This window comes from Spongiibacter pelagi (assembly GCF_014705705.1).
In the GTDB taxonomy this organism is placed as follows: Bacteria; Pseudomonadota; Gammaproteobacteria; order Pseudomonadales; family Spongiibacteraceae; genus Spongiibacter; species Spongiibacter pelagi.
Window position 1 is genome coordinate 1 of the sequence record NZ_JACXLD010000009.1, and the last position, 57,189, is coordinate 57,189.

Sequence of the window (57,189 nt, forward strand, 5' to 3'; positions counted from 1 at the left end):
AGTGGCTCTGGATGTACAACAATGAACGGCCCAACTCGGCGATAGGAGGCATACCTCCAAGACAACTGCTAAAAGCAGCTTAAATTCTACGAATAGCTGTTGCGGTAAATGGGGGGATTACACACTCTCTGCGCTCTCTGCGCTCTCTGCGCTTTCACCTGCAAAAGTAAGACTGGTTACTCCAAAGAGCAGGGCCATAAAAAGAATAAAGTTTTTCACTGGCATTACCTTATAAAAAGTGGTTATAACAAAGATATCTTATTCTTCTTTTTTAGAGAAAGTAAAGTCGTGATTCGAAAAATATGGACAGAGATTTTCCACAGAAATGTGGGGCTGATTTTTCTTGTTATAACCTGCCATGGTTGTGCAACTCTTCCAAAAGAAAATGCTACGTATCTAATGAACCCTGGGGATAAGTTTATCTTTGTAAATAAGGTGAATCGTCATAGGGGAATAATTATTGGATGGCAAGATGCAAAGCCATACTTGCCTATGTTAAAAGACGAATTTCCCCATGCGAGCTATTTGGAATTGGGGTGGGGGGGGCTCGAGTGGTATACAACAGAGCGTAATGATCGCGGTGGTGTGTTGGTGTTAAAAGAGCTTTTTTATCCCACAAGTTCTGGGCTTTATGTAATGCCTTTCTCTAGAGAGCCAGTTGATTTTTATGCCAAGTCTGTTGAGTTGTCTAAGCTAAAAGTGACAGAAGTTTCTTACCAAGCCATCCTAAAAAGAATAGGGGAAACCATTAAACTTGATGCCTCGGGCAAAATAATTCTTGAAAAAAAAGGCACTTCCAGTTCAGGTAATGGGTACCGGATTTACCGTGCTAATGGAAGATATTATTTATTTAATAATTGTAATACTTGGATAAATGGTTTGCTTAAAGAGATTGGCTATTGACTAAGCGATTTGGAAAATGCAGCGCAGAAGATTTGAAAGGCCTGTTAGTCTTTCAGCACGAATCTATCCAAATGGAAACTGAGATGGCTGCAACTCTTAGCGGAAAACTTGATACGGAAATGCCCCGCCCATTTTCATGGCTAAAAATCTATAACTCCACTTTTTTTGAACTGGTAAGTATCTGTGTGTCTTTATTCAACTTGGAATCAAAAGTCATTGAGTTTGCGAATAGCGGCGATCCACAAAAGGCGCTAAGTGATTGGGGTGCTAGCGATGAAACGATTCCGGAAGTTGGTGAGTCAGCTCGCCCCTACGCTCTAGCTGCGCTACAAGCAATATTCAGAACGTTCAAATCTATTCGTTATTATGGTTATTCATTAGATACGTTCGTTTCTAGTTACTCAAAAACCTCAGATGATAAGATCTTATTTAAGATGCTTCGGGTTGATAAGTCATTGCTCGCTCATCCAAATCTCGAGCGCCGAATAGCAATTGCTGAAGCTGAAGGTGACGCCGGCTTTTTCAAAAAACTTGCCTCCGCCATAAATGGGCAGCCCTCCCAGAAACTCCTTGAGTATCCTGAACTTCGATTGTGTCTCGTAGCGCTTCATCAAGAAGATGCTCTCGAAAGTCTCAATGAAGAAAAAGCTTACCAATTGTTTTGCGTAGACTTGGCTATCTATCCACATGACGGGGATGCGGCTAGGAGTCTGTGGAAATTTATTGAGCGTTGGAAGAAAAACTATCCGACATAAAACCGCTTTTTTTATGTCGTGTATCTAACAGGGTTGTCTGATTATTAATACGAACCTCTATTTACCACTGAGGTTCGAAAAATGTATGAAAACTCAAAAGACCCACAATCCAATCAGGCCGGCGGGAAACGGCGTGCAGTTGGCGGCTTTGGCGCAGCCATGATGCCAACGCACCCGGAGCGCGTCGGAACCGACGGTGGAGGTGCGCCACTTAGTAACACAGCACCTTCAAACTGCACAGACTTCCTAAGTGACGTCTCCATTCTTCGGTCTGGCATCGACTCTCTCTACGTGTCGTGTCCGGGTCAAATCACCCCCGAAATGGAAGATCGGCTCCAGTGCTTAAAAGAATCCGCCCAATCTGTCGTGGCAGAGTTGCGAGCTAGTGCGTACCTCGATCTTGAAGGACACCGCTTTGAGGTAAAGGCTCAAGGCAAGGGGCTGTATTCATTCTGTCTTGTTGACAACTGGTTTCACCTCCAGATTTCTTCCCGTGGCTCCGAAAGCCTGCCCATGCTCTATGCTCAAATACGGAGTGAGGTTTTAACTTGTGAAGGGGTAAAGCCAGTGCTCCTGAAGTTGGTACGTATCGCACAGGCTTTGGATTCGGCTGCGGGAGGTTTTCAGGTGAGTCGTGTAGATGTCTGCACGGATTTTGTGACGAAGCTCGATCCCGGCAAGTTTCCACAAGAATGGTGGGTGGGTCGGATTGCTAAGCTCAATCGGTATTCGGAGCATGGCCGTTTCTCCGGTTACACCTTTGGTGCAGGTGGTGATTTATCTTGCCGGTTATACGATAAAACTTTGGAGCTGACGAAATCCAAAAAGGAATACTTTTATCAGGTTTGGACGTTAAACGGTTGGGATCTGGAGTCGAAGGTTTGGCGACTTGAGTTCCAATTTAAGCGTCCTGTTCTTAAGGAGTTGGATGTTTGTGGCGTTACTGATCTGTTGGGGGATTTAGCCGGGCTCTGGGATTATGCGACTCGCGAGTGGCTCCAGCTCAAATTGCCGAGTCTGGATCAAACTCGCAGCCGCTGGCCAACCAATCCATTCTGGGTTTGCCTACAGGAAGCTGATTGGGGCGAAATTGATCGTCACCTCTGGCGGGTCAAAACGGAGCGCGAACCTCAAAAGCACCAGTTGTTTGTAAATGGCTTGGGGGCGTTGTCGTCCTACATGGCGATGACGGGTGTGGTGGATGTGGATACCGGAGTGCAGCGGTTTATTCGTGATGCTCGGCGTTATCACGTCACTCGCAAGGGCTATGAGCGGGCGCTGGATGACCACCTTCTGGAGAAGATTAACGAGAAGGCCAAGCGCTTCAATAAAATCCGCTCTGAATCTTCTGGGGAGCCTGAGAGTGAATGAAATCTTTCGATCTCAACGAGGCGGCGGCCTTCCTCAAAATGTCCCCCTCTGCCCTGCGGGCCAAGGCCAAGCGCGGCGATATCCGGGGGGCAAAACCGGCCAAACAGTGGGTGTTCCTCGAATCCGATCTTGTCGAGCACCTGCGGGCGCTCTATATTGGCCGTGGGCAAGCGCCGTTAAGTGGCTGTGACATGGAGGATTACGAATGTCACTCTACAAACGCGGTGAGGTCTGGTGGGTCAAGTTCACGAGTCCCTCAGGGGAGCAAATACAGCGCTCTTCTGGGACTAAAGATCGGGAACAGGCCCTCGAATACCACGACCGACTAAAGGCCGATCTCTGGCGAAAGTACCGGCTCGGAGAGAAGCCAAGGCGTTCCTGGCAAGAAGCTGTGGAACGGTGGCTCGATATAACGGAAGACAAGGCCGATCACGAGAAAGATATTGGCAAGCTGAGGTGGCTAGATCGTTATCTTGGGAATAAGTGGCTCGATGACATCGACGCTGATTTGATCCATAAGATCGCGAAGGCCAAGAAAAGCGAAGCCAGTCCCTCCACGGCCAATCGTTACCTTGCGCTGATCCGGGCAATACTCCGGGCCGCTTGGCAAGATTGGGAATGGATTGATCGTGTTCCCCGAGTCAAATTATATCGGGAAGAGAAAATACGTGTCCGATGGATTACGCGGGAAGAGGCAGCAAGACTCATCGCTGAACTTCCCGAGCATTTGGCCGAGATGGCGCGCTTTACTCTGGCAACGGGGTTGCGCCAACGCAATTGCAGTTATTTGCGCTGGGATCAGGTGGATTTATCGCGACAGGTGGCGTGGATACATGCTGACGAGTCAAAGTCGGGCAAGGCCATAGCGGTTCCCTTAAATGCGGATGCAATGGCCGTGTTAAGCGAGCGGAAACGCAAGCATCCGGTTTATGTGTTTACCTACAAGGGTAATCCGGTAGAGCGGACATCGACAAAGGCTTGGGCGGCAGCAAAGAAGCGAGCGGGCATTGAGGACTTCCGCTGGCACGATCTGCGGCACACATGGGCGTCATGGCACGTCCAAAGCGGTACACGGCTCCAAGAGTTACAGGAGCTGGGTGGGTGGTCGAGTTACGAGATGGTGCTCAGATACGCGCATTTAAGTGGCGAACACATGCACGAAGCGGCAAAACGTATCGAAGGTACAGTTTTGGGTACAGTGAATCAGCGCAGCGGCTTAAGATTAGTTGTAAGTCATTGATTTAAATGGTGCCCAGAGGCGGAATCGAACCACCGACACGAGGATTTTCAATCCACTGCTCTACCGACTGAGCTATCTGGGCATAGGGCGAGGATGGCGAGCGCCGTCCTCGAAAGGCGCGTATTAAACCCGTTCCTAAACGGGGAGTCAAGTGCTCGTCGGGCAATTATTCGCTGGGCGGCACATAGCCTTCGGCGCGTTCAAATTCTTCTCCCGCAAAGTATTTTTCCATTTCTTGTTGAATGAATTTACGGGCCTTGGGGTCGACCATGCTGAGTTGTTTTTCGTTGATGAGCATGGTTTGGTGCTGTTGCCATTCCAACCAAGCTTGTTTTGAGATGTTTTCAAAAATGTCTTGGCCTTTGGGGCCGGGGTAGGGAGGCTTGTCTAATCCGGGTAGCTCTTGTTGTAGCTTGCGGCAGAATACGGTGCGGCTCATTAGCGAATGTCCTTCAGTAAATCGTTGCTCAGTACGGCATCTAGCAGTTTTTTCACTGGGGCGGCGAAGCCGAGTTGCTGAGAGGGGCTGTTGTTATACCAGAGCTGCCGTCCGGCTTCCATGATGTGGCTGGGTGTTTGGCCCAAGCGAATATGAATGGGCTGAATATCCAGATGGTAGTGGCTAAAGGTATGGCGCAGTGGGTTAAGCATGTTGTGACTTAGTGGTGTGGCGCCGGCGAGTTGTTGTTGGAGTTGGTCTTGCCAATCTTCATCGGTGCTGTGTTCGGGCAGGCTCCACAGGCCGCCCCAAATGCCTTTTTCTGGGCGTTTCTCCAATAGGATTTCTCCTTGGGGATTTTCGATTAGCAGCATTTGGCATTGTTTTACTGGCAGGGCTTTGCGCGGTTTTTTGCCCGGATAGTCGGTGGGATTACCGTTCAAATATGCTTTGCAGTCTTCTTTTACCGGGCATTGTTCGCATTGAGGTTTGCTGCGGCTACATAGGCTGGCGCCGAGGTCCATGATGGCTTGGGTGTAGTCGGCAACACGCTCAGTTGGTGTAAATGCTTCGGCGATTTCCCAAAGGGCGTTTTCTACATTTTTTTGTCCCGGCCAGCCTTCGATTGCGCCGTGTCGGCTTAATACGCGCTTTACGTTGCCGTCGAGAATCGGAGCGCGACCTTGGCAGGCAATGCTGTAAATGGCGGCGGCGGTGGAGCGGCCAATACCGGGTAGGGCTTCTAATTCTTCAAGTTGAGCCGGGAATTGTCCCTGATGTTCGCTTACAACTTGCTGCGCAGCTTTGTGAAGGTTGCGGGCGCGGGCGTAGTAACCGAGCCCAGTCCACAGTGATAACACCGTATCGGAATCGGCCTTGGCCAGATCGTTCACTGTTGGAAATTGCGCCATAAATCGTTCGTAGTACGGAATAACCGTGGCGACTTGGGTTTGTTGCAGCATGATTTCAGACACCCATACCCGGTATGGGGTGATGTCTTTTTGCCAGGGCAGGTTTTTGCGCCCGTGCTGGTCAAACCAGCTCAGTAGTCGGGCGCTAAAACAGGAATTTGACGACGATTTATTTGGCAAGGTACTGGGTTTATGCGGTTTTTTGCGGGTGTTGCCATTGCCAGATTGCGCCATTGGATTTGAAACCGAGGTCGCTCATTAGATTGCAAAGCTCGGGGGCGCTGCGCAGATCTGCTGAAATGCTCACGAGTTCTTCTGGTAAGGCTTTAAAGGCTTGAATTAATAATTGTCTGGCGACCCCCCGGCGGCGAGTAATTTCACGCACGCAGAGACGCGCCATTTGGTAGTCGCCGGCATGAATAGGGGTTAGGGTAAAGCCGGCAATCAGTTTGCCGTTAAAGCGTCCGGCAACCAGAATAAGTTTGTCTTTTTCGGCGGCATTAAGCAGTTTGTCGGTATCTTTTCCGTAGAGGCGTTCCAGATCAGCGCGATCGGGCTCGTCGACAGATTTTATAAACTCGGCGTAGACAGGCATTTGTAACAGCTCTGTGTAGTGTCTTTGGGGGCTGGGAACTTTTATAATACCCATTTTACGCCATATTCTATTGGAAGGTCGATGAACGAACGTAAGGCCACGGTCAGCCGCAATACCCTTGAGACACAGATCACAGTCACCGTTAATTTAGACGGCACTGGCCAGTCACATTTTGAAACCGGTGTGCCGTTTCTGGATCACATGATGGATCAGATTGCGCGTCATGGCTTGATCGACCTGGTTGTTCAAGCCAAGGGTGATCTGCATATCGACGATCACCACACGGTTGAAGATATTGGTATCACTCTTGGCCAAGCCTTTGCCGAAGCGGTTGGCGATAAAAAAGGCCTGACTCGTTACGGCCATGCCTACGTGCCGCTGGATGAAGCGCTGTCGCGGGTCGTGATTGATTTCTCCGGCCGCCCCGGCTTGGAATACCACGTACCGTATACCCGTGCGAGTGTTGGTGGTTTTGATGTGGATCTGTTTTCTGAGTTTTTCCACGGCTTTGTAAACCACGCCAAGGTCACGCTGCATATCGATAATCTGCGCGGCCAAAATACTCACCACCAGGCGGAAACGGTATTTAAAGCGTTTGGTCGCGCTCTGCGTATGGCGCTGTCGGTGGATGAGCGCATGGCCGGCGTAATGCCTTCGACCAAGGGCTGCCTGTAATGAGCAAGACAGTTGCCGTTATTGATTACGGCATGGGTAATCTGCACTCGGTTGCCAGCGCGCTGGAGAAAGTGGGCGCGGAGCTTGAGGGCGGGGTAACGGTGCAGGTCACCGATAACCCTGAGCTTATTCTTGCGGCTGACCGAGTGATTTTCCCAGGCGTGGGCGCAATTCGTGATTGCATGGCCGAGCTTAAAAATCGCGGCCTAGATGAATTGGTGCAAGAAGTGGCGGCCACCAAACCTATGCTCGGCATTTGTGTAGGCATGCAGGCATTGATGGAGCACAGCGAAGAAAACGGCGGTGTGGATTGTTTGGATGTGCTGCCCGGTCGCGTTAAATTTTTCGGTAAGGATTTGCGCGATGCGCAAGGCCAGCGCCTAAAAGTACCGCATATGGGGTGGAATACGGTTAAGCATTGTGGCGATCACCCGCTTTGGCAGGGTATTCCCGACAATAGCCGTTTTTACTTTGTGCACAGTTACTACATCGAGGCGCCAGAATTTGTGGCGGCCACGGCGGATTACGGCGTGGAGATTCATGCTGCATTGAGTTGCGACAATGTATTTGCGGTGCAATTTCACCCAGAAAAAAGTGGTGATATGGGCCTGCGCCTACTGCGTAATTTCCTGCAATGGGAATTGCCTGCCGCCTCATTTTTCCCCGTTGAAGATTAAATTCTAAAGTTTGTTCAGGTTGTTCCTATGTTGATTATTCCGGCAATTGATTTAAAAGATGGCGAGTGCGTACGCTTGCGTCAGGGCGAGATGGGCGATGCCACCGTATATGGTGCCGATCCGGTTGAGATGGCCGCCCGTTGGGTGAAACAGGGCGCTCGTCGCCTGCATTTGGTGGATTTAAATGGTGCCTTTGACGGTAAGCCGGTAAACGGCGAGGCGGTTATGGCGATCGCCAAGGCGTATCCCGATCTGCCGATTCAAATTGGCGGCGGCATTCGTTCTCTGCAAACTATTGAGCAGTATCTGGATGCGGGCGTGAACTACGTCATCATCGGCACTAAGGCAGTGAAAGAGCCTGAGTTTGTGGCCGAGGCCTGCCGCGAATTTCCCGGTGCGGTGATTGTTGGGCTGGATGCTAAAAACGGCTTGGTGGCGACCGACGGCTGGGCAGAAGTTTCAGATATTCAGGCAACAGAGTTGGCCAAGCGCTTTGAGCAAGATGGCGTTAGCTCTATTGTTTACACGGATATTAGCCGCGACGGCATGATGCAGGGCGTGAATATTGAGGCGACGGTGGCCTTGGCGAAAGCGACCGGCATGCCAGTGATCGCTTCCGGCGGGGTGACCAATATGGATGATATTCGCGTGCTGAAAGATGTCTCGGATGCTGGCATTCTCGGTGCAATTACCGGCCGTGCAATTTATGAGGGCGAATTGGATTTGCAGGAAGCGCAAGCTTTCTGTGACGCCTGAGGTTTCTGCTAATGGCTCTGGCAAAACGCATTATTCCCTGTCTCGATGTTGATAAAGGCCGCGTTGTCAAAGGCGTGAACTTTGTGGGTATTCGCGATGCGGGTGACCCGGTTGAAGTCGCTAAGCGTTACAACGAGCAGGGTGCCGACGAGATCACCTTCCTCGATATTACTGCGACCCACGAAGACCGGGCGACGACCGTACACACGGTTGAGCAAATTGCCGCCGAGGTTTTTATTCCGCTTACGGTGGGCGGTGGTATTCGCAAAATTGAAGACATTCGCACCATGCTTAATGCTGGAGCGGACAAGGTAGCTATTAATTCTGCGGCGATTCACAACCCCGAGTTTGTGCGTGAAGCGGCGGAGCGTTTTGGCTCGCAGTGCATTGTTATCGCCATTGATGCCAAACGTGTGGACGATGTGGATGGCCAGCCGCGCTGGGAAATCTTTACCCACGGCGGTCGCAAACCCACCGGCATTAATGCGGTGGAATGGGCGATTAAAATGGTGGACTTTGGCGCCGGTGAAGTCCTGCTGACCAGCATGGATGGCGATGGCACCAAGGCGGGTTACGACCTGCTGCTGACCCACGCAATTTCAGATGCGGTGGCTGTGCCCGTAATTGCTTCGGGTGGTGTGGGCACATTGCAACATCTCGTGGATGGCGTGACGGAAGGCGGTGCCGATGCGGTATTGGCGGCGAGTATTTTTCACTTTGCCGAACATACTGTGCCAGAGGCAAAGGCCTATATGGCAGAGCGCGGCATAGAAGTCCGGCTCTGATCTCTCTCAGCTAACGAGAGAATGTTTGTCTCTCGTTAGCGTTCTATCGCAGCGGCCGTTCCCGCCTGCGACATGATGTACATCCCTTTTAGCAAGTTCAGCGCTTCGTATAGCTGATTGTCGTTAGCGGCAATTTCGGCGTCGTCGTTTTCTACCGCATCGCGGCTTTTGCGATTGCTTTCATTCTCACCGTTATTCAAATGCCCGGCGAGATCGGCTTCGGTGATATTGCTGGAGCGCTCAAGGGTTTCTACTTTGGCGCGCTCCACAACTAGGTCGGGTTCGATTCCTAAAGCCTGAATAGAGCGACCGCTGGGGGTGTAGTAGCGAGCGGTAGTGAGTTTGATGGCGCTATCTTCAGAAAGGGGTAACACCGTTTGTACCGAACCTTTGCCGAAGCTGCGGGTGCCAAGAATAAGGGCGCGGCGATGATCTTGCAGCGCGCCGGCAACAATCTCAGAGGCGGATGCGGAGCCGCCGTTGATTAATACCACCATGGGAGTTTTATCCGCAGGTCGCTCGGCGTTGGCTTCGTATCGGCTGTAAGAATTAGGTAGGCGGCCTTGGGTATACACAATCAGGCCGGAGTCTAGAAATTCATCAACGACCTGAACAGACGCTTGCAGCAAGCCGCCGGGGTTGTTGCGCAAATCTAGTACGACGCCTTTTAGGGGCTCTGGATAGGCTTTAAGTTTTTGTAGCTCACGGCGTAAGTCTGCGCCGGTTCGACTTTGAAATTGGGCAATGCGCAGATAGCCATAGCCGGGTTGAATCATATTGCCGCGTACACTGGCCACGCTGACAATATCGCGAATGAGATTTAGCTCAAATGGCGTGCCGCCGTCGCGTAAAACAGTAATGGCGATTTTGCTGCCCTTAGGGCCGCGCATCAGGCCAACCGCTTGCTGCAAGGTCATGCCTTTAATGGGGGTGTTATCAATTTGAATAATCAGGTCGCCACTTTTCAGGCCGGCGCGTTGAGCGGGGGTGTCGTCGATAGGGGCGATGACTTTGACAAAGCCATTCTCCATGCCGACTTCTATGCCAAGGCCGCCAAATTCGCCACTGGTGTGAGTTTGCAGATCTTCGTAAGAGCTTTTGTCTAGATAATCGGAATGGGGGTCGAGTCCGGTGAGCATGCCGCGTATGGCATTTTCCAGCAGAACTTCGTCGGTTACTTCTTCTACATAGGCAGAACGAATTTGATTAAACACATCGGCAAAGTTGCGCAGCGACTGCATGGGCAGTGGTGCTTCTGGCTCTGGGGCTTTAGGTGGCGACTCGGCCAGTGCGGCAGTGCTTAATAAAAGGCAGCCGCAAAAAATAGCGGTGTGGCGGTAAAAACGAGTCAGCATAGTTTTAAAGCTCTGGTGGTGACCCTTCAGATTGTAGCTTGCGATGGCTAGCGACACCAACGGTAAGGGTTAGTGGGTTTGCCTTTATGTCTTATTTCAAAATACAGGCCATTTTGCTGGCGGCCACCGCTGTTACCTACCGTGGCGATGGCTTCGCCGGCTTTCACCCATTCTCCCTCGCCGCGCAGCAGGCTTTGATTGTGGGCATAGAGGCTGAGGTACTCTCCGCCATGATCCAGTATCAGTAGCAGGCCTGAGCCGCGCAGCCAGTCGGCGTAGACCACTCGGCCATTGTGAATTGCTTTAACGGTATCGCCTTCTTGGGCGGCGATTTGAACGCCCTGCCATTTCACGGCGCTGCCCTGACGCGGCGCGCCATAATTATTAAGGCGCTTGCCGGCAGCGGGCCACGCCATTTTTCCGCGCATTTTGGCGAAGGGTAGATAGCTTTCTGGAATGATGATTTCGGTAATTTCTTCGGTCAGCGCTTTGAGTACGCCTTCTAATTCTTGGCGCTGACGATCTAGGTCTGAGAGCGAGTCTTTTTGGTTGGCGAGTTTGCTGTCTAGTTGAGCGACAATATTGGCGCGGTCAGATTTTTTGGCGTTGAGTTGTTGTTCTTGTTTATCCAGTGCGGTTTTTTGTGCGGCCAGTTCTAGCGTGGCGCTATTAACCTTGGGAATCAGTTCTTGAATTTCAACTAATGTCTGCCGGTAGTTTTCTAGCTGCTGACGACGGGCCTTATTAAAGTAGTCGTAGTAGCCCATCATGCGCGAAACGGCATTGGGATCTTGTTGGTTAAGCAGCATTTTTAGCTGGCTTTCATTGCCCAGCATATAGGCGCTGCGCAATTGCTTGGCGATCAGCGCTTTCTGATTTTGTTGCTGGATGTTGAGTTCGCGTTGGCGGTTTTCCAGTTGCTGTAATTTGCTTTGCTGGCCTCGGTAGCTGGCTTCAATTTGGCGTTGTTCGCGAGCGAGCTTGCCTATTTCGCGTTCTACTTCTTGTAGCGATTGCTGAGCATTGTCGCGCTGACTCAAGGTGCCGGTGATGGTGTTCTTTAATTTTCGAATTTGGTCGAGCAGGCGGCTGAGTTGTTGCTCACTCTGCTGCTGGTCTTGGGCCTGGGCTTGGGTTGAAACTAGCGGAGAAATTACGGCACAGGTGAGTAATAAAACCCGTGCCGTCAACTGTGCCCAGGGCGACATCTCGCTGCTGCCTTAGCGGGGAAGCAGCAAGTTGTGGCCAGTCATTTCTGCAGGTTGTTCGATATTTAAAAGACCAAGCAGAGTGGGGGCGATATCGCAGAGGCGACCGCCTTTGGGGTCGAGTTGCAGGGGCTTGTCGCCCACATAAAACAAGGGCACCAGTTCGGTAGTGTGCTGGGTGTGTGGTTGCAGGGCATCGTAATCCTGCATTTGCTCACAGTTACCGTGGTCGGCAGTGATCAAGCATTGGCCACCCACTTCGCGCACGGCGGCGCAGACTTTTTCAAGTGCACTGTCCAGTGCCTCTACCGCTTTTACGGCCGCCTCAAAAACGCCGGTATGTCCAACCATATCGCCATTGGCGTAGTTGCAGATAATGGCGTCGTAGTTACCGCTCTTAATGGCGGCAACCAGTTCTTCGGTCACTTCCGGTGCGCTCATCTCGGGCTTGAGATCATAAGTTGCGACATCGGGAGACTTGATCAGTTTGCGATCTTCGCCTTGGTATAGCGCCTCGCGGCCGCCACTAAAGAAGAAAGTGACGTGGGCATATTTTTCAGTTTCGGCAATACGCAGTTGCGTTCGGCCAGCGCTTTCCAGCACTTCACCAAAGCTGTTGGCAATATTGTCTGGCGGGAATGCCACGGGGCCATCCAGATCGTCGGCGTACTGGCTGGTCATTACGTAGCCGCCTAAATTCAGCATGGGGCCGCGCTCAAAACCATCAAAGTTTTTGTCGATAAAGGCATAGCTGAGTTCGCGGGCGCGGTCGGCGCGGAAGTTCATAAAGATAACGGCATCGCCATCGGCAATACGGGCATCTTCTTGTGTGGCCGTTTGAATAATGCTGGGAGCAACAAATTCATCGTTCTCGTCGCGGGCATAAGCCGCATTGAGAGCATCTACAGAAGAGTCGTAGCGGTACTCGGCCTTGCTCTCGGTCAGCAGGCGATACGCTTTTTCTACGCGATCCCAGCGCTGGTCGCGATCCATCGCGAAATAACGGCCCACAACAGAGGCGGTGCGACCTACGCCAAGTTCGGCGAACTTAGCATCGGCACGCTCTAGTGAAGATTGTGCGCTGCGCGGCGGCGTGTCGCGGCCATCTAAAAAGGCGTGCAAATAAATTTTGTTGGCGCCGCGTTTGGCGGCCAGTTCCATCATCGCAAACAGATGTTGCTCGTGGCTGTGCACGCCGCCTGGAGACAGTAGGCCCATAATGTGAATGGCCTTGCCATTCTCGATCGCTTTGTCGACGCTTTCGGTATAGGCGGGATTATTAAAGAAGTCGCCATCGGCAATCGCTTTATCAATGCGGGTAATGCTTTGATAAACAATGCGCCCTGAGCCTAAGCTCATATGGCCCACTTCAGAATTGCCCATTTGCCCGTCGGGCAGGCCGACATCAAGCCCAGAACCGGAAATCAGCGTGTGGGGAACGGACTGCCACAGTTGATCTAAGTACGGGGTGTTGGCGTGGTAAATCGCATTGTCTTCGGGGGCTTCGCGGTAACCGAAACCATCCAGAATAATCAGTACAACCGGTTTTTTGGGCGCTGGGGTGGTCATGAGCGTGTCAAATCTGTATTGCGAATTAAAGCCACATTGTAACGACTCCGGGCCGCGTAAACCATGCGAGGGAGTGTGAGAATTGTGTATACTTCGCCCCTTTAAATACAGCCGCCTCGCGGAGTTTAGAGAGACTTCATGGAAAAATTGATCTTGTTTCTGGCCGAACAGTGGATGCTGGTCGGTGGTTTGTTGTCCTGTATTTTCCTGCTTAGCTACCACGATTCCCGTAAGTCGGGCCGCTCATTGACCCCACAGCAGGTGGTTAATCTGGTTAATGGTGAGGGTGCTTTGTTGTTGGATCTTCGCGATAAGGCGGAGTTTGGCAAAGGCCATATTCTGGATTCAAAGAATCTTCCGCTGGCTAAACTGGACGATGAATTGGAACGTGTAGCCGCAGATAAATCCAAGCCGGTGGTGCTGGTTTGTAAGCTGGGCCAATCGGCGGGAACTGCTGGCAAGAAAATGACTGCCAAGGGTTATCAGCAGGTGTACCGTATGAAAGGCGGTATCAGCGAGTGGCAGGCAATGAAAATGCCGCTGGTTAAATAATCTAATTTCATTTCGGTGCTTGAAAACCATGGCCAAGGTCACCATATACACCACACGCTTTTGCCCATATTGCATTCGTGCAAAACAATTGTTGGGCAGTAAGGGCGCGGATTACGAAGAAATTCCTGTGGATGGCCGGCGCGATATGCGTCAGCAATTGCTTGAGCGCACCGGACAAAGCACAGTGCCGCAAATCTGGATTGGTGACTCTCACGTGGGTGGTTGCGACGATTTGTTTACGCTAGAGCGGCACGGCGCGTTGGATGGCATGCTCCAGCGCGAACGGTAATCCAGCCCGTTAAAACAAATATCGACTATTACGGAGAGTAACCATGGCTGAGCAAAACAGCGATCAAGAACAAGGCGCCGCAGCGCAAGAAAAACCAGCGGCGACGTTTGCCCTGCAGCGTATCTATATTAAAGACGCTTCCTTTGAATCGCCCGCCAGTCCTGTGGTGTTCACCAAGGCGTGGAAGCCAAAAATTCAAGTCGACCTGAATACTCGCAGCCAGCCTGTTGCTGAGAAAAATTTTGAGGTGACGCTCACTGTAACCATCACCGCTAAACTGGAAGATCAGGAAGAGACGGCGTTTCTGGTCGAAATTCAGCAGGGCGGTCTGTTCCTGATTGATGGTGTTGAGGGCGAGCAACTGCGCCAACTGCTGGGCATTGCCTGTCCCAATATGTTGTTCCCTTATATTCGCGAAGCCGTGGATGCGTTGGTTGTGAAGGGTGGTTTCCCCGCTCTGGCACTGCAGCCGGTCAACTTCGAAGGCCTGTACCGTCAGGCGCAGCAAGAAGCAGCCAAGCAGGCTGCAGCCACCACGCATTAATTAAGGCGGGGGCGCTCGCCCCCATTATTCCTTGTTTCATATTGCCCTTCATGAGCCATGTATTGCGCCCAATACCGGAAACATTATTCGGTTAGTGGCAAATAATGGCTGTCATCTGCACCTGATTGAACCGCTGGGTTTTGATCTGGAAGAGAAAAAATTGCGTCGCGCTGGTTTGGATTATAGCGATATGGCGCGGGTGACGATCCATCCTAATTACGATGCCTTTTTAGCAGCGTTGCCCGAGGGAGCTCGCATTTTTGCCTTAACCACCAAAGGGACTCGCAGTTACAGCGATGTGAGTTATCAGGCTGGAGATGTGCTGTTGTTTGGCTCAGAAACGGCGGGATTGCCGGCGGAAATTCGTGAGTCACTTGGGGTGGATCACTGCCTGCGCATCCCGATGATGCCGGGGGCGCGCAGTATGAATTTGTCGAATGCGGTTGCGCTGGTGAGCTATGAGGCGTGGCGGCAGCAGGGATTTGTTGGGTGAGTATCGCTTAGTGCTGGGCGTTTACCCCGCTGCGCTTTGGGGTGGTTCGTCGTTGCCGTTGCGAGTACTTAGATCTTCGCCTCTTGCGTCAGCCGCTTTCTTGCGTAGTAGATCTTTTTTCTCCGCATCGACAAAGCGCTGCAACACCTGCTTGATAAGCGGCTGATAACCTATGCCGTTAATGTCGGCAATCATCTTGAGTTCTTCCAGCAGGCTTTTCTGAAAGCGGATGCTGATCATCTGCATGCCTAAGCTGTCATTCAGAGCTTTTTTAGCTGATTTATCCGTGCTGGGTTTGGCGTATTTTTCGTCAGCGCCAAGGATGCGTGATTCCCAATTTTCTGTTGTGCCGGCAATTTTCTTTGTGTTCGTCATTGTATTTCCCTCAGGGTGTAAGCCGTTACTGTGCTTTGTTTTTATAAATACTGATCTCGGTGCTGTTCGCCGGGTAGGCGGTTTTGAGGAAAAAGTCACCGTCTTTAAAAACAAAAACGACTTTAAGTTTTCGGCCTTGATCGGTCTCGGCAATAAACCATTGGCTGGGTGGGTCGGTTTGATGTTCCTCTCTGGAATCAATCAAAAACTCGCCGTTAATATTGGAAAAACACTGTAGAACTTCGGTTTTGGTGACGCAGTGCTTGTCCTTAAGCTTTGCCATGATCTTTGTTGAGATCACCAATGCCATTAGGCTTCTCCTTGCCTTTTTTGTATATACGAATAATCCGTATTCGGCGGGGAGATTAGGCTATTGGTGGGGTTTTATCAAGAAAACTGCAGTGGAATGTTAATTTTATTGAATATATTTGTATATACATTGACTGTGTCTGGCGAGGATTAATCCTCGCCATCATCATCGCCCATACCCAGTTCTTTGATCTTGCGGGTGAGGGTGTTGCGCCCCCAGCCCAGCAGATTTGAGGCGTCGCGGCGGCGGCCGTGGGTGTATTTGAGGGCGGCTTCGATCATGATGCGTTCGAATTGCGGTACCGCGCGATCCAGCAGTTTGTCTTTGCCGAGCATCAGTTCTTGATCGGCCCAGCGGCGCAGATTGTCTTGCCAGCTGCCGCCGGATGGGGTTTCGCCTGCGGGCTGTTCGAGCAGTTCTGGCGGCAGGTCGTTGATATGAATTTCCCGACCCGAGGCCATAACGGTGAGCCAGCGGCAGGTGTTTTCCAGTTGGCGAACGTTGCCGGGCCAGTCCAGTTGGCTTAGGTATTCTTCGGTGTCGGGGCGTAGGCGCTTGGGTTCTACATTTAATTCTGCGCCGGCGCGAGAGAAGAAATGTTGCATCAGTTTGGGAATGTCTTCTCGGCGCTCTGCCAGCTTCGGTAAGTGAATACGAATGACGTTGAGGCGGTGGAATAAGTCTTCCCGGAAGCTGTTGTTCTGCACCAGTTTTTCAAGGTTTTGGTGGGTGGCGGCAATGATCCGCACGTCGACTTTAACCGGGGTGTGGCCGCCCACGCGGTAGAATTCGCCGTCGGCCAATACGCGCAGTAAGCGGGTTTGCGTTTCCGCTGGCATGTCGCCAATTTCATCGAGAAACAGAGTGCCGCCATTGGCTTGTTCGAAGCGGCCGCGGCGCTGGGCGGTGGCGCCGGTAAAGGCGCCTTTTTCATGACCGAACAGTTCGGATTCCATTAAGTCCTTGGGAATGGCGGCCATATTCAGGGCGATAAATGGCTTGCTGGCGCGGGGGCTGTGGCGGTGTAGCGCCTGCGCTACCAGCTCTTTACCGGTGCCAGATTCGCCGTTGATCAGTACGGTGATATTGGATTGGGAAAGACGACCGATTGCGCGAAACACTTCCTGCATGGCTGGGGCCTCACCGATAATTTCGGTGGTTTCCAGCTCCGGTTCTTCCGGCATCAGGTTGCGGTTTTTCTGAGCGTGCTGCAGGGCGCGCTGAGTGGTGGCGACCGCTTCATCAACATCGAAAGGCTTGGGCAAATATTCAAACGCGCCGCCTTGGTAAGAGGCAACGGCGCTGTCTAAATCTGAGTGGGCGGTGGTGATGATCACCGGCAGGCCGGGTTGAATTTCATTGATGCGGGACAGCAGTTTTAAGCCGTCGATGCCGGGCATGCGGATGTCGCTGATAATGGCTTCGGGGGCGTCGCCATCGAGTTGCGCCAGCAGGGCGTCGCCGTTTTCAAAGCAGCGCGTCACAATGCCCGCTTGATTCAGGGCTTTTTCAAGCACCCAGCGAATCGATCGGTCGTCGTCCGCTATCCAGACGGAGTTTGCCTGAGTCATTTTGTAAGCTCCAAGGGGATAAACAGCGAGAAGGTGGTGTTGCCGGGCTCGCTGTGGCATTCGATCAGGCCTTGGTGGTGGCTTAGAACGGACTGGGCGATGGAGAGCCCGAGTCCTGAGCCATCTGCTCGGCCGCTAATCATGGGAAGGAATATGGCGTCTTTAATGTCTTCGGGGATGCCGGGGCCGTTGTCGATAATATCGACTTGGCAAACCAGGCGGTGCCGATGCGTGCCAATGGTAATTTGGCGCAAGCTGCGAGTGCGGATGATGATGCGCGGATTATCGTCCGCCGGCGGCGATTGCCGCAGAGCTTGCAGGGCGTTGCGCATAATATTCAGGGTGGCCTGAATCAATTGTTGTTTGTCGCCGATAATGTCGGGGATGGATGGATCGTAATCGCGTTGGATAACAATCTCATCGCCGGCTTCTACTTCAATTAATTGCCGTACCCGCTCAAGCACTTCGTGAATATTCAGGCGATTTCTTTCAGGGGCTTTGTTGGGGCCGAGCATGGTGTCGACCAGATTCCGCAGTCGGTCGGCTTCTTCAATAATAATATTGGTGTAGTCATGCAGGCGTTCGTCATCCAGCTCGCGGGCTAATAATTGTGCCGCGCCACGCAGTCCGCCGAGGGGGTTTTTTACCTCGTGGGCAATGCCGCGAATCAGCGCTTGGCTGCTTTGTTGCGAGCTGAGCAGGCCTTCCTCGCGGCTGATACGCAATAAGCGATCCAGTGGCTGCAATTCAATAATCAGCGAGGTTTTGCCTTTATCCAATACTGGTGTTACTGCGTAATCTACCGTGATTTCTCGGCCCGAGTGCAGGGTGAGTACCGTTTCGCGCTTGGTATAGGCTTCGCGGTTATTAATGGCGTCGAGCAGTTTGACCAGCGAGTCATCTTGTTCGTGAAATAACTTGGTAATAGCTTCGCGGTGAATGCGTTGATCGGAAACCTGCAGTAATGACTCGGCGGCGGGGTTGATGTAACTGACTGTCAGGTTGGACTCAACCAGCAATATTGCGGTTTTAAGATTGTCGAGTATCCGGTGGTGCTGATCAGAGCCAGTCATTATTGTTTAGCCGATTAAGTGTCGCGTTATCAGTGCATTGTTTGGGTGCGCGAGCTGGGTGGTATTTGCGATTCGAGAGGAGTAAATGCCTCTGAATGGGTGTTTCCGGCCAGTCCTGCGCGTCAGTGTGATAAAACTTAGCAAGTTTCGAGCCAGATAAATGAATTAACTTGGGGCAGAAGAAAGGCGAAAAAGCGGGCGTTTTGGCTCTTGGCCACAGTCTGGTGCGCTGCAATTTCTTGGATCTCCCGCCGTTTTTGGTGCGCTATGCTCGAGTATAGCGCGGTGCGCACAAAAATAGTGCATAAAGAAATTGAGAGCTAAATTTGGGGCAAAAAAAAGCCCGCCGAAGCGGGCTCTTGGTGTTTGGCCTAAGCCTTACACGCTGTAGTACATGTCGAACTCAACAGGGTGAGTAGTCATGTTCAGGCGCTCGATCTCTTGCTTTTTCAGCGCGATGTAAGCGTCGATCATGTCGTCGTCGAATACGCCGCCAGCAGTCAGGAACTCACGGTCTGCGTCCAGAGCTTGCAGAGCCATTTCCAGGCTAGAGGCAACAGTTGGGATTTCTGCTGCTTCTTCTGGCTCCAGATCGTACAAGTCTTTGTCCGCTGCATCGCCGGGGTGAATCTTGTTCTTGATGCCGTCCAGGCCAGCCATCAGCATACAGGCGAAAGCCAAGTATGGGTTGGCAGATGGGTCTGGGAAGCGAACTTCGATGCGGCGCGCTTTCGGGTTAGAGATGAAAGGAATGCGGATAGACGCTGAACGGTTACGTGCAGAGTAAGCCAGCATTACAGGAGCTTCAAAGCCGGGAACCAGACGCTTGTAAGAGTTGGTAGAAGCGTTGGTGAAGGCGTTGATCGCGCGAGCGTGCTTGATGATGCCGCCGATGTAGTACAGGGCAGTTTCAGACAGGCCGCCGTAAACGTCGCCGGTAAACAGGTTAACGCCGTCTTTGCTCAGAGACTGGTGAACGTGCATACCGCTACCGTTGTCACCAACAACAGGCTTAGGCATGAAGGTTGCGGTTTTGCCGTAAGCGTGAGCAACGTTGTGTACGCAGTACTTCAGGATCTGTACTTCGTCAGCTTTCTTAACAGCAGTGTTAGGGCCAACACCGATTTCACACTGACCAGCAGTACCTACTTCGTGGTGGTGAACTTCCACTTCCAGGCCCATGTCGGTCATGGCGTTACACATTGCGCCACGCAGGTCGTGCAGGCTGTCGACTGGTGGTACGGGGAAGTAACCACCTTTAACGCCGGGGCGGTGACCAATGTTGCCTTCTTCGAAGTTGTTGCCAGAAACCCAAGCTGCTTCGTCAGAACCGATAGAGTAGCTTGCGCCTTCCATTGCCACTTTCCATTTTACGTCGTCGAAAATGAAGAATTCGGGCTCTGGGCCAAACAGGGCGTTGTCAGCAATACCGGTAGAGCGCATGTAGTCTTCAGCGCGCTGAGCGATAGAGCGTGGGTCGCGGTTGTAGCCTTGCATGGTTGAAGGCTCAACGATACCGCAGCGGATGATTACGGTAGGCTCGTCGGTGAAGGGATCCAGTACAGAGGCAGTGTCGTCTGGCATGAGAATCATGTCTGATTCGTTAATGCCTTTCCAGCCTGCGATGGAAGAACCATCAAACATTTTGCCGTCTTCAAAGAAGCTGGCGTCAATTTCGCCCACAGGCATAGTTACGTGTTGTTCTTTACCTTTAGTGTCGGTAAAGCGCAGGTCAGCCCAGCGCACGTCGTTGTCGGCAATCAACTTCAGAGTAATCTCTGACATTTAAACATCCTCCAATAGAGAGTCTTTTTTGTAGTCCTCGGCAGTTGCCGAAGGTTTGGCGATTATATGTTTGCACTGCTTCGCCGCATAGTGGCACACAACACGAACATTTGGTTCACCTAAAAGCAATATTGGTGCCACAATTTTGGGGCGCAAATCGCGGCTTATGCCTGAAAATTGTGCGACCCGAAAATAAAACGACCCAAAATGGTGCTTTATGAAAAATAACGCCCTTTTTTTGTGCGTTTAGGCGCTTTTAGGAAAATCCGGTTTTCTGACCATTCCCTCTAATCGCGGGAGCGGAGCGGGTATAATGCCCGGCTTTTAGTCTTAGCGATAGTGCCATGCAATACATCATCAAGCTGTTTCCCGAAATCATCGTCAAGAGCCGGCCGGTAAGAAAGAATTTTACCCGGCAGTTGGCAGACAATCTGCGCAAGCTTCTGAAAAGCGTAGATCCGGATATTGTCGTCACTCGTGAATGGGATCGGATTACAGTCAATACGGCGGTGACCGCGCCCGGCGAATTGGCCGAGCTGGTGGGAATCATGAGCCGTACTCCCGGCATCGCGCATTTTCTCGAGGTGGTCGAGAGTCCGTTTACCGATCTGCACAATATTTATGAGCAAACCCAGGCCGAGCTGGGGGCAAGTTTGAGCGGTAAGCGCTTTGCCGTGCGTTGTAAGCGCAGTGGTCAGCACGAGTTTAATTCTGGCGAAGTCGAGCGTTATGTCGGTGGTGGGCTGAATCAAAATACCGATGCGGCTGGGGTAGATCTAACCAAGCCCGAAGTGGTGATTCGACTTGAGGTGCGAGAGGACAAATTGCTGATGGTGCGCCGCCGTTATGAGGGTTTGGGTGGCTTCCCGATTGGCAGTATTGATTCGGCGGTGAGTTTAATCTCAGGTGGTTTTGACTCCACCGTTTCTACTTATATGAGTATGCGTCGGGGCATGCGCACCCATTTTTGCTTTTTCAATTTGGGTGGCCGCGAGCACGAAGTGGGTGTGAAAGAGGTGGCGCTGTATTTGTGGATGCGCTTTGGCGCTTCACATCGTGTGCAATTTATCACCGTGCCCTTTGAGGATGTGGTGGCGGAGATTTTGAAAAATGTAGAGAACTCCCAGATGGGGGTGATCCTCAAGCGGATGATGTTGCGTGCGGCTTCTCAGGTTGCCGCCAAGTTGGAAGCGCCGGCCTTGGTAACGGGTGAGAGTGTGGCGCAGGTGTCTAGCCAGACCCTGCAAAATCTGTCCGTGATCGACAGTGTGACTGAGACGCTGGTGCTGCGACCGCTGATTACTAGCGATAAGCAGGACATTATCTCGACAGCAGCGAAAATTGGCACCGAAGAGTTTGCCGCCAATATGCCGGAGTATTGCGGGGTGATTTCGGTGAAGCCGACCACTCGCGCTCGTCCTGAGCGTATTGCCGCGCAGGAAGAAAATTTTGATTTTGCGGTACTGGATCGCGCAATCGAAACGGCGGTGTACACCAATATTGATCAACTGGCGGAGGAAGAGATAACCGCAATAGAGGTTGAGGTGACGCCGATCCCGCTGCCCGATGCGGTTATTCTCGATGTGCGCCATCCCGATGAAATTGAAAATCGGCCCTTGAAGTTGCCCAATGCCAAAGTGCAGTGTGTGCCGTTCTATGAGTTGCATCGCCGCTTTGCTGATTTGGACGCCTCGGTGACCTATCTACTCTATTGTGAGAAAGGGGTGATGAGCCGCTTACACGCTTCGCACCTTGTTGAGCAGGGCATTAAGAATGTCAAAGTGTATCGGCCCAGCTAAGTTGCGGTGTTTGCATTTCTAAAGTCAGCGTGCGATAACAATTAAGCCCGGCAGGATGCTGGGTTCAATGGATTGAATTTACTAAGGAAGGGGAATCACATGTCTGAAGCAGACTTTTCTGATGCTGGCGCCGAGGTTGCGGAGTCGGCTGCTCAAGAAGATGCGCCATCGCAGTTTGTGGCGGGCTTGAGCGATCTAGACGCTCAAGCAAAATCAAATGCGCTGGTCGCTTACGTTCTTATGGCGCTGGGTTTATTTACCGTTATCACGTGGTTTGCCGGTGGTATTTGGGCGATAGTCAAAAAGAGCGACGCCCGTGGCTCGCGCTTTGAAGATCACTATTCAAATATTATCTCCACCTTCTGGTGGGGAATATTTTGGACGACGGTCGGTGTTCTCACCTTGGCATTTTTTGTCGGCTTGCCAATCTTAATCATTGCTGGAATTTGGGTGATTTATCGCCTAGTTAAAGGCTTGGCCAACCTGACTTCTGACCGCAGCTACTCCGCCTAAACTTAACAAGCCCTCTCGTTATTCAGAGGGCTTTACTTCGTTTTCTACTGGCCCAAAACTCAAGTTATAAAACTTGAAGCGCTCATCTTCTATGGTCAGCGTAGCCGTCATAATTGCGCTGCCCTTTTCAAATTTCACACGGCTGCTGTAGCCCAATCTCGGTTTGTCGGCAAACACCGATAAGGCGGCGCTCACGCGTGAAAGCACCGGCTCTTCCATGCTGACAAATTTGCCGAAGTGGGCGTAGTGCTGGGTGAGTTTTTCAAGCTGCGCATCGCTGACGGTCGATTGCGTGTCGCGGCTGAGTTGCTCGCGCAGACTAGAAGCCTGCCAGTCTGAAATGCTGCTCAGCGCATTATTCAAATATTTTGAGGAATTCTCGGCGTAGTGTTTTTCTACTTGCCCGCTGTAGTAATACAACATGCCAAAAAGAATCAGGCTGGCGAGAACAAAAAGGCGAAGAGTGGTATTGCGCAAGGGATTTTCCTGTATTCACTAAAGTCACGGCTGCACAAACATAAAGGCAAATAGCTTTTGATTCTAGCCTTTAAACAGGCCCAAGCTGTTTAGAAACACCACCACTATTCCAAGCGGAGCAATAAAGCGCAGGCTAAAGTACCAAGCGCGATAGGCAAGGCCGTCGCTCATGCCGGTTTCGGTGAGTACGCGAGGCTTGGGAATAACCCAGCCGACAAAAACAGCAATGAGCAGTCCACCTAGCGGCAGCATGATATTGGCGGTGATGTAATCTAGGGCATCAAATACGGCGCCATTTTGAATAGAGGCAATGCCGCCAATCCAAGCAATAATCACCAGCAGCAGGGTTGAAGTGCGGCGGGGCAGGCCCATTTTTTCCAGTCCCGCCACGCCGGGTTCAATCAATGAAATTGATGAGCTCAACGCAGCAACGCTAACCAAAAAGAAGAAAATCCCCCCTACAACCACGCCGCCGGGGAGATTGGAGAAGGCAATTGGCAGAGTAACAAACATCAGGCCGGGGCCTTGGCCGGGAGTGAGGTCATTGGCAAATACCAATGGGAACATGGCGAGGCCCGCCATTAGCGCAATCAAGGTATCCATACCGGCAATGGCGAGTACGGTTTTGCCGATAGAGGCATTGCCGGGAAAGTAAGCGCCGTAAGCCATGATGGCGCCCATGCCGAGGCTCAACGTAAAAAAGGCGTGGCCCATAGCCACCAGAACCGCTTCGCCACTGAGACGGCTAAAGTCGGCATCGAACATAAAATGAAAGCCGGCGCTAAAGTCGCCCTCAAAGAAGCTGTAAGCAATTAATAGCAAAATACAGATAAACAGCAGGGGCATTAGAACATCTACCGTGCGGCCAATGCCCTTGGTGACCCCGGCGGCGACCACGAGGCCGGTCATAATGCTGAACAAGGTGTGCCACACTAATTGGCGGGGTTCACTGGCCAGCAGCGCGGAAAAGCTGGCTTCGATTTCTTCGGGAGTTTGCTGGGCATATTGGCCGGTAATACTTTGCGAGACATATTCCAGCGCCCAGCCAGCGACCACACTGTAGAACATCATAATCATCAGGCCGGCCATCATGCCGATCAGACCGACAAGCACCCAGTAAGGTGGGTGATTCGATTCCAGTGCTAGCTTTTTCATACTGTGGGCTGGATCGGCGCGCCCTGCGCGGCCCGCCATGACTTCAGCAATCATCACCGGAATGCCGATCAGCAAAATGCAGGCGAGGTAGACCAGTACAAAAGCGCCACCACCGTATTCGCCGGTAATGTAGGGAAACTTCCAAATATTGCCGAGACCGACCGCCGACCCGGTTGCCGCCAAAATAAAGGTCCAGCGGGATTTCCAAGTAACCGAGGTGTTGTCGGTGCTGCTTGCCATAGGGAATGTTCCGATCGTTTTGTGATATTGCTCAGAATTGTAGCGGGAATATGGAAGAGGCCCAAATTCCAGCGCGAAAGATGAGATTGAGGCAGCAAAAACTGCCCAGAATTGCCCCGAGTTGAGTAAATAATGGGTTTTCGGGCGGTGGCGGATGCCCTGTCCGGAAAAAGCCGCTATAATCGCGCGCGCCGAGCCGGCGGGAGTTTGCGAACAGATTTGCGGGCTCGCAAACCGCCCCATACCGACCCTCAAACGCGAAGAGCGATTCCCCCAATGTCCAGTATCACAGATTTACGCAATGTCGCCATCATTGCTCACGTTGACCATGGCAAAACCACCCTCGTGGATAAGCTGCTCAGTCAGTCCGGTACCCTTGACCGCCGTACCGAAGGCACCGAGCGGATCATGGACTCCAACGATCAGGAAAAAGAGCGTGGCATTACCATTCTCGCCAAGAACACCGCGATTCGCTGGAATGACTACCGTATTAACATTGTGGACACCCCAGGGCACGCTGACTTCGGTGGTGAAGTAGAGCGGGTACTGTCGATGGTGGACTCAGTACTGCTATTGGTTGATGCGGTCGATGGCCCCATGCCGCAAACCCGCTTTGTAACTCAAAAGGCGTTTGAGCGCGGCCTAAAACCTATTGTGGTGGTCAATAAAGTTGACCGCCCCGGTGCGCGTCCAGACTGGGTTATTGATCAGGTGTTTGATCTGTTCGATCGCCTTGGTGCGACCGATGAGCAGCTCGACTTCCCCATTGTTTACGCCTCTGCCCTAAACGGCGTTGCCGGTATGGAAGCGGATGATCTGGCGGAAGACATGACCCCGCTGTTTGAAATGATCATCAATAAAGTGCCGGTGCCAGAAGTGGATGTCGACGGCCCACTGCAAATGCAAATTTCTGCGCTGGACTACAACAGCTATGTGGGCGTTATCGGTGTTGGTCGTATTTCGCGCGGCAGCATGAAAACCAATGAGCAAGTTGTGGTGGTGGATCGCGAAGGCAAAACCCGTAAAGGCCGCGTACTGACGGTAATGGGTTACCACGGTCTTGAGCGTGTTGAAGTCGAGCGTGCGCAGGCGGGTGATATTGTGTGTATCACCGGTATTGATGGCCTGAATATTTCTGACACTATCTGCTCGCCCGAAAAACCGGAAGCGCTGAAGCCGCTGAGCGTAGACGAGCCAACAGTCAGCATGACCTTCCAAGTAAACGATTCACCGTTTGCCGGTTTGGAAGGCAAGTTTGTAACCTCGAGAAATATCCGCGAGCGTTTGGATCAAGAATTGATCCACAATGTGGCGCTGCGTGTTGAGCAGGGCGATAGCCCGGATAAATTCAAAGTATCTGGTCGCGGTGAATTGCACCTGTCGGTATTGATCGAAACCATGCGTCGTGAAGGTTTCGAGATGGGCGTATCTCGCCCAGAAGTAGTTCAAAAAGTTGTTGATGGGGTAGTTATGGAGCCCTATGAACAAGTCGTGATTGATATTGAAGAGCAGCATCAAGGCTCGGTCATGGAAGAACTCGGCCTGCGTAAAGCTGAGCTGACCAATATGGAACCCGATGGCAAAGGCCGCGTAAAACTGGAGTTTATGGCGCCAGCTCGTGGTTTGATCGGCTTCCGTGGTCAATTCCTGACCCTCACTTCAGGTAGCGGCATCATGACCACCGTGTTTGACCACTATGGCGAAGTGAAAGGCGGTGAAATGGCTGGCCGCATTAATGGCGTTTTGGTTTCCATGGTGAAGGGTAAAACCCTCGCTTACGGTCTGTTCAATTTGCAGGATCGCGGTCGGCTGTTCTTGGGACATGCCGAAGAGATTTACGAAGGTCAAATCGTGGGTATTCACTCGCGCTCCAATGACCTAGTGGTCAACCCGACTAAGGCCAAGCAGCTGACCAACGTTCGGGCCTCGGGCACGGATGATGCGCTAACGCTGACCCCGCCGATTCGCCACACCCTTGAGCAGGCACTGGAATTTATTGAGGATGATGAACTGGTTGAAGTTACGCCAAAGAGCATCCGCCTGCGCAAAAAATTGCTGACTGAAAACGAGCGCAAACGCGCCTCAAAATAAGTTAGCCTCCCCAATGTCGCACTCGCCCAATTCTGTGGCGGGTGCGGCGTTTGGCGCGCTCCTGAGCTACACTGAGTAGGTTGAATAGGACGGCGCTATGATTTCACTCTTTCCCGATATAAAGCCCTACCAAACCCATCGCTTACCGGTGACGGCTCCGCATGTTCTGTATGTTGAAGAATCGGGCAACCCGGATGGTATTCCGGTGCTATTTGTTCACGGTGGCCCCGGTGGCGGTTGTTCTCCCAAAGCACGCTGTTTTTTTAACCCCCAGCGCTACCGCATTATTCTGTTTGACCAGCGCGGTTGCGGACATTCTGAGCCGCACGCGTGTTTAACTGAAAACACCACGCAAGCACTGGTTTCCGATATGGAGGCCATTCGCAAACATCTGAATGTTGATCGCTGGGTGCTGTTTGGTGGTTCCTGGGGTTCGACCCTGAGTTTGGCCTACGCGCAAAGCCACCCGGAAAAAGTGATGGGTTTAATTTTGCGGGGCATCTTTCTCTGCCGGCAAAAGGAAATTGATTGGTTCTATAACGCCGCCGGCGCCAATAAAATTTTCCCCGACTATTGGCAGGATTTTGCCGATGAAGTGGAATTGGCCGAGGACGAAGATTATGTTCAGGCCTACCACCGAGTGCTCCACGGCGGTAATGAACTCGCCAGTATGGCGGCGGCCAAAGCCTGGTGTCTGTGGGAGGCGCGCTGCTCGACCCTGCGCCCCAATCACGATTTAGAAGAGAATATGGCCGAGGCTCACTTTGCCGTGGCCATGGCTCATATTGAAAATCACTATTTTGTGAATGACTCGTTTTTAGCGCCTAATCAATTGCTCAAAAATATGAATGTCATTGCGGAGATTCCCGGCATTATCGTGCACGGCCGCTACGACATGGTGTGCCCGCTGGAGAATGCGCTGGCACTGCATCGGCTATGGCCAGCTTCAGAACTGCATATTATTCGGGATGCAGGGCATTCGGCGTTTGAGCCCAGTAATGCGGATGCGTTGGTTAAGGCTAGCAACGAAATGGCGGATTTGTTAGGAGATGGTTACTCCGAAGACGACGCCTAGTAATCACTGATTCATTACTGCGCTCGTCACTTTGGCCGCCGGCGGTACTCGAAATGCTCATTTATTCGCATATAAACTCCGCTTTGTTCGAAGCTAAGGCTTCTCACCCCTTTGGGGTCGCCCTAAAGGGCGGGCTTTTCGCTTCGCTACAAGTCTGCGTTCCGGCGGCGGCCAATTTGTCTTCGCTCGCTACATGAATCATGTGATTACTAAAATGATAAATTTACGGGGTTAATTCCGATAACGTAAATCTAGGCAGCCTTTTCTGAAAAAAGCGCTGCATGAATCAGTGCCCCCGAAACCTCTTTACGGAAAATCGAATGAAGTTATTGTTGCAACGGGTTCGCCACGCAAAAGTGGATGTGGCGGATGAAACCGTGGGCGAAATTGCTCAGGGCTTGCTGGCTTTTATCGGGCTGGAAAAGCACGACGACGAGGCGGCGGTGGAAAAGATGATGGAGCGTTTGCTTAATTATCGCGTGTTTGCCGATGAGCAAGGGCGAATGAATTTGTCGGTGGTGGATATCAACGGCGGCGTATTATTGGTCTCGCAATTTACTCTTGCCGCCGACACCAGCAAGGGGCGCCGCCCGGGATTTTCAACCGCCGCTGAGCCGACCCGCGCAAAGAATCTTTACGTGCATGCCTTGGCTTGCTTACGAGAACAGCATGCGGATGTAGCCGCAGGGAAGTTCGGTGCGGATATGCAAATCAGTCTGCTCAATGATGGGCCGGTAACGTTTTTACTGGAGTCCTAGAGGTGTGGCTTCAATCTGAAGCCACTTGTCCATTAATGCCTTCGTCGCGCTGTTGAAAACGCTGTATACGGCGGTAGGGGAATACGTCAGCAACGTAGCCGTTGCGAATTTTTTCCTGTAGCTCGCACCAGTAATCGGGGTTGTAGAGGTCACTGTGCAACTCATCAAATACTTTTTTCGCCCGCTGATTACCCGAGAAAAACAGCCGGAATTCTTCGGGAAACACATCTTCCGGTTTAACTTCATACCAGGGCTGGGTGGCCATTTCCTGTTCCTCGGTTTGGGGGACAGGTAGGCGGCGGAAGTTACAGTCGGTGAGCGGGCAGATTTCGTCATAGTCATAGAAAACCACGCGGCCGTGACGAGTTACCCCAAAGTTTTTCAGCAGCATATCGCCGGGGAATAAATTACCGGCTGCGAGTTGTTTAATGGCTTTGCCGTACTCGTCCATGACGCTGTAAAGCTGTTCGTCGTTGCAGTCTTTGAGGTAGAGGTTGAGTGGAATCATTTTCCGCTCGATATAAACATGGTCAAGAATTAAGGCATTGCCCTTCACTTCAATCAGCGAGGGTGCTTCTTTTTCTAACTCGGCCATCAGTTCGTCTGAAAAGCGGCGGCGATCAAAGGCGAGTTTATTGAATTCTTGGGTATCGGCCATGCGTCCACCCCTGTCCCAGCGTTTTACCAAGCGGTAACAGCTGCGAACATGTTCGTGGCTCATTTCCTTGGGTGGGGTGAATTTGTCTTTAATGACTTTGTAAACGTAATCAAAGTCGGGGCGGGTGAACACCAGCATGACCATACCCTTAATACCGGGCGCGATAATGTACGGCTGCTCACTTTCCATGGTGTCGGCCACTGCAAAGCGATAAAACTCGGTTTTGCCGTGTTTCTGCATGCCCATGGCATTGTAGAGTTCGAAGATTTCCTTATGCGGCATGAGTTGGTGCAGGAAGGCAACGTACTCCGAAGGGATTTTGGCATCGACCATAAAGTAGCTGCGGCTGAAGCTGAACAATATCGAAATATCGTCGGGGTCGTGCAGCAGGGTGTCGACGTAGATGGAGCTTTCTTCGGTGTGCAGGATCGGCAATACGACCGGGAAGCTGGTGCTGCCGACTTTGATACGGCCCACCAGATAGGCGGCTTTGTTGCGGAAAAATAGCGATTCCAGTGCTTCTACCCACACTTCTTGATCGCCGCGATTGAGTTGTGGAATGAGCTGCGTATTTACCGCCTCGGTGATAAAGCCGATATCGCGCTCGAGGTCTTCCCAGGGAATATTAAATTCACAGCCTTCCAGCAAGCTGCGAATAATGTCTTGGGTATTGTCGCCGTTGTATTTGAAGCGCCGCAGAATGGAGCGGCTGTCGATGGGGCCGGCATGCTCCGCCGGAACCAGCGAGAAGGTGTGCTGTTTGCGAATTTTCTCGTGGTTAAACACCAAGCAGTAAATTGAATTGAAAAACGATTGTGCGATTTCAAAATTATCGTGATTGCGAATCAGCTCGGCAAATTCTTCTTTGGCTTCCAGCCAGTGCTCGCGGTTCTCAATGGTGCCGCCGGTAATGGTGCGCGCTGCTTCGGCCACAATGGCGCGCTTTTGTTTCCACAACTCCAGACGAGCACGCATGGCTTTCTGGCAGGCTTGCCAGTCGGCGGATTCAAAGCGGGCTTGAGCGCCCAGCGTGATGTTTTTATATTCGGCAAAAAACGCATCAAAGCCATTGAGAATGGCCATCGCCAAACGGCGGGTTACTGCGGTCATAGAAAAATCTCAGCCAATAATTCGCGGGCTTCGGCCTGCGGACACTGTACCAACATGCTGTTCACTTCATTGCGAGCGGCGGCGGCTTTCCAATCTTGAGCGCGCTCGCGAATACGCCCTGCCGGGCCGACCAAGGCGACTTCATCAACTAAAGAGTCGGGTACGGCCTCGCGAGCTTTGTCTTTTTCGCCGGCCAAGTAGTAATCCTGAATCTGTTCGGCGGCATCGCCGTAGCCGAGGCGGGTCGCGTAATCAGTGTAGAAGTTTTTGCCCTTGGCGCCCATGCCGCCAATGTACAGGGCGAGAAAATCTTTGACGAAATAACGACAGCCATCGATATTGTCATCCATGATCGCGCCAACATAGGGGCATACGGCAAAGTCTTTCAGCGTTTTTCCCGCTTTTTCCAAGCCTTTCTGCAAGTCGCTTTCAAACACGGAAAATTTATCCGGGTCCATCCATACTGGGATAAAGCCATCGGCAATTTCCGCTGCCATGCTCAAGCTTTTGGGCGTGATTGAGGCGGTGTAAATCGGAATGTCGGGGTTGCCGTGCAGTATGGATTTCAGCGGTTTACCCAGCCCGGTGGTGCCGGGGCCGTGGTTGGGCACTTGATAGATTTCACCTTGAAACTCCAGCGGTGCTTCGCGGCGGAAAATTTGCCGAATGATTTCAATGTATTCGCGGGTACGGGTCAGGGGTTTACCATAGGGAACGCCGTGCCAGCCTTCGACAACTTGGGGGCCGGAAACACCCAAGCCAAGAATAAAACGACCATCAGAGAGTTTGTCCAGACTCATGGCGCTCATTGCCGTGGTCGCTGGCGTGCGCGCAGGCATTTGCATAATGCCGGTGCCGACTTTGATTTTGTCGGTTTGGGCTAGAATCCAGGCGGCGGTGCTGACCGCATCTGAGCCATAGGCTTCCGCCGTCCACACTGAGTCAAAGCCCAGTGATTCCGCATGGCGAATTTGATCCAGCGGGATATCCAGTTTGGCGCCGGAATAGCCCAGCAATAAGCCCAGTTTCATGAACGGTCTCCGTTTTTATTATTGGTGATTTAGCTTTCGAGCAGATTTTTGCGGCTGATGATCACACCGGTTTTGTCGGCATAAAGATAGTTGCCAGCATCAATGGTGCAGCTGCCAAATTCCAAGGCAATGCCGGCTTGGCCTTCGCCGCGTTTCTCGGTTTTTCTGGGTACGCTGCCGAGTGCCATTACGCCTAAAGGCATGGGGGAAATTTCTTCCACATCGCGCAGATAGCCGTAAATAACAATGCCGGCCCAGCCGTTGTCGGCCGCCGCGCGAGCGAGGTTGTCGCCCAACAGTGAGCGGCGCGCTGAGCCGCCACCATCCACAACTAATACTCGGCCGTGGCCGGGGGTTTTTACGGTGTCGGCAACCAGCGAGTTGTCTTCAAAACATTTGATGGTGACGACTTCGCCGTGGAAATTTTTGTGGCCGCCGTAATGGCGCAGTGGTAGTTCCAGTACGTTAACGGCATCGCCGTGCTCGTCGCAGAGATCGGGGGTAGAGATGGACATGATTTTCCTCCGGGAGTCGACGCGGATAGTGTTAGCGTCGAGCATAGAATAATTTTTGCTGCTTTGGCAGGGGCTGATAAGCCTGCCTAGAACCGTCGTTTTTAGTCTGGGTTTAGCCAGTCACTACATTTAGATATGAGGCGTTAATATCGGCATCGTAATACGCCATGCCCAATTTGTTTAAGTACTCTAAGCGGTCCGCTTTCATTAGGTCTATTTCAGGCGCGGCGATATTGTTAGCTTGGTATATGCCAGCCAGATAAGCCATAAATTGCTCGCCTTCTTCAACTAATAATAGGCTCGCGGCACCAACGTCGGGTTTCACTTTGGCATTCAGCTCTTCGGGAAGCGTTACCGCAAGCACAGTCGGCTGCTCGTCACCCTGAAAGCGTACGCTGCGATTTCTCACGGTTTGCTTGGCCCAGTAAAAAGCGAGTTCTTTGCTCTGGGTTAAAAAAACCGGCTCAATCGATTCGGTATAGCTATTGCCGATAGTCGCCATGGTGTTTTTTGCGGCAGCTTTCAGTGCTTTGTCGCCGGAGCGTTTTAAGCCCTGCTCAATGATGGAGTCAACTAGCGCTGATGAGGTGCCGTGATACCACGTGCTGCTGGTGGTAAAGCCCTGCGGGGTTAATAAGTCTCTAGCATCTTTAAGAAAGTCTGGCGTGTCAGTCATAGTCGAAATTACACAATGGTTTGAAATGGCAAGCATTAGGGAATCTCTGATTAGTGTGGCGAGTGAAGCAAAGTTGGTCGCCGCCGGAGCGCAGACTTGTAGCGAAGCGAAAAGCCCGCCCTTTAGGGCGACCCCAAAGGGGTGAGAAGCCTTAGCTTCGAACAAAGCGGAGTTTATATGCGAATAAATGAGCATTTCGAGCACCGCCGACGATCAAAATTGCGAACGCAGTAATTAATCAGAGCTTCCCTAGAAAGTTTAGCGTAAAAACGCCTTAGATTCTGTTGGTCAGAAAATTCTGCCCACAAAAAAGGCGACACCTTGAAAGGGGTCGCCTTCTTTTCTAGCGAGAGTCTACTAGCGAACTGTGCCCCTAATTGCAGGGCACATCGCCTAACACTTGCTCAGATTAGCTGAACTGGTTAGACGTGTTTTTCGCACCTCCAGCTTTCAGAGCGTTCTCACCAGCGTAGTACTCTTTGTGGTCGTCGCCCATATCGGAGCCGGCCATGTTTTGGTGTTTAACACAGGCGATACCCTGACGGATCTCTTTGCGCTGAACGCCTTCAACGTAACCCAACATCGCTTTGTCACCGAAGTACTCTTTGGCCAGGTTGTCTACAGACAGGGCCGTGGTGTGGTAAGTCGGCAGTGTGATCAGGTGATGGAATACGTTCGCTTCACGGGCAGTATCTGCCTGGAAGCTTTGAACGCGAGCATCGGCAGCCGCAGACAGCTCAGAGTTGTCGTATTCAGCAGACATCAGGTTTGCGCGGTCGTAGGCAGAAACGTCTTTGCCTTCAGCAGCCCATGCATCGTAAGTTTGCTGACGGAAGTTCAGCGTCCAGTTGAATGAAGGCGAGTTGTTGTAAACCAGTTTCGCATCGGGGTGAACCTTGCGAACTTCGTCCATCATGCCTTTGATTTCGTGAACGGTAGGAACTGCAGTTTCGATCCACAGCAGGTCAGCACCGGCATTGATGGCTTCGATACAGTCAAATACGCAACGCTCGTGGCCAGTGCCTTGACGGAACTGGTACAGACCAGAAGGCAGACGCTTAGGACGAACCAGTTTGCCGTTACGGCTGATCAGTACATCGCCTTCAGCAGTGTCTTCTGGAGAAACTTCTTCGCAATCCAGGAATGAGTTGTAAACGTCACCCTGATCGCCTTTCTCGCGAACAACAGCGATTTCTTTGGTCAGGCCAGCACCTTCAGAGTCGGTACGAGCAACGATAACACCGTCGTCAACGCCCAGCTCAAGGAATGCGTAACGCAGAGCGCGCAGCTTGGCGTGGAAGTCGGCATGGGGAACGGTTACTTTGCCGTCTTGGTGGCCACACTGCTTCTCGTCAGCAACCTGGTTTTCGATCTGCAGACAGCAAGCGCCCGCTTCGATCATTTGCTTAGCCATCAGGTAAGTGGCTTCAGCGTTACCGAAACCAGCATCGATGTCGGCAACGATGGGCACAACGTGAGTTTCGTGGTTGTCGATTTTGCTTTGAATTTCAGCTTCTTTAGCTGCATCGCCAGCTTCGCGTGCCGCATCCAGCTCGCGGAACAGACCGCCCAGCTCACGTGCATCAGCTTGACGCAGGAAGGTGTACAGCTCGCGTACCAGATCGGCAACAACGGTTTTTTCGTGCATAGATTGGTCAGGCAGAGGACCGAAAGAGCTACGCAGTGCGGCAACCATCCAGCCAGACAGGTAGAGGTAGCGGCGCTCGGTAGTACCAAAGTGCTTTTTAATAGAGATCAGTTTTTGCTGACCAACAAAACCGTGCCAGCAGCCCAGAGATTGGGTGTACTTGGTTTTGTCTTTGTCGAACTCAGCCATGTCGCGACGCATAATGCCGGCGGTGTATTTGGCAATGTCCAGACCAGTTTTGAATTTGTTCTGAGCACGCATGCGTGCGGCAGATTCTGGGTTGATAGCATCCCATGGGCTGCCTGCTTGCTCTTTGAGTCCGGCGACGGATTGGATGTCTGCTTCTAACGATGACATATGCGGTCCCTTTTCGGTGAGTGGTGACTGATAGAAATTTCAACGTTGGCAAGTGTAGGTGGGGGATTCGGATTTAGCTAATTTATACTTTTTATTTTGGATATTTTTTTAGGAAATTTTACTGCCGTAACATATCTCGTGTTGCAACATAGAGAAGCGTTAGAGCTTTTTCCGCCACTTGGGGGCATTATGACGGAGCCGCTTGGGTATTTTTATTCACGGTATGAATAGTAAAAATAATATGGATATATTTGTGAAATTGTTGGCGGCTGGCTAGGATTAGCCCTCAAGATAACGGCCCTATTGCCTTTGTTTGGCCCGTAAATACGCTCCAAACTTTGCCATTATGCCGAATTTAACCACGCGATTTCCTCGACGCGAAATTAAGGAGAGTCAGCATGTCAGCACAGCAAATTAACCGGGTTGAACACAGTGGCCTACAGATTGCTGAGGTGCTTTATAAACTGGTGAATGAGCAGGTTGCGCCGGGCACCGGTATCGATGCTGATGCATTCTGGTCTTCCATGGCGGCAATTATTGCTGATCTGGCTCCCAAGAACAAAGCTCTGCTGGCTAAGCGCGATGCGATTCAAGCACAAGTAGACGAGTATCACCGCGCCAACCCCGGTGCGCAGGATATGGCTTCTTATAAAGCCTTCCTAGAAGAGATTGGTTACCTGTTGCCAGAACCCGCTGATTTTGCGATCTCTACCGAAAATGTGGATGCTGAAATCGCCAAGCTGGCTGGCCCGCAACTGGTTGTGCCGGTAATGAATGCCCGTTTCAGCCTCAATGCCGCCAATGCCCGCTGGGGCAGCCTGTACGATGCCCTGTATGGCACTGATGTGATTTCTGAAGAAGGCGGTGCTGAGCGCGCGGGTGCATACAACCCCGTTCGCGGCGACAAAGTAATCGCCTACGCGAAAGCCTTTCTTGATAAGCACGTTGCGCTGGCCAATGGCAGCCACGCCAATGCGACCAGCTACAAAATTGAAAACGGTGCGCTGCTTGTTGCGCTGGCAGATGGTTCTAGCAGCGGCTTGCAAGCTCCTGAAAAACTGGTTGCTTATATGGGCGATGCCGCAGCGCCAAGCAATATCTTGCTGGTTAATAACGGCCTGCACATCGATATCCAAATTGACGCAAACCACCCCATTGGTAAAACCGATGCCGCCAGCGTGAAAGACGTTTGTCTGGAGTCGGCGCTGACCACCATTCAAGACTGTGAAGATTCCGTTGCCGCTGTTGATGCAGACGACAAAGTTGTGGTTTACAGCAACTGGCTGGGTCTGATGAAGGGTGATCTGAGCGAAACCTTCAGCAAGGGCGGCAAAGACATGACCCGCCGCATGGCCGAAGACCGCGTATTCACTGCGCTGGATGGTAGCGACAAAGTACTGCACGGCCGCAGCCTGTTGCTGGTACGTAATGTTGGTCACTTGATGACTAATAACGCGATCATTGATGCGCACGGCAACGAAGTGCCAGAAGGCATCATGGATGCCATGGTAACGGTACTGGCGGCAATGCACGATCTGAAAAAGACCGGCAGCCTGAGCAACTCGCGCACTGGCAGCGTTTATATCGTGAAGCCGAAAATGCACGGCCCTGAAGAAGTGGCGTTTGCAGCGGAGCTGTTTGGTCGCGTAGAAGATGCGCTGGGCTTGGCTCGCAATACGCTGAAAATCGGCATTATGGATGAAGAGCGTCGCACCACCGTTAACCTGAAAGCCTGTATTGCGGCCGCCAGCGAGCGCGTTATTTTCATCAACACCGGTTTCTTGGATCGCACCGGTGATGAAATCCACACCAGCATGGAAGCCGGCGCTTTTGTTCGCAAAGCAGATATGAAGCAGCAGGCGTGGATCAAAGCATACGAAGATTGGAACGTGGATATTGGTCTGGAGTGTGGCCTGAGTGGCAAAGCCCAGATCGGTAAAGGTATGTGGGCTATGCCCGATGAAATGGCGCAGATGATGGACGCCAAAATCGGTCACCCTAAAGCCGGTGCAAACTGTGCTTGGGTACCTTCGCCTACGGCGGCAACCCTGCACGTGATGCACTATCACGAAGTAAATGTACTGAGTCTGCAAGAGCAAATCGCTGAGCGTCAGCGCGCGGCACTGGACGATATTCTGACCATTCCTGTTGCAGCCAATGCCAACTGGTCAGCGGCTGAAATTCAGCAGGAGCTGGATAACAACGCTCAGGGCATTCTCGGTTACGTAGTGCGCTGGATCGATCAGGGTGTGGGTTGTTCCAAGGTTCCCGATATTAATGATGTGGGGCTTATGGAAGACCGTGCGACGCTGCGTATCTCCAGCCAGCATATTGCCAACTGGTTGCGTCACGGTGTGTGCAGCAAGGAGCAGGTTCTGGAAACCCTGCAGCGCATGGCGGCGGTGGTTGATCGCCAGAATGCCGGCGACCCGCTGTACCGTGCGATGGCACCTAATTTTGACGACAGTGTTGCCTTCCAAGCGGCCTGTGAACTGGTATTTGAAGGCTGTGTACAGCCCAGCGGTTACACCGAGCCAGTTTTGCACCGTCGTCGTATCGAATTTAAAGCGAAACACGGCGCTTAAGTTTTAACGTAAGTTTTAGCCCGGCGTTTACGCTTTTACCCTTTCCTGTCAGTGAGGCTTGGCCCGGATTTTCCGGGCCTTTTTTTGTCTCGATTTTTTAGGCTTTTATCGAATTGATGCGGTGTTGTGAACTGATACTGGCGTCGTGTCTCGCTTCCCTTCATAATTTAGCTCTATTTAAAACAGGCAAAGCATTTTCATCATGAATTTATCGCGCATTGATCTGAACCTGCTGGTGTATCTGGACGTACTGCTGCGGGAAAAGAATGTCACCCGAGCGGCGGAGCAATTGGGTATTACCCAGCCTGCGCTCAGTAATGGTCTGCGCCGCCTGCGCGATCTGTTCAATGATCCTTTGTTGGTGCGTACCAGCGAGGGTATGACGCCCACCGAGCGGGCCTTGGAATTGCAGCCACGGGTGCGGGATATTCTCGCCTCTGTTGAACAGGCGGTATTGCCGGTTGCCGATTTCAATGTCGGCGACAGTGCGCGGGTGTTTCGGATTATGGCCAGCGACTATGCCGAATCCTGCCTGCTGATCCCACTGGCCCAGCAGCTTCGTACCGAGGCGCCGAATATTACATTGGACGTCTTAACGCCATCGGATGTGACCTTCCAAGATTTGGAGCAGGGCAAGATCGATATGGCGCTCAACCGCTTTGATCGCCTGCCTCAATCCTTTCACCAGGCGACTGTATGGCGCGATGGTTTTTCCTGCTTAATGAGTGCAGACAATGCCAATCGAGACAGTTTTGATATGGACGCGTTTTTGTCTGCCTCGCACGTCTGGGTGAGTAAAACCGGGATGGGGGTGGGTCGCGGTATGAACCAGCGCGACAGTCAGCGTTTAGGCTGGGTGGATGAGGCGCTGGCGGAATTCGGCCACGAACGGCAAATCCGCTTTTTTACCCGGCATTACCAAGTGGCGGCGATGTTGGCTCGGCATCCAGATCTGATCGCTACGCTGCCCACACAAATGGCGAATTTGTATAAAACGGACCCCACCCTTGTGGCGCGTAAACCGCCGTTTATGATTATTCCTATCGAATTGAAACTGGCGTGGAGCCCGCTGTTGCAGCATGACCCCGGTCATATTTGGCTGCGCCGGCGCATTGTCGATCTCGGTCAGGAAATTCTGGATCGCGGGTAAAAAACAAAGCAATTTCCGGGGAATTCCCGCATCTGGGGTGAATCTGCCGGGCAAAGCTGTCATGCTTGCACCATCAACTTAACGGGAGACCCTAATGAATATTGCAAATGGCTGCGTTGTCGCCTTTCACTACACCCTCACCGACGATAGCGGTGCCGAAATCGATTCTTCCAAGGGTGGCGAACCGCTGGCCTATCTTCACGGACACGGTGGCATTATCCCCGGTCTGGAGAAAGAGTTGGAAGGTAAAGCGGCTGGCGATGCTATGAAAGTCACGGTTCAGCCCGGCGAAGCCTACGGTGAAGTCAGCGAAGAGCTGGTGCAGTCTGTTCCTCGCGAAGCCTTCCAAGGTGTTGATCAAATCGAAGTGGGTATGCAGTTTCAAGCCCAAGGTGCAGGCGGTCAGGTGCAACTGGTTGTTGTGACTGCGGTTGATGATGAAGCGGTAACCGTTGATGCCAACCACCCCTTGGCGGGTAAAGTGCTGCACTTTGATGTGGCTATCGACTCTGTGCGTGAAGCCAGCGAAGAAGAACTGAGCCACGGCCATGTGCATGGTCCCGGTGGTCATCACCACTAAGCAATACATCAATGAAAAGGGCCTTACAGGCCCTTTTTTTTGCCCCAAATTTTGTATTGGCGCGAATTCTGCTTTACCTTTTAAACGCAGGTGTGATGCTGATTTGCGCGAGTGCTATTGCCAGCGCAAACCAAAAAGCCAGCGCAGGATAGAAGAAAATAGGAGACTGACCTTTGGTCCTCGCAGCCGAAAAACTGCAGGCATTTCTTGTGGCGGAAAATCTGCCAGATAGCTATGGCCAGCAGGCGGAACATTTTTTTCTGCCTCTGCTTGAATCGTTGTTGCCCGCAATTCGCAGCGGTCGGCTCAAGGTGCTAGGTATTCACGGAGCACAGGGCAGTGGTAAATCGACGCTGGCCGATCTTTACCGCTACTGTTTACAAGAGTTGGGACTCACGGTTGCTCAGCTATCCCTCGATGATTTCTATCTCACCAAGGCCGAGAGATTGGTCTTGTCTCAAACGGCTCATTCCCTGCTAAAAACCCGTGGTGTACCGGGCACGCATGATGTTGCCTTAGGGATGCAGACCATTGCTGCGTTAAAAACATTGGGCAAGGACGAAACCCTGGCGCTGCCACGTTTCGACAAACTCAATGATGACCGTTATCCAGAAGATGATTGGCCTGAAGTGGAAGGGCCGGTTGATGTGATCATTTTTGAAGGTTGGTGTTTGGGGGTGCCTGCTCAGCGTGATACGGAATTGGCCGCGCCTGTAAATGCCTTAGAGAGAAACGAAGACCAAGACGGAACTTGGCGGCGGTATGCCAATGCTCAATTAGCTGCGAGCTATCAAAACTGGTTTGCTGAAATTGATTATCTGGTAATGCTCCGCGCGCCTAGCTTCGAATGTGTGGCGCAATGGCGCTTGGAGCAGGAGCAGCGTCTTGCGGCAAAAGAAAGCGGCAAGCCGGTAATGGATGCCCAGCAGATTGAGCGCTTTGTTCAGCATTATGAGCGCCTTACTCGTTATGGTTTAAGCGTACTACCGGAGCGAGCTGACTGCGTTTTGGCGTTGGCGGAAGATCGGCGGATTATCGATCTGACTCACTCGGGAGAGCGTTATGAGTGAGTCGGTGCTTACCAGTGTGTGGGCCAGTGTGATGGTCTTTAGCGATATGGATGGCACTCTGCTAGATCACCATAGCTACGATTATTCCGCCGCTCAAGCCGCGCTTGATCGTTTGGCGGCACTCAATATTCCGCTGATCCTCAATACCAGTAAAACCCGGCCAGAAGTGTTGGCTTGGCAAAAACGATTGGGATTGCACACAGCGTTTATTGTAGAGAATGGCGCTGCGGCCTATTTACCAAAAACGCTAATAAGTGCTGATGAGCTTGCCGAGTATTCCGCTGCTAACAAGGGGATAGCGATTGCTGATGCCGAGGATTTTTGGCAGGTGGCAATGTCGGCACCCCGCGCCCAAATCATTGATGCCTGCCATGCTTTGCGTGAACGCGGTAACTATCAGTTTGAAGGCTTTAGTGATTTTAGTGTTGCACAACTTTGCGACATTACTGGACTTGCCCCCATTGATGCAGAACAAGCAATGGCGCGGGAATTCTCTGAACCGATTTGTTGGCAGGATACCGATGCACGCTGGCAAGAGTTTGAAACAGAAATTGCTAAGCGAGGACTGCATGCGCTGAAAGGCGGGCGCTTCACTCATATTATGGGCGCGACCGATAAAGGCGTGGCGATGCTCAAGCTGGCGGCGCTGTTGTGTCCGGAGCAATCGACTATCACTATTGCTTTGGGTGATAGTCATAACGATGTGGCTATGCTGAAAGCGGCGAGTTACGCGGTGGTGATTCGTTCACCGAGTCATCCGCCGCCAGCAGTCTCTGATCCGCAGGGTGAGGTAATGCTCAGCGAGGAATTTGGTCCTGCTGGCTGGAGCAGCTGTATGCAATATCTACTCGATAAGCTGGAAAGTGACAGCAACATTCAAAATTAATTTAAAAATGGATAAGAAGGATTTATGGGAGACTTTTATCAAAACGGCGTGATCACAACCTTGCACAATTTGGTGGATCGCCCAGTGGCAGAATTGGAAACTGAGCTGGAGGCCTTCGCCCGAAAACGGCCTATGGCCTTGATTTTACCTTCGCTATTTTCTGAGCTGGAAGGGCCAGCCTTAAAACACATCATCGATGAAATCGCGCAGGTGAAATACATTGATGAAGTGGTGATTGGTCTGGATCGTGCCGATGAAAAACAATACCGGCACGCGCTGAAATTCTTCAGCAAATTACCGCAAAAGCATCATGTGTTGTGGAACGATGGGCCGCGCCTGCGTGCGATTGATGAGCGCTTGCAAGCCAAAGGCTTGGCGCCGATGGAGCCGGGCAAGGGACGCAATGTTTGGTATTGCATGGGGTATTTGTTGTCAGCTAGCCGCGCCGAGGCGATTGCGCTGCATGACTGCGATATTCTCACCTACGACCGCCGCTTGCTGGCGAATCTGTTTTATCCCGTTGCTAATCCGTCCTTTAGCTACGAGTTTTGTAAGGGCTATTATGCCCGTGTTGCCGACGGAAAAATGAATGGCCGAGTCAGTCGCCTATTAGTCACGCCCCTGCTGCGTTCCTTGAAAAAAATCTTCGGCAATCTCGAATATCTGGATTACTTGGACAGTTACCGCTACCCACTGTCTGGTGAGTTTTCCATGCGCCGTGATGTATTAACCGATTTGCGTATTCCCAGCGACTGGGGCTTGGAGATCGGCGTGTTGTCAGAGGTCTATCGCAACTACTCGACAAACAAGTTGTGTCAGGTGGATATTGCCGATTGCTACGACCATAAGCACCAGTCCTTGTCTGCTGACGACGAGAATAGCGGCCTGTCGAAAATGTCGATTGATATTGCCAAGGCAATATTCCGCAAGTTGGCGACTAACGGCGTGGTGTTTAACTCCGAGACGTTCCGTTCCATCAAAGCTACGTATTTCCGAGTGGCCCTCGATTTTGTTGAGAGTTACCGCAACGATGCTGAATTTAATGGCTTGAGTTTGGACTTGCATCGGGAAGAGCAGGCGGTGGAATTATTCGCCCAGAACTTGGTGAAAGCGGGCAATACCTTTTTAGATAACCCGATGGAAACCCCTTTTATTCCAAGCTGGAATCGAGTTTGCAGTGCTGAGCCCAGTCTTACTTCGGACTTGGTTCAGGCGGTGATTGATGATCATAAGGCCTTTTCTTAAAAAATAAGCGCAACATTGAGCGATTTCCTATGACCGAACTCAGCCCTCAAGCCCATTTGCGTCAGCGACTCGAAAATCACCTGCGGGTAATTTATCCCGATCTGGATCGAGCGCCGTTGATAGAGGGCATTGTTGAGTTAATGCATCTGGAAAACCGCTGTTTTATGCCCGAGAGTCACCGCAATCTTTGGGATGAAACCGATGTTTTGATGATCAGCTACGGCGATTCAATTCTGTGCGAGGGCGAGTGGCCGCTGCATACGCTGCACGATTTTCTGCGTACAGAATTACAGGGTGTGATTAGCGGTGTGCATATACTGCCGTTTTATCCTTGGAGTTCAGACGACGGCTTTTCCGTTATTAACTATGTCGAAGTGAATCCGTCCCTTGGCGAATGGCAAGACATTAACGCCATTGCCCGCGACTTTGATCTGATGGCAGATCTGGTGATTAACCACTGTTCTTCGCGCAGCCTTTGGTTTGAAAATTTTAAACAGCGTAAATCACCGGGAATGGATTATTTTGTCGAACAAGACCCGGAAATTGATCTCTCTGAAGTAGTGCGGCCCCGAACCAGTCCCTTGCTGGCAGAGGTGCAAACACTGGATGGTATTCGCCATGTTTGGTGTACCTTTAGCCACGATCAAGTGGATTTGAATTTTGAAAATCCCGCGGTGCTGATGGAGTTTATGCGCATCGTGCGCCACTACCTCGATCAAGGCGTGAAGATTTTCCGCTTGGATGCGGTTGCCTTTCTTTGGAAAATTCCCGGCACTAATTGTCTGAACCTAGAGCAGACTCACGAAATGGTGCGCCTGCTTCGCAGTGTTATTGAGCACGCGGCGCCAGATGCCATTCTACTGACAGAAACCAATATTCCGCTGCGGGAAAATCTGGCCTACTTTGGCAATGCCAATGAAGCGCATATGGTTTACAACTTTTCGCTGCCGCCGCTATTGGTTAATGCCATGGTCAGCGGCAGCTCACGGGCGCTAAAAAATTGGATGATGGGGATGCCTGCGGCGCAGGATGGCACCACCTATTTTAATTTTATTGCCTCCCACGATGGTATTGGCCTGCGTCCTGCCGAGGGCTTGTTGGAAGACAGTGAAATCGGTCAGTTAGTCGAACTGATGCAGGAGTCGGGCGGGCGGGTATCGTGGCGGGCCTTGGGCAATGGTGAGAGCCGCCCTTATGAAATCAATATCAGTCTATTCGATGCCATGCGCCGCAGTATGCAAGGCGGCGAAGATGGTTTTCAGCAGGCTCGTTTCCTCTGTGCCCATGCCATTATGCTGAGCTTGCAGGGTATGCCAGCCATTTATATACACAGCCTGCTGGCCACTGAAAACGACTATGACCGGGTCGAACATTCCGGCCACAATCGGGCGATTAATCGCCATCAGTGGAGTAAGGCCGAATTGGAAGAGGCCTTATTACAAGACACCCATCACTCGCGTATTTTTACCGCGCTTAAAGATTTGATCAGTCTGCGCAAAGCGCAGGCCGCTTTCCATCCCAATGCCAGTCAGTACCCACTACACTTGGGCGATCAGCTATTTGGTGTGCGACGCGAAACCCGCAGCCGCGACGCGCGCAAGCAAACCCTGATTGCCGTGTTTAGCCTCAGTGCTGAGCCGCAAACTATTCCGCTGGATGAGTTAAATCTGGATGCGGATCGCGACTGGCGCGCCTTGTTAAATGCCGATTTTCTCGATTTTTCTGCGGAAACACTCACCTTGCCCGCCTATGGTTATTGTTGGCTCAGTAGCGAAGATTAAGCGCGGTAAGAAATTTCGATAGAACGATTCTGCCCGCGCTTTGATTGGCTTTGTCAGTTACCCCTAATGGCGAGATTGCTACCCTTTAGCCTGTTTATTTCAGTCTGAAGGATTTTTCCAATGCCATCCTATTCCGCGCCAATGCGTGACATCCACTTTGTGCTTAAAGATCTGCTCAATGCGCCTGCTCACTACGCGGGGCTGTCTGGCTGCGAAGCGCCTAATGAAGAATTGATGGATGCGATTTTGGCCGAAGGTGCCAAGTTTGCTGAAAATGTACTCGATCCGATTGCGGCAACAGGCGATGAGCAGGGCTGCCAATTTGAAAATGGCAAAGTCACGACCCCGCCCGGTTTTAAAGAGGCGTTTAAGCAATGGGCCGAGGGTGGCTGGCAATCTTTCGCAGTGCCGGTGGCAGATGGTGGTCAAGGTCTGCCTTCTTCCCTCGGGACGGTCATCGGTGAAATGACTGGTGCACCGTGCTGGGCATTCAGCATGTATACCGGACTGGCTTTGGCGCCGGTGACCTGTTTGCTTAACGGTGGAAGCGAAGCTCAAAAACAGCGCTATTTACCTAAATTGATCAGCGGTGAATGGGCCGGGGCTATGTGCCTGACAGAAGCCCATTGCGGCTCGGATGTGGGTTTGCTGCGTACCAAGGCGACCCCCAATGGCGATGGCACTTACACCTTGCAAGGCACCAAAATTTTTATCTCCGGTGGTGAACAAGATCTGACTGAAAATATTGTTCACGCGATTTTGGCGCGGGTTGAGGGTGCGCCAGAGGGCACCAAAGGGGTATCACTGTTTATTGCACCAAAGTACTGGGTAGAAGAAGACGGCAGTCTCGGCGAATTTAATAATATTAGCTGCGGTGCGGTGGAAAAGAAAATGGGTCTCAAAGCCCAAGCCACTTGTGTGATGAACTACGATGGCGCCCGCGCGGTGTTGCTCGGTGAAGAAAATCGCGGATTGGAAGTGATGTTCAAACTGATGAATACCGCACGCCTTGGCACCGCTCTGCAGGGTTTGGCGATGTCTGAAATCGCGTATCAAGGCGCAGTGGGCTATGCCCGCGAACGCCTGCAAATGCGCTCACTTACCGGCCCTAAAAATCCTAATGGCCCTGCCGATCCGATCATTGTGCATCCCGATGTCCGCCGTATGTTGATGACCCAAAAAGCCATCGTTGAAGGTCAGCGAGCGATGATCTACTGGTTGGCGCAGCAGGTTGATTTAAGCAGTCACGGCAATGCCGAACAAAAAGAAAATGCCGATCAGCTTTTAGAATTACTGACTCCAATTGCCAAAGCCTTCTGTACAGAAACCGCTCAAGAATCGGTTTATCTCGGTATGCAGGTGTTTGGTGGCCACGGATATATTGCCGAGCATGGCATGGAGCGTATCGCTCGCGACAATCGAATTTCAACCGTGTATGAAGGCACAACGGGTATTCAAGCCTTGGATTTATTGGGCCGTAAAGTCATGGGCAGTGGCGGTACGGTGTTGCGGCATTTCACCAAGCAAATTCACAAATTTTGCGAGTCTCATAAAGCGCGGGAAGATATGCAGGAATTTATTACGCCATTGAAAGACCTGAATGCCCAGTGGGGTGAGGTGACTATGGCTGTGGGCGAAAAAGCCATGAGTAACGCCGATGAAGTCGGGGCGGCCTCGGTGGATTATTTGATGTTCTCGGGTTACATCACCTTTGCCTATCTCTGGGCGAAGATGGCGGAGCTGGCATTAGATAAAGCTGCTGAAGGAAATACTGATCCACTTTATGGCAGTAAATTGAAAACCGCGCGCTTTTATTTTCAGCGGCTATTGCCACGTACGGCGGCGCACAAAGCGGCGATGCTGGCTGGTGCTGAAAGTATGATGGCTATGGGCGAAGATGAGTTTATGTTTTAAAACTCGCTATATTAATCAGAGCGTCCACAATCTTGGCGCAATAAAAAATCCCCAGCAAAAAAGGCTCAGTAGAAATTACTGAGCCTTTTTTGTTATTCAGAAAAATGTCGCGAAGGTATTCGCTGCATTAATCAAAGCTTACCTACTTTACTGAAATACCGAGGGCTTTGACGGTTTCAAGATTGAGGTAACCATCTACCGGCAGATCATTGGCGCGCTGATAGGCATTTACCGCCTTCATGGTTTTGGCGCGCATCACACCGTCAATCGGGCCGGGGTTGAAGCCCGCGGCATTCAGCGCGGTTTGAATTTCCTTGATCTTTTCAGGCGTGGCGTTGGTGTCACACAGGATCGCGCGGCGTTCAGTGCGAGCCTCGGCAACTTTAACTTTGCGCTCCAGCGTCTTGTATTGAGCTGGAATGATTTCCTCGCGTACCGACGCGGGAATATCCACAACGCGATGGCTGACGGTTTCATAAACCGCAGGAATGATTTCCTCGCGGATGGTGGCAGGCGTGTCAATCACCGTGCGTGAAACCATTTCATAGCGTGCTGGAATAATGATGTCACGAGTGCTGGATGGCTGATCAATCACTTGCCGTGAAACAGTTTCATATTCAGCGGGAATCGTGATTTCTTCGGTGCGAGCGGGGGTATCAATCACGCTGCGTGTTTCTGTTTGGTATACCGCTGGAACAGTAATTTCTTTAACGCCGGCAGGTGAAACCAAAACTTGCTTGGTGATGGTTTTGTACTGGGCAGGTATTTCAACCAGGCACATTACATCGTCATCCATGCGGGTGTTATCGGCATTGAACCAACCTTGTTCAACGTTGCTGCCCTGTACTTTGCCATCGGCGCCGACTTTAAATGCGGTAACGGGGCGAACTTCAAGCGCGTCGCCAATATAGGCATGGCCGCGTTTCCAGACTTTATGCGCTTCTGAAATTTGTACGCGCTCGGTTACCGTTTTAAATGTCGCGGGATAAGGCTCATAACGCGTGCTGGCTTCTTTAACCATGACGCGTTCGCTAACCGTTTTGAATGTTGCAGGAATAACGGTGATTTTGGTGCTGGCGGGCTTGCTTAGCACTTGTTCGGTAACGGTTTTATAAGTGGCGGGAATAGGTTCCTTGCGAACCGATTCAGCTTGAACCATGACCCGCTCTTCCACGGTTTTGTAAGTGGCGGGCACTGGAATTTGCTTGATCATTTCCGCTTGCACCATTACTTGCTGCTCAACGGTTTTGTAGGTTGCCGGTACAGAAATATATTTCTTGGTGGCGGGGATGGCCTCTACCTTTTCATACTGGGTTTCGTATTTAATGGGAATAAGCACATTGCCGAAGCAGTTTTGAGAGACGTCATTTGTGGCGACTTCAACCGGTGCAGGCTGTGGGGCGGCTACGACTTTTTCTGTTGCAGAAATGGGGCGTGGCATATCGCCGCTAAAATTATTGTCGCACTGCTTCATGCTCAGGCGAACAATATTCCCCGTTGCGTCCATATAAGCATTGACGTCCATATTGGGCGAAAACGGAATGTATTTGCCTTGCAGTTCAGGGGCAACACCGTCGCGATTGTGGTGATGAGCCGCGCCGAGATCACAGGCGCCTTGCTCATAGCCGGGGATGCTGCCTAGGGTGGCGGTCATCACATTGGCTTCACCTTGGCGAAGCTGAAATGGCTGGGTGGTGTGGGATTTATAAAATTTGGCTGATCCGCTGTTGACGGCGGCATCGCATTCGGCGGCGCTTGAATAGCCAACATTGCCATATTGGTCGGTGAACAGGTCTGCGTGCGCAGAGCTGGTCGCTATTAAAAACAGCGCACTGCCGAAGACAGCCATCGCGCTGCCGTATTTTTTCTCACTCACTTTCGTTCTCCATGTGAATTGGTTTTGGAATGGGATTTCCAAGACCAGTAACGATCCTTGTTCAGTAACTATCCTTAGCTACCGTTTTTTAACTATATAACAGGGGCTGTGTTCGAGATAGCACTGCGGCCAGCCTTTGGTGATATTGCCTATAAGGTGCGCTGTTAAAAGTGGAACAAAATAAAAGCGGCGCTAGATAGCGCCGTTGGGGGAATGCGTGGTGTCGAGTTTAAAAATTAACGATTCGCTCGATTATTAATCAGTTCGTCAACCACGGAAGGGTCGGCAAGGGTTGAAGTGTCGCCCAAATTTTCCAGTTCATTGGCGGCAACTTTACGCAGAATACGGCGCATGATTTTGCCCGAGCGGGTTTTCGGCAGACCGGGAGCCCACTGGATAATATCGGGTTTGGCAATGGGGCCAATATCTTCGACACAGAGGGCGATCAGTTCTTTTTTCAGTTCATCACTGCCTTGTGCGCCGTGCATCAGGGTAACGTAGCAGTAAATGCCTTGGCCTTTGATATCGTGGGGATAGCCGACTACCGCTGCCTCGGCGACGAGGTCGTGCTCTACCAATGCACTTTCAATTTCGGCGGTGCCCATACGGTGACCGGAAATATTCAGTACGTCGTCAACTCGGCCGGTAATCCAGTAGTCGCCATCGGCATCGCGGCGGGCGCCATCGCCGGTAAAGTAATAGCCTGGGTGAGTGCTGAAATAGGTTTCGATCATGCGTTGGTGATCGCCATACACGCTGCGAATCTGGCTGGGCCAAGAGCGTTTGATCACGAGCAGGCCTTCACCGGGGCCTTCGATTTCCTTGCCGTCGTTATCTAGCAGGGCGGGTTCAACACCGAAAAATGGCTTGGTCGCTGAGCCGGGTTTAAGTTCAGTGGCGCCGGGCATGGGTGTCAGCATATGGGCGCCGGTTTCGGTCTGCCACCAAGTGTCCACAATCGGACATTTGCTGTCACCGACCACGCGGTAATACCACTCCCAGGCCTCAGGGTTAATGGGTTCACCTACAGTGCCGAGCAGGCGCAAACTACTGCGTGAGCAGCGTTCAACAAATTCATCGCCGGCACCCATCAATGCGCGAATGGCGGTGGGGGCGGTGTAGAAGGTGCTGACATTGTGTTTGTCGATCACTTGCCAGCAACGCGATGCATCCGGGTAGGTGGGGACGCCTTCAAACATCAAGGTCGTGGCGCCATTGGCCAGTGGGCCGTAAACAATATAGCTGTGACCGGTAACCCAGCCGACATCGGCGGTACACCAGTACACTTCGCCATCTTTATAGTCGAACACATATTTGTGGCTCATGGCCGATTGCAGCAAATAACCTGCGGTGGTGTGCATAACGCCTTTGGGTTTGCCGGTAGAGCCTGAGGTGTACAGAATAAATAGCGGCGCTTCACTGTCCATCGATTCTGGCGCGCAGTCTGTGCTCGCTGCGGCGGTGGCTTCGTGATACCAAACATCGCGTCCTGCTTGCCAGGCGACATTGCCGCCGGTGCGCTTCACTACAAGGGTGTGTTCAATGCAGGCGGTTTCCGGTTCGGCAAGGGCTTTGTCGGCATTGGCTTTGAGCGGAACGACTTTGCCGCCACGCACGCCTTCATCGGCGGTAATAAGTAATTTGCAGCCGGCATTTTGAATCCGATCTTTCAGGGCTTCTGGTGAGAAGCCGCCAAACACCACCGAGTGTACTGCGCCTATGCGCGCGCATGCCAACATGGCATAGGCGGCTTCAGGGATCATGGGCATGTAAATACAAACCCGGTCGCCTTTGCTGACGCCTAGATTTTTCATGGCATTGGCCAGTCGGCAAACAGCTTCGTGCAGTTGATTGTAAGTAATGTGGCTGCTTTCGGCGGGGTTATCGCCTTCCCAGATAATGGCGGTTTGCTCGCCTCGGGTGGCTAAATGGCGGTCGATACAGTTGTAGGAAACATTGAGTTGCGCACCGTCAAACCACGCCGCTTCACCTTTGGGAAAGTCATATTCACACACGGTGTGCCATTCTTTATCCCAGCTTAAAAATTCACGCGCTTGCTCTGACCAGAACGCATCGGCGTCATTAATTGAGCGCTGATACATTTCTTCGTAGCGAGCTTGGGTGATGTGCGCGGTGTCGGCATAGCTGGTTGGAATAGGGTGTTTATTGTGTATATGGCTCATGATTATTTCTCTTATCTGGCGAAGTTGATCTCCGGCCGATTTTTCCGGCGCGGAAACCAACGTGGTGATGATCCTGTGAGTTGAGGCTTGGCCCCAGATATTATCCGTATTTTTCCCAAGCATAGCCGCTTGTTTGGCAGGTTTATAGACTTTCTCGACTAAAGTCGAAGAGAAGATTTGGCGGGCGGAAGACGTTTTGCGGGCATAAAAAAACGCCGTCACAAAGACGGCGTTTTAAGGCTATTTGATCGTGTAGCGCTTACGCGACTTGAACCGGAATCGCGTTGCTGGAGTGGCTAACGGTATTGTCTGGGTTCATATAGATCAGGCGTGGCTTGAAGTTAATCAGCTCGGCCTCGGTGTAGCTGGCATAGGCGCAGATAATCACCACGTCATCAACGCCGGCTTTGTGGGCCGCTGCGCCGTTAACGGAGATGATGCCGCTATTGTCTTCGCCGCGAATGGCATAGGTGGTGAAGCGCTTGCCATTGGTTACGTTGTAAATCTGAATTTGTTCGAACTCGCGGATGCCAGACATATCCAGCAATTTGCCATCGATCGCGCAAGATCCTTCATAGTCCAGTACCGCATGGGTAACACGGGCTTTGTGGAGCTTGGCTTTAAGCATAACGGACTGCATAACGCTATTCCTCTCTTGGATTTTGCTGCGGCCTAGTTGGTGGCCAGCATGCCCCAATCCGAGCTGGGGTTTAGGTTGTGGGTGACATTATCAATGAGCCGGGTGCTGCCCAGTTTTGCGGCGGCAAGTATAACAATTTCTTCGGTCTCTGGTGTTACATCCAGAAGATCGCGGGCATCACAGATATTAAAGTAATCTGGTTCAAATCCGGCCGCTTGCAAGCTCAGGCGAGCATGGCATTCCAGCTCGCGGTAGCTGTCGTAACCACAGGCAATCGCCTGGCGAGTTTCCTGCAAAATGCGGTGTAAGACCGGCGCAATTTGGCGCTGCTCTTCATTCAAATAGCCATTGCGCGAACTTAGCGCTAGGCCATCTTCGGCGCGGGCGGTGGCAACACCGACAACGTTAACCGGCATAAGCAGATCGCGCACCATTTTGCGGATGATGCTGAGCTGCTGAAAATCTTTCTCGCCAAATACGGCGACATCGGGCTGCACAATATTGAACAGCTTGTTTACCACGGTGGTTACGCCGTCAAAATGACCGGGGCGGCTGGCACCACAATGGCGGTTGCCCAGCTCAGGTACGCAAACCTTGCTGTGGATTTCCATGCCTTCCGGGTAGATTTCTTCTACTTGGGGCAGGAATAGGTACTGAGTGCCCTCGGCAAACAGCTTCTCTTTATCTGCAGTAATAGTACGCGGATAGTTGTCTAGATCTTCATTAGCGCCAAATTGCAGCGGATTAACGAAAATACTGACCACAACAACATCGGCCAATTGACGGGCGCGGCGAACAAGGCTGATGTGACCTTCATGGAGATTGCCCATGGTCGGTACAAAAGCCACGCTTTTGCCTGTCTGTCTTGCAGTGTTAAGAGCGGACCGCAACGCTTCCGCCGTGCTATACGTTTTCATACCACCCAACTTCCCAATCTCTAGCCTTACAGAACTATCCGCAAGTGGTTTACTGTGAAGTCAGTCCGCATTCTCGGCGGGCTGGCAACGGTTGTAACAGTGTTTTTTGCCCAAGCAGAATTGCTCATTAAGTGAGCAGTTCTAACATGGCGGGCAAGTATGCCGGAATCGACAGGGGCGTTCAATCCTTCGGTAACAAAAAATTCACATAAATGTTACGGGCAAAATGTTCCTGCAGGTAACACCTTAAATGATTCAATAGCTTAGGAAAAGAACGAGAGAAAATACTCGGATTTTCTTAGTTAAAACAATGCTCTTCGGCCGGAAAGCTACCGTCTTCAACCGCTTCGCGGTAGCGGCTGAGGGCGTGTTCAATACTAGCGCTGCCTTCGGCAAAGTTGCGAACAAAGCGGGCGGTTTTCTCGGTAACACCGAGAAGGTCGTGCATGACCAGAACTTGGGCATCGGTATGTGGTCCGGCGCCAATGCCGATAACGGGAATGTGGAGCTTATCAGTGATCTGTTTTGCCAGCGAAGTGGGTACACACTCCAAAACCAAGAGCATGGCTCCGGCAGCCTCTAGGGCAAGGGCGTCTTCAATCATGGCTTGAGCGGCAGCGGCATCGCGGCCCTGTACTCGGTAGCCACCAAAGACGTTAACGGATTGCGGGGTAAGACCGAGGTGGCAGCACACCGGGATGCCGGCGCGGTTGAGTTGACGAATGCTGTCTGCCAGCCATGCGCCGCCTTCAATTTTTACCATATGCGCACCGGCGCGCATCAAACTGGTGGCGCTCTCTAGGCATTGCTCGGTGGTGTTGTAACTGCCAAAGGGCAGGTCGGCCATAATCATCGGCTGTGCACAGCCGCGTTTTACGCAGGCGGTGTGGTAGGCCATATCTGCAACTGTAACGGGCAGGGTGGAGTCATTGCCCTGCACAACATTGCCCAGCGAGTCGCCAACCAGAATCACGTCGATGGCGGCTTTTTCCACCAAGCGGGCGTAGCTGGCTTCATAGCAGGTGACCACGGCAAATTTTTGCCCGTCCTGCTTTTTCTTGAGCAGACTTTGAATACTGACCTTGCTCATGGCAACTCCTTAAATGGTGCGGATAGCTGATGAAGTTTAGACGATGGAAAAAGAGGGATTAAAGTAATGGCGGCCGCCATTAATTTCCAGCAGATACTGCAGTAATTGTTCGAAATGCGAGTCATTATTTGCGAAATCAATTTCGGTGGCGTTGATGATCAGCAGTGGCGCCTCGGTGTAGTCCAGAAAAAACTCGGTATACGCGGCATTGATGCGTTCGAGGTAGTCCAGATCAATATGGCGTTCGTGCTTGATACCGCGCTGTTGAATACGGTCTTTTAATACTTTAATTGGGGCTTGCAGGTAGATGACTAAATCCGGGGTGGGCATATCCACCTCCAGTTTTTCATAGACTTTGTTGTACAGCTCCAGCTCGTCTTTATCTAGGGTGGCGCGGGCAAACAGCGGATCTTTTTGGAACAGAAAGTCGGCGATGGTGGTGCGATTGAACAGATCGTCTTCGGTCAGCTCGTTAAGTTGCTGGGCGCGTTGCAGTAAAAAGAATAGCTGGGTGGATAGCGCTGCATGGCGTTGATTGGCGTAAAAGCTGGGCAGAAAGGGGTTGTCTTCTGCCTGCTCGAGCAGCAAGCCAAAGTTTAGCCGCTCGGCCAGTTTGCGGGTCAATGTGGTTTTGCCCACGCCAATAGGACCCTCAATCGCGATAAAGCGCGGCGGGTTTTCTTCATTAATAATGGGTTTGTTGACCAGTCGTTCTCTAATCATGCGTCTTTTTTTTAGCTAATAGGTGTGTCTAGCAGCCAGAGCTGTTGAGTGTTCATGTTGCCGGAATCGGTGTAATGGTCAAGTCCGCGGGCTGTCAAAAGCTCGGGCGCGAGTTCCCCGAGAGGAAAAAGCACAAAGTCGCGCTCCCACATACGGGGATGGGGAAGACTAAGCTCCGGTGTTTCCCGGTGTTCTTCGCCAAAGAGTAATAAGTCGAGATCCAGTGTGCGCGGCCCCCAGTGGATCAGGCGTTGCCGACCAAACTGGGCTTCCAGTTTTTGTAACTCTGAGAGCAGGCCGAGGGCGTCGAGCTCGGTGTGCAGTTCGGCGACGGCGTTAACATAATCACCCTGCAGGCCGGGGCCAATAGCTTTAGAGCCGTAAAGCTGAGACTGGGCTGAAAGCTGGGTGTGGGGCAGGGTGGCCAGCGCGGCGATGGCCGCCGTTATTTGCTGGCGGGGATTTTCCAGATTACTGCCAAGTCCAATAAAACAACGGGTCATGAGTTTTGCGGACGCGGGCCACGACGCCGGCGGCGGGGGCGGCGTTTGTCGTTGTTGCTGGGTTGGCGGATGTGGCGCGCCATGGCGTTGCGGGCGTCTGGGTGAGATTCTTGAAACGCTTGCCACCACTGGCCAAGGCCGGCTTCAACTTCACCGACTTGTTCGCGCAAGAGTAGAAAATCGAATCCAGCGCGGAAATAGCGGTGCTCCAGCAGTTGTTCGGCGCGCTTACCTTGGCGGCGATTCAGCCGTAGCTGCAATTCCCAGATATCGCGCATGGGTAGCGAGAAGCGTTTGGGAATGGCAATGCTTTGTTGCTGGCGGTGCAATACCCGCTCGGCGGCTTGGTGCAGGGCGGGAATCTCAGGTTCGCCTTCGGCAATTAATTGGGCGAGTAATTCTTTCACTGCGGGCCATAGCAGGATTGCATAGAGGAAGGCCGGTGTTACCGGTTTGTCTTCGGCAATGCGTGCATCAGTATTGGCCAAGCCTTGCTGTATGAAATTTTCAGCGTTGGGAAGATTTTGATCCAGCAGTTTCTGGGTTGCAGGAAACAGCGGATTAAATAGATCGTAGCGTCTGAGCAGGGCGTAGGTTTGCAGACCACGGCCATTCATCAGCAATTTAATCACTTCGTCAAACATGCGCGCCGGGGCAATATCTTGCAGCAACGGCGCCAGTTTTTTGAGCGGAGCTTCGGTGCCGGGCTCAATGTCAAAGTTCAGCTTGGCTGCGAAGCGCACAACCCGCAACATGCGCACGGGATCTTCGCGGTAGCGGGTTTCCGGGTTGCCAATCACGCGAATAACGCGGTTTTTCAAATCCTCAACGCCGCCGACAAAGTCGTAAACGCAGAAATCTTTACTGCTGTAATACAGCGCATTGATGGTCAGGTCGCGGCGGGCCGCATCGTCATCGATATCGCCAAACACATTATCGCGCAGCAACATGCCGGAGGCATTGCGAGCCGCCGCATTTTTAGAGGGCGCGGCATCTTGTTGTTCGTGGTGGGCGCGGAAGGTGGTGACTTCGATCACCTCGTGGCCAAAGCGCACGTGAACGATCTTGAAGCGGCGGCCAATAATGCGGCTATTGCGGAATTGGCGGCGCACTTCTTCGGGGGTGGCGCTGGTGGCAATATCAAAGTCTTTGGGTTGGCCTTCCAGCAAAATATCGCGCACGCCGCCGCCGACCAGATAGGCTTCGTATCCCGCGCTATTGAGTCTTGAGATGACTTTTAGTGCGCTGTCGCTGATTTGCTTGCGGGAGATGCCGTGCTGATCGCGGGGAATTTTGCGGGGGCCACTACTGGTCGCGCCTTGGCGCGAAAATCGCGAAGTGATTTTGTGCCAGAGGCTGCCGCTTGCGCTGGTGGTCATTAATAAGGCGTCGATTAGGTAGTTATAAACCGCCGCATTCTAGCACAGGACGCAGAATGAGGTTTATTGAACAAGAAATTAGGAACTTTTGAGAAGTGAGTAGAGTCTGAAAGAGGTAAATAAATTAGGCTGCCAGTTTTAGCGGTGGAATTTAAGAAGAAGAATTTTCAGGGCTCCAGAAACGAATAAGGGGAAGATAATCTTCCCCACCCAGGTCTCTTTGCTATCGCTATTATTTTTATTGTTTCTTCGTTTGTTATTTTTATTATCGTATTTATTGTTCTTTTGCGGCGTATAAAAGCATTTGCTGTGCCAGTTTTTAAAATTCCTTATTTATCAATGAGATAAATATTTTTTCGCCAAATTTTACGCGTTACAGTAATGTGTATTGTTACCTATATAAACGGGCTTTGTTACGTAGATGGGAAAAGGGTAACGCGTATATCGCCGGGACAAGTGCTTAGCTGCGTGCCCCGGCAGTGCGATTGGATTTTTTGCGCGGAATGCCCAAGCGCTGGCGGCGCTCCCATAGGCATTTGCGGCTGACCCCCAGTTTTTGCGCCAATTCGGTCTCGCTCATGGAGTCTTGGTGCTCCAGTACAAAGCGCTGGAAATAGTCTTCCAATGACAGGTCTTCAACCGGGTCGAGACCACGGGTACGGCCACTGCGGCGCTCGCTGTTTTGGGTGCTGCGGCGGCGCTCGCTGGCCGATTCAGGCGGGCGGCCACGAATTTGGCTGATATCTACCAGTTCAAGGTCGATATCCAGTAGCTCGTTATCGATCTCGTCGCCATCACAGAGAATCACCGCGCGTTCTACGGCGTTTTCCAATTCGCGGATATTGCCGGGCCAAACATAGGTGGTGATCGCTTGAATGGCTTTAGGGCTGAAGTGCAAGGGGCCGCGTCCCATGGCTTCGCTGCGTTGCTTTAGGAAGCTTTCGGCAATTTCCAGAATATCGCGTCCGCGATCGCGCAGTGGGGGTAGCTCCAGTTTCATAACATTGATCCGGTAATAAAGGTCTTCCCGGAATTTACCGTTATGGGCCATGTCTTTGAGATCGCGGTGGGTTGCGCAAATCAGGCGCACATCAACCTTGTAAGAATCGACGGAGCCGATACGGCGGATTTCATCTTCCTGAATAAAGCGCAGTAGTCGCGCCTGCGCTTCCAGTGGTAATTCGCCAATTTCATCCAAAAACAGGGTGCCGCCATCGGCGGCTTCAATCAGGCCGATGCGATTGGCATTGGCGCCAGTAAACGCGCCTTTTTCATAGCCGAACAGCTCGGATTCAATCAGGGTTTCTGGAATGGCGGCGCAGTTTACGCAGATGATCTGTTTGCCGGCGCGCTGGCTCTGCGCGTGAATGGCGCGAGCAACCAGTTCTTTACCGGTACCGGTTTCGCCGTGAATCAATACCGTGGCATCGGTGGGGGCGGTGCGGCTGATATGCTGGTAGAGGGTCTGCATGGGTTTGCAGTTGCCGATCATGCCAAAGTGGCTAGTGCCGCTGATATGGCGTGGTGACGAAGGAAGCTGCTGCTCGTCGCGCGGATTGTTTTCCAATATATAGGCCACAGATTCCAGCATTTCGTCGTGGTCGAAGGGTTTGGCGATGTAGTCGATCGCGCCCATTTTCATTGAATCGACCGCAGATTTCAGGCTGGCGTAGCTGGTCATAATCAGCACGGGGCGTTCGGTCTTGCTAATCAGGTCGGTGCCGGGGGCGCCGGGCAGGCGCAGATCACTGATGATGAGGTCGAACTGATCCAGCTCGTGGTGCTGGCAGGCGTCGTCCACCGAATTAGCGAGGCTGACCTCGTAACCATTGCGCTCTAACAGTTTCTGCAGGGCGTGGCGAATGACGTCTTCGTCTTCAACTATCAGTATTTGTGGCATGCCGAATTCCTCAGGTAAGCCCCTTTATTATGAGGCGTTGTTACCTATCTGTGCCGTAGTGTCAGCCTTCTAGTGTGTCACCATTGGTGTCTGTTGCCAATGGTAACAGTATCCACACCCGCGTGCCGTGAGGTGGCTCAAGCGTTGGGGAGGCGGGAGTCAGAGGGCTCTCGATAGTAATGGTGCCGCTAAAATCTTTGACAATGCTGTACACCAGCGCCAGTCCAAGGCCGGTGCCCTTGCCCGGTTCTTTGGTGGTGAAAAAAGGTTCGAATAGGCGATCTTGCAGGCTTTGGTCTATTCCTTCGCCCTGATCGGTAACGGTGATTTGCAGGTGAGCTTCGCTGTGTTCGGCAAGCTCGGCCGCAATCGTTACCACGCTGCCGTTGGGGCTGGCATCGCGAGCATTGGAGAGCAGGTTGACGAACACCTG

Annotated in this window: 53 protein-coding genes, 1 tRNA gene and 1 pseudogene (1 of these 55 only partly in view); 26 read left to right on the forward strand and 29 right to left on the reverse strand. The window is 52.0% G+C overall.

Annotated elements, in window-relative coordinates; translation table 11 throughout:
- Positions 1–108: 108 nt before the first annotated feature.
- From IB286_RS13185 to IB286_RS13200, 5 genes and pseudogenes are all read left to right on the forward strand, one after another.
- Positions 109–903, forward strand: coding sequence for a DUF2459 domain-containing protein (locus IB286_RS13185; protein WP_190766340.1), 795 nt, complete (start codon positions 109–111; stop codon positions 901–903).
- Positions 900–1,658, forward strand: a complete 759-nt coding sequence (locus IB286_RS13190) for a hypothetical protein (RefSeq protein ID WP_190766341.1) — start codon at positions 900–902, stop codon at positions 1,656–1,658. The genes IB286_RS13185 and IB286_RS13190 overlap by 4 nt, the downstream gene beginning before the upstream one ends.
- An 81-nt stretch (positions 1,659–1,739) precedes the next feature.
- Positions 1,740–3,029 carry a replication initiation factor gene (locus IB286_RS13195; protein ID WP_190766343.1) on the forward strand — a complete coding sequence of 430 codons (1,290 nt, stop codon included), beginning with the start codon at positions 1,740–1,742 and terminating at the stop codon, positions 3,027–3,029.
- Positions 3,026–3,166: pseudogene (locus tag IB286_RS15825) on the forward strand (helix-turn-helix domain-containing protein); the annotation flags it as partial. The gene IB286_RS13195 and the pseudogene IB286_RS15825, both read left to right, overlap by 4 nt.
- A gap of 68 nt (positions 3,167–3,234) precedes the next feature.
- Entirely contained in the window at positions 3,235–4,269 is a 1,035-nt protein-coding gene (locus tag IB286_RS13200) for a tyrosine-type recombinase/integrase (RefSeq protein WP_190766345.1), read from the forward strand.
- 6 nt (positions 4,270–4,275) lie between these two features.
- Here IB286_RS13200 and IB286_RS13205 read toward each other — a convergent pair.
- The 4 genes from IB286_RS13205 to IB286_RS13220 all read right to left on the reverse strand — a co-directional run bounded on the left by IB286_RS13205 (position 4,276) and on the right by IB286_RS13220 (position 6,214).
- Positions 4,276–4,351: transfer RNA gene (locus IB286_RS13205), tRNA-Phe, on the reverse strand.
- Between the two features lie 84 nt (positions 4,352–4,435).
- Positions 4,436–4,708, reverse strand: coding sequence for an oxidative damage protection protein (locus IB286_RS13210; protein ID WP_190766347.1), 273 nt, complete (start codon positions 4,706–4,708; stop codon positions 4,436–4,438).
- Positions 4,708–5,853 (reverse strand): A/G-specific adenine glycosylase, encoded by a 1,146-nt coding sequence (gene mutY, locus IB286_RS13215; RefSeq protein WP_190766349.1) that lies wholly within the window; start codon positions 5,851–5,853, stop codon positions 4,708–4,710. Before mutY ends, IB286_RS13210 begins: the two co-directional genes overlap by 1 nt.
- Entirely contained in the window at positions 5,810–6,214 is a 405-nt protein-coding gene (locus tag IB286_RS13220; protein ID WP_190766351.1) for an acetyl-CoA sensor PanZ family protein, read from the reverse strand. Before IB286_RS13220 ends, mutY begins: the two co-directional genes overlap by 44 nt.
- Before the next feature lie 81 nt (positions 6,215–6,295).
- Here IB286_RS13220 and hisB point away from each other — a divergent pair, with 81 nt between their 5' ends.
- Genes hisB through hisF form a run of 4 tightly spaced genes read left to right on the forward strand, consistent with a single transcriptional unit; the run spans position 6,296 to position 9,107 of the window.
- Positions 6,296–6,889: an imidazoleglycerol-phosphate dehydratase HisB gene (hisB, locus tag IB286_RS13225; RefSeq protein WP_190766353.1), complete on the forward strand. Its 594-nt coding sequence runs from the start codon at positions 6,296–6,298 to the stop codon at positions 6,887–6,889.
- Positions 6,889–7,566: an imidazole glycerol phosphate synthase subunit HisH gene (gene hisH / locus IB286_RS13230; RefSeq protein ID WP_190766355.1), complete on the forward strand. Its 678-nt coding sequence runs from the start codon at positions 6,889–6,891 to the stop codon at positions 7,564–7,566. Before hisB ends, hisH begins: the two co-directional genes overlap by 1 nt.
- A 27-nt stretch (positions 7,567–7,593) precedes the next feature.
- A complete protein-coding gene (gene hisA, locus IB286_RS13235) occupies positions 7,594–8,322 on the forward strand; it encodes a 1-(5-phosphoribosyl)-5-[(5-phosphoribosylamino)methylideneamino]imidazole-4-carboxamide isomerase (protein ID WP_190766357.1) in 729 nt (242 codons plus the stop codon).
- An 11-nt stretch (positions 8,323–8,333) separates the two neighbouring features.
- Positions 8,334–9,107: an imidazole glycerol phosphate synthase subunit HisF gene (hisF, locus tag IB286_RS13240; protein WP_190766359.1), complete on the forward strand. Its 774-nt coding sequence runs from the start codon at positions 8,334–8,336 to the stop codon at positions 9,105–9,107.
- 35 nt (positions 9,108–9,142) lie between these two features.
- Here hisF and IB286_RS13245 read toward each other — a convergent pair whose 3' ends face one another.
- The 3 genes from IB286_RS13245 to gpmI are packed head-to-tail and all read right to left on the reverse strand — an operon-like array spanning position 9,143 to position 13,239.
- On the reverse strand, positions 9,143–10,462 hold the full coding sequence (locus IB286_RS13245; protein WP_190766362.1) for a S41 family peptidase: 1,320 nt from the start codon (positions 10,460–10,462) through the stop codon (positions 9,143–9,145).
- A 47-nt stretch (positions 10,463–10,509) separates the two neighbouring features.
- Positions 10,510–11,670, reverse strand: coding sequence for a murein hydrolase activator EnvC family protein (locus IB286_RS13250; RefSeq protein WP_190766364.1), 1,161 nt, complete (start codon positions 11,668–11,670; stop codon positions 10,510–10,512).
- Positions 11,671–11,682: 12 nt separating this feature from the next.
- On the reverse strand, positions 11,683–13,239 hold the full coding sequence (gene gpmI / locus IB286_RS13255; protein WP_190766366.1) for a 2,3-bisphosphoglycerate-independent phosphoglycerate mutase: 1,557 nt from the start codon (positions 13,237–13,239) through the stop codon (positions 11,683–11,685).
- A gap of 138 nt (positions 13,240–13,377) precedes the next feature.
- Between gpmI and IB286_RS13260 the strand changes: the two genes are divergently transcribed.
- The 4 genes from IB286_RS13260 to IB286_RS13275 are packed head-to-tail and all read left to right on the forward strand — an operon-like array spanning position 13,378 to position 15,117.
- Entirely contained in the window at positions 13,378–13,791 is a 414-nt protein-coding gene (locus IB286_RS13260; protein ID WP_190766368.1) for a rhodanese-like domain-containing protein, read from the forward strand.
- A gap of 28 nt (positions 13,792–13,819) precedes the next feature.
- Positions 13,820–14,080, forward strand: a complete 261-nt coding sequence (grxC, locus tag IB286_RS13265; protein WP_190766370.1) for a glutaredoxin 3 — start codon at positions 13,820–13,822, stop codon at positions 14,078–14,080.
- Positions 14,081–14,123: 43 nt separating this feature from the next.
- Positions 14,124–14,624, forward strand: coding sequence for a protein-export chaperone SecB (gene secB, locus IB286_RS13270; protein WP_190766372.1), 501 nt, complete (start codon positions 14,124–14,126; stop codon positions 14,622–14,624).
- Between the two features lie 31 nt (positions 14,625–14,655).
- Positions 14,656–15,117 (forward strand): tRNA (cytidine(34)-2'-O)-methyltransferase, encoded by a 462-nt coding sequence (locus IB286_RS13275; protein ID WP_190766374.1) that lies wholly within the window; start codon positions 14,656–14,658, stop codon positions 15,115–15,117.
- Between the two features lie 21 nt (positions 15,118–15,138).
- Here IB286_RS13275 and IB286_RS13280 read toward each other — a convergent pair whose 3' ends face one another.
- From IB286_RS13280 to glnA, 5 genes are all read right to left on the reverse strand, one after another.
- Positions 15,139–15,492 carry a hypothetical protein gene (locus IB286_RS13280; RefSeq protein ID WP_190766376.1) on the reverse strand — a complete coding sequence of 118 codons (354 nt, stop codon included), beginning with the start codon at positions 15,490–15,492 and terminating at the stop codon, positions 15,139–15,141.
- A gap of 25 nt (positions 15,493–15,517) precedes the next feature.
- Positions 15,518–15,802: an ADP-ribosyl-(dinitrogen reductase) hydrolase gene (locus IB286_RS13285; RefSeq protein ID WP_190766378.1), complete on the reverse strand. Its 285-nt coding sequence runs from the start codon at positions 15,800–15,802 to the stop codon at positions 15,518–15,520.
- A 149-nt stretch (positions 15,803–15,951) separates the two neighbouring features.
- Complete coding sequence (gene ntrC / locus IB286_RS13290; RefSeq protein WP_190766380.1) at positions 15,952–17,373, reverse strand: nitrogen regulation protein NR(I); 1,422 nt, start codon at positions 17,371–17,373, stop codon at positions 15,952–15,954.
- Positions 17,370–18,446, reverse strand: a complete 1,077-nt coding sequence (gene glnL, locus IB286_RS13295) for a nitrogen regulation protein NR(II) (RefSeq protein WP_190766382.1) — start codon at positions 18,444–18,446, stop codon at positions 17,370–17,372. Before glnL ends, ntrC begins: the two co-directional genes overlap by 4 nt.
- A 378-nt stretch (positions 18,447–18,824) precedes the next feature.
- Positions 18,825–20,231: a glutamate--ammonia ligase gene (gene glnA / locus IB286_RS13300; protein ID WP_190766384.1), complete on the reverse strand. Its 1,407-nt coding sequence runs from the start codon at positions 20,229–20,231 to the stop codon at positions 18,825–18,827.
- 344 nt (positions 20,232–20,575) lie between these two features.
- Here glnA and thiI point away from each other — a divergent pair, with 344 nt between their 5' ends.
- Both thiI and IB286_RS13310 read left to right on the forward strand, forming a co-directional pair.
- Positions 20,576–22,030 (forward strand): tRNA uracil 4-sulfurtransferase ThiI, encoded by a 1,455-nt coding sequence (thiI, locus tag IB286_RS13305; protein ID WP_190766386.1) that lies wholly within the window; start codon positions 20,576–20,578, stop codon positions 22,028–22,030.
- 99 nt (positions 22,031–22,129) lie between these two features.
- Complete coding sequence (locus IB286_RS13310; RefSeq protein WP_223826402.1) at positions 22,130–22,543, forward strand: DUF4870 family protein; 414 nt, start codon at positions 22,130–22,132, stop codon at positions 22,541–22,543.
- Positions 22,544–22,561: 18 nt separating this feature from the next.
- On the opposite strand, the gene IB286_RS13315 is transcribed toward IB286_RS13310, so the two are convergent.
- Positions 22,562–23,020 carry a hypothetical protein gene (locus IB286_RS13315; protein ID WP_190766388.1) on the reverse strand — a complete coding sequence of 153 codons (459 nt, stop codon included), beginning with the start codon at positions 23,018–23,020 and terminating at the stop codon, positions 22,562–22,564.
- Positions 23,021–23,083: 63 nt separating this feature from the next.
- A complete protein-coding gene (locus IB286_RS13320; RefSeq protein WP_190766390.1) occupies positions 23,084–24,415 on the reverse strand; it encodes a sodium-dependent transporter in 1,332 nt (443 codons plus the stop codon).
- 276 nt (positions 24,416–24,691) lie between these two features.
- Between IB286_RS13320 and typA the strand changes: the two genes are divergently transcribed.
- The 3 genes from typA to dtd all read left to right on the forward strand — a co-directional run bounded on the left by typA (position 24,692) and on the right by dtd (position 28,339).
- Positions 24,692–26,506 carry a translational GTPase TypA gene (gene typA / locus IB286_RS13325; protein WP_190766392.1) on the forward strand — a complete coding sequence of 605 codons (1,815 nt, stop codon included), beginning with the start codon at positions 24,692–24,694 and terminating at the stop codon, positions 26,504–26,506.
- Positions 26,507–26,603: 97 nt separating this feature from the next.
- Positions 26,604–27,581 carry a prolyl aminopeptidase gene (pip, locus tag IB286_RS13330; RefSeq protein ID WP_190766394.1) on the forward strand — a complete coding sequence of 326 codons (978 nt, stop codon included), beginning with the start codon at positions 26,604–26,606 and terminating at the stop codon, positions 27,579–27,581.
- 320 nt (positions 27,582–27,901) lie between these two features.
- On the forward strand, positions 27,902–28,339 hold the full coding sequence (gene dtd / locus IB286_RS13335) for a D-aminoacyl-tRNA deacylase (protein ID WP_190766396.1): 438 nt from the start codon (positions 27,902–27,904) through the stop codon (positions 28,337–28,339).
- 10 nt (positions 28,340–28,349) lie between these two features.
- Here dtd and aceK read toward each other — a convergent pair whose 3' ends face one another.
- The 5 genes from aceK to IB286_RS13360 all read right to left on the reverse strand — a co-directional run bounded on the left by aceK (position 28,350) and on the right by IB286_RS13360 (position 34,334).
- A complete protein-coding gene (aceK, locus tag IB286_RS13340; RefSeq protein ID WP_190766398.1) occupies positions 28,350–30,107 on the reverse strand; it encodes a bifunctional isocitrate dehydrogenase kinase/phosphatase in 1,758 nt (585 codons plus the stop codon).
- On the reverse strand, positions 30,104–31,138 hold the full coding sequence (locus tag IB286_RS13345) for an LLM class F420-dependent oxidoreductase (protein WP_190766400.1): 1,035 nt from the start codon (positions 31,136–31,138) through the stop codon (positions 30,104–30,106). Before IB286_RS13345 ends, aceK begins: the two co-directional genes overlap by 4 nt.
- 29 nt (positions 31,139–31,167) lie before the next feature.
- A complete protein-coding gene (gene rraA / locus IB286_RS13350) occupies positions 31,168–31,653 on the reverse strand; it encodes a ribonuclease E activity regulator RraA (RefSeq protein WP_190766402.1) in 486 nt (161 codons plus the stop codon).
- Between the two features lie 112 nt (positions 31,654–31,765).
- On the reverse strand, positions 31,766–32,329 hold the full coding sequence (locus tag IB286_RS13355) for a hypothetical protein (RefSeq protein ID WP_190766404.1): 564 nt from the start codon (positions 32,327–32,329) through the stop codon (positions 31,766–31,768).
- Between the two features lie 409 nt (positions 32,330–32,738).
- Positions 32,739–34,334: an isocitrate lyase gene (locus tag IB286_RS13360; protein WP_190766406.1), complete on the reverse strand. Its 1,596-nt coding sequence runs from the start codon at positions 34,332–34,334 to the stop codon at positions 32,739–32,741.
- A gap of 398 nt (positions 34,335–34,732) precedes the next feature.
- On the opposite strand from IB286_RS13360, the gene IB286_RS13365 reads away from it, so the two are divergent.
- The 8 genes from IB286_RS13365 to IB286_RS13400 all read left to right on the forward strand — a co-directional run bounded on the left by IB286_RS13365 (position 34,733) and on the right by IB286_RS13400 (position 45,545).
- Entirely contained in the window at positions 34,733–36,919 is a 2,187-nt protein-coding gene (locus tag IB286_RS13365) for a malate synthase G (protein ID WP_190766408.1), read from the forward strand.
- Between the two features lie 202 nt (positions 36,920–37,121).
- The gene (locus IB286_RS13370) at positions 37,122–38,069 is read left to right on the forward strand and encodes a LysR family transcriptional regulator (RefSeq protein ID WP_190766410.1); all 948 of its coding nucleotides are present in this window, start codon (positions 37,122–37,124) and stop codon (positions 38,067–38,069) included.
- A 94-nt stretch (positions 38,070–38,163) separates the two neighbouring features.
- Complete coding sequence (locus tag IB286_RS13375; protein ID WP_190766412.1) at positions 38,164–38,649, forward strand: FKBP-type peptidyl-prolyl cis-trans isomerase; 486 nt, start codon at positions 38,164–38,166, stop codon at positions 38,647–38,649.
- Positions 38,650–38,822: 173 nt separating this feature from the next.
- A complete protein-coding gene (locus IB286_RS13380) occupies positions 38,823–39,719 on the forward strand; it encodes a phosphoribulokinase (protein ID WP_223826403.1) in 897 nt (298 codons plus the stop codon).
- Positions 39,712–40,605 carry an HAD-IIB family hydrolase gene (locus tag IB286_RS13385; RefSeq protein WP_190766414.1) on the forward strand — a complete coding sequence of 298 codons (894 nt, stop codon included), beginning with the start codon at positions 39,712–39,714 and terminating at the stop codon, positions 40,603–40,605. The genes IB286_RS13380 and IB286_RS13385 overlap by 8 nt, the downstream gene beginning before the upstream one ends.
- Before the next feature lie 24 nt (positions 40,606–40,629).
- Complete coding sequence (locus tag IB286_RS13390) at positions 40,630–41,850, forward strand: glycosyltransferase family protein (protein WP_190766416.1); 1,221 nt, start codon at positions 40,630–40,632, stop codon at positions 41,848–41,850.
- Positions 41,851–41,879: 29 nt separating this feature from the next.
- Positions 41,880–43,631, forward strand: coding sequence for an alpha-amylase family glycosyl hydrolase (locus IB286_RS13395; protein ID WP_190766418.1), 1,752 nt, complete (start codon positions 41,880–41,882; stop codon positions 43,629–43,631).
- A 120-nt stretch (positions 43,632–43,751) separates the two neighbouring features.
- A complete protein-coding gene (locus tag IB286_RS13400) occupies positions 43,752–45,545 on the forward strand; it encodes an acyl-CoA dehydrogenase C-terminal domain-containing protein (RefSeq protein ID WP_190766420.1) in 1,794 nt (597 codons plus the stop codon).
- A 142-nt stretch (positions 45,546–45,687) separates the two neighbouring features.
- Here the strand turns inward: IB286_RS13400 and IB286_RS15755 are convergent, their stop codons facing one another.
- The 10 genes from IB286_RS15755 to IB286_RS13450 form a co-directional block, all read right to left on the reverse strand.
- Positions 45,688–47,421, reverse strand: a complete 1,734-nt coding sequence (locus tag IB286_RS15755) for a peptidoglycan-binding domain-containing protein (RefSeq protein WP_190766422.1) — start codon at positions 47,419–47,421, stop codon at positions 45,688–45,690.
- Between the two features lie 236 nt (positions 47,422–47,657).
- Entirely contained in the window at positions 47,658–49,604 is a 1,947-nt protein-coding gene (acs, locus tag IB286_RS13410) for an acetate--CoA ligase (protein WP_190766424.1), read from the reverse strand.
- Between the two features lie 259 nt (positions 49,605–49,863).
- Complete coding sequence (panD, locus tag IB286_RS13415) at positions 49,864–50,244, reverse strand: aspartate 1-decarboxylase (protein WP_190766426.1); 381 nt, start codon at positions 50,242–50,244, stop codon at positions 49,864–49,866.
- Positions 50,245–50,276: 32 nt separating this feature from the next.
- Entirely contained in the window at positions 50,277–51,161 is an 885-nt protein-coding gene (panC, locus tag IB286_RS13420) for a pantoate--beta-alanine ligase (RefSeq protein ID WP_190766428.1), read from the reverse strand.
- A gap of 298 nt (positions 51,162–51,459) precedes the next feature.
- Positions 51,460–52,251: a 3-methyl-2-oxobutanoate hydroxymethyltransferase gene (gene panB, locus IB286_RS13425; RefSeq protein WP_190766431.1), complete on the reverse strand. Its 792-nt coding sequence runs from the start codon at positions 52,249–52,251 to the stop codon at positions 51,460–51,462.
- A 36-nt stretch (positions 52,252–52,287) separates the two neighbouring features.
- The gene (locus IB286_RS13430) at positions 52,288–52,974 is read right to left on the reverse strand and encodes a deoxynucleoside kinase (protein WP_190766433.1); all 687 of its coding nucleotides are present in this window, start codon (positions 52,972–52,974) and stop codon (positions 52,288–52,290) included.
- Between the two features lie 11 nt (positions 52,975–52,985).
- Positions 52,986–53,477 carry a 2-amino-4-hydroxy-6-hydroxymethyldihydropteridine diphosphokinase gene (gene folK, locus IB286_RS13435; protein WP_190766435.1) on the reverse strand — a complete coding sequence of 164 codons (492 nt, stop codon included), beginning with the start codon at positions 53,475–53,477 and terminating at the stop codon, positions 52,986–52,988.
- Entirely contained in the window at positions 53,474–54,856 is a 1,383-nt protein-coding gene (gene pcnB, locus IB286_RS13440) for a polynucleotide adenylyltransferase PcnB (RefSeq protein ID WP_190766437.1), read from the reverse strand. The genes folK and pcnB overlap by 4 nt, the downstream gene beginning before the upstream one ends.
- A 460-nt stretch (positions 54,857–55,316) precedes the next feature.
- Positions 55,317–56,756: a sigma-54-dependent transcriptional regulator gene (locus IB286_RS13445; protein WP_190766439.1), complete on the reverse strand. Its 1,440-nt coding sequence runs from the start codon at positions 56,754–56,756 to the stop codon at positions 55,317–55,319.
- A gap of 61 nt (positions 56,757–56,817) precedes the next feature.
- Positions 56,818–57,189: the 3' end of an ATP-binding protein gene (locus tag IB286_RS13450; protein ID WP_190766441.1), read on the reverse strand. 2,616 nt of this gene lie beyond the right edge of the window; 372 of the gene's 2,988 nt are visible here — the last part of the coding sequence; the start codon falls outside the window, past its right edge; it ends in the stop codon at positions 56,818–56,820.

Excerpts from the sequence above, each read along its gene's own strand:
- IB286_RS13185 (WP_190766340.1), top strand. The coding sequence starts at position 109 with ATGGGGGGATTACACACTCTCTGCGCTCTCTGCGCTCTCTGCGCTTTC.
- IB286_RS13195 (WP_190766343.1), top strand. The coding sequence starts at position 1,740 with ATGTATGAAAACTCAAAAGACCCACAATCCAATCAGGCCGGCGGGAAA.
- IB286_RS13200 (WP_190766345.1), top strand. The coding sequence starts at position 3,235 with ATGTCACTCTACAAACGCGGTGAGGTCTGGTGGGTCAAGTTCACGAGT.
- IB286_RS13210 (WP_190766347.1), bottom strand. The coding sequence starts at position 4,708 with ATGAGCCGCACCGTATTCTGCCGCAAGCTACAACAAGAGCTACCCGGA.
- mutY (WP_190766349.1), bottom strand. The coding sequence starts at position 5,853 with ATGGCGCAATCTGGCAATGGCAACACCCGCAAAAAACCGCATAAACCC.
- IB286_RS13220 (WP_190766351.1), bottom strand. The coding sequence starts at position 6,214 with ATGCCTGTCTACGCCGAGTTTATAAAATCTGTCGACGAGCCCGATCGC.
- hisB (WP_190766353.1), top strand. The coding sequence starts at position 6,296 with ATGAACGAACGTAAGGCCACGGTCAGCCGCAATACCCTTGAGACACAG.
- hisH (WP_190766355.1), top strand. The coding sequence starts at position 6,889 with ATGAGCAAGACAGTTGCCGTTATTGATTACGGCATGGGTAATCTGCAC.
- hisA (WP_190766357.1), top strand. The coding sequence starts at position 7,594 with ATGTTGATTATTCCGGCAATTGATTTAAAAGATGGCGAGTGCGTACGC.
- hisF (WP_190766359.1), top strand. The coding sequence starts at position 8,334 with ATGGCTCTGGCAAAACGCATTATTCCCTGTCTCGATGTTGATAAAGGC.
- IB286_RS13245 (WP_190766362.1), bottom strand. The coding sequence starts at position 10,462 with ATGCTGACTCGTTTTTACCGCCACACCGCTATTTTTTGCGGCTGCCTT.
- IB286_RS13250 (WP_190766364.1), bottom strand. The coding sequence starts at position 11,670 with ATGTCGCCCTGGGCACAGTTGACGGCACGGGTTTTATTACTCACCTGT.
- gpmI (WP_190766366.1), bottom strand. The coding sequence starts at position 13,239 with ATGACCACCCCAGCGCCCAAAAAACCGGTTGTACTGATTATTCTGGAT.
- IB286_RS13260 (WP_190766368.1), top strand. The coding sequence starts at position 13,378 with ATGGAAAAATTGATCTTGTTTCTGGCCGAACAGTGGATGCTGGTCGGT.
- grxC (WP_190766370.1), top strand. The coding sequence starts at position 13,820 with ATGGCCAAGGTCACCATATACACCACACGCTTTTGCCCATATTGCATT.
- secB (WP_190766372.1), top strand. The coding sequence starts at position 14,124 with ATGGCTGAGCAAAACAGCGATCAAGAACAAGGCGCCGCAGCGCAAGAA.
- IB286_RS13280 (WP_190766376.1), bottom strand. The coding sequence starts at position 15,492 with ATGACGAACACAAAGAAAATTGCCGGCACAACAGAAAATTGGGAATCA.
- IB286_RS13285 (WP_190766378.1), bottom strand. The coding sequence starts at position 15,802 with ATGGCATTGGTGATCTCAACAAAGATCATGGCAAAGCTTAAGGACAAG.
- ntrC (WP_190766380.1), bottom strand. The coding sequence starts at position 17,373 with ATGACTCAGGCAAACTCCGTCTGGATAGCGGACGACGACCGATCGATT.
- glnL (WP_190766382.1), bottom strand. The coding sequence starts at position 18,446 with ATGACTGGCTCTGATCAGCACCACCGGATACTCGACAATCTTAAAACC.
- glnA (WP_190766384.1), bottom strand. The coding sequence starts at position 20,231 with ATGTCAGAGATTACTCTGAAGTTGATTGCCGACAACGACGTGCGCTGG.
- thiI (WP_190766386.1), top strand. The coding sequence starts at position 20,576 with ATGCAATACATCATCAAGCTGTTTCCCGAAATCATCGTCAAGAGCCGG.
- IB286_RS13310 (WP_223826402.1), top strand. The coding sequence starts at position 22,130 with ATGTCTGAAGCAGACTTTTCTGATGCTGGCGCCGAGGTTGCGGAGTCG.
- IB286_RS13320 (WP_190766390.1), bottom strand. The coding sequence starts at position 24,415 with ATGGCAAGCAGCACCGACAACACCTCGGTTACTTGGAAATCCCGCTGG.
- typA (WP_190766392.1), top strand. The coding sequence starts at position 24,692 with ATGTCCAGTATCACAGATTTACGCAATGTCGCCATCATTGCTCACGTT.
- pip (WP_190766394.1), top strand. The coding sequence starts at position 26,604 with ATGATTTCACTCTTTCCCGATATAAAGCCCTACCAAACCCATCGCTTA.
- dtd (WP_190766396.1), top strand. The coding sequence starts at position 27,902 with ATGAAGTTATTGTTGCAACGGGTTCGCCACGCAAAAGTGGATGTGGCG.
- aceK (WP_190766398.1), bottom strand. The coding sequence starts at position 30,107 with ATGACCGCAGTAACCCGCCGTTTGGCGATGGCCATTCTCAATGGCTTT.
- IB286_RS13345 (WP_190766400.1), bottom strand. The coding sequence starts at position 31,138 with ATGAAACTGGGCTTATTGCTGGGCTATTCCGGCGCCAAACTGGATATC.
- rraA (WP_190766402.1), bottom strand. The coding sequence starts at position 31,653 with ATGTCCATCTCTACCCCCGATCTCTGCGACGAGCACGGCGATGCCGTT.
- IB286_RS13355 (WP_190766404.1), bottom strand. The coding sequence starts at position 32,329 with ATGACTGACACGCCAGACTTTCTTAAAGATGCTAGAGACTTATTAACC.
- IB286_RS13360 (WP_190766406.1), bottom strand. The coding sequence starts at position 34,334 with ATGTCATCGTTAGAAGCAGACATCCAATCCGTCGCCGGACTCAAAGAG.
- IB286_RS13365 (WP_190766408.1), top strand. The coding sequence starts at position 34,733 with ATGTCAGCACAGCAAATTAACCGGGTTGAACACAGTGGCCTACAGATT.
- IB286_RS13370 (WP_190766410.1), top strand. The coding sequence starts at position 37,122 with ATGAATTTATCGCGCATTGATCTGAACCTGCTGGTGTATCTGGACGTA.
- IB286_RS13375 (WP_190766412.1), top strand. The coding sequence starts at position 38,164 with ATGAATATTGCAAATGGCTGCGTTGTCGCCTTTCACTACACCCTCACC.
- IB286_RS13385 (WP_190766414.1), top strand. The coding sequence starts at position 39,712 with ATGAGTGAGTCGGTGCTTACCAGTGTGTGGGCCAGTGTGATGGTCTTT.
- IB286_RS13390 (WP_190766416.1), top strand. The coding sequence starts at position 40,630 with ATGGGAGACTTTTATCAAAACGGCGTGATCACAACCTTGCACAATTTG.
- IB286_RS13395 (WP_190766418.1), top strand. The coding sequence starts at position 41,880 with ATGACCGAACTCAGCCCTCAAGCCCATTTGCGTCAGCGACTCGAAAAT.
- IB286_RS13400 (WP_190766420.1), top strand. The coding sequence starts at position 43,752 with ATGCCATCCTATTCCGCGCCAATGCGTGACATCCACTTTGTGCTTAAA.
- acs (WP_190766424.1), bottom strand. The coding sequence starts at position 49,604 with ATGAGCCATATACACAATAAACACCCTATTCCAACCAGCTATGCCGAC.
- panD (WP_190766426.1), bottom strand. The coding sequence starts at position 50,244 with ATGCAGTCCGTTATGCTTAAAGCCAAGCTCCACAAAGCCCGTGTTACC.
- panC (WP_190766428.1), bottom strand. The coding sequence starts at position 51,161 with ATGAAAACGTATAGCACGGCGGAAGCGTTGCGGTCCGCTCTTAACACT.
- panB (WP_190766431.1), bottom strand. The coding sequence starts at position 52,251 with ATGAGCAAGGTCAGTATTCAAAGTCTGCTCAAGAAAAAGCAGGACGGG.
- IB286_RS13430 (WP_190766433.1), bottom strand. The coding sequence starts at position 52,974 with ATGATTAGAGAACGACTGGTCAACAAACCCATTATTAATGAAGAAAAC.
- folK (WP_190766435.1), bottom strand. The coding sequence starts at position 53,477 with ATGACCCGTTGTTTTATTGGACTTGGCAGTAATCTGGAAAATCCCCGC.
- pcnB (WP_190766437.1), bottom strand. The coding sequence starts at position 54,856 with ATGACCACCAGCGCAAGCGGCAGCCTCTGGCACAAAATCACTTCGCGA.
- IB286_RS13445 (WP_190766439.1), bottom strand. The coding sequence starts at position 56,756 with ATGCCACAAATACTGATAGTTGAAGACGAAGACGTCATTCGCCACGCC.